A 54,651-nucleotide genomic window follows, 5' to 3' on the forward strand; every position below is an offset into this window, starting at 1 on the left:
CGCCGCGCAGCCGCAGGAAACGGGCCATCCGGTTGGCCCAGCCGTCCAACTCCTCGTAACTGAGCGACTTCTCACCCGCGTCCACCGCCAGCTGCCCGGGCCGCCCGTACCGGCGCACCCAGTCGCAGCGCTCCTCGAACAAGTGATCAAGACGCTCGTCCTGACGGACCCGCCAACCCTGCGCCTCATGCTGGTCAACCACGATCAGATCCGACAGCGACTGCGCCCGCATCGGCCGGCCTTCAATACTCTCGTCAATGCTCTCGATGCTCTGGTCGATGCTCTGGTCGATGCTCGGGGCGCTCACCGGGATCACGCGGACCAGGAACGGGTGGGCAGCTCGACACCCGCATTGATGCCGTCGAGCACGTCCTCGCCATACAGGTCCTGGATCCAGGTGCTCTGGTAGACGGTGTCCAGATACCGCTCACCAAAGTCGGGGGCGATCGCCACCGAGGTCAGGTGCTGGGCACCGCGATCGGCCAGCCACTGAGTAGCACCGCTGACCACGGTCCCGGTAGACCCACCGAACAAGAAACCCCGCCGAGCCAGGCGGTGACAGGCGCGGACGGTGTCCGCCTCCTCCACATACACCACCTCATCCACATAAGACTCGTCCAGCTGCGGCGGGCGGACACTGGTACCCAACCCGGGGATCATCCGGCGCGCGGGAGGAGCACCGAAGGTCACCGAACCCACCGCGTCCACCGCGACAATCCGCACCCGCGGGTGATGACGCCGGAAATAACGCGCGCAACCCATCAGCGTGCCGGTGGTACCCGCCCCGACAAACAGCACGTCCAGGTGCGGGAACGCGGACGCGATCTCGGGCGCGGTGGTCTTGTAGTGCGCCGCCGAGTTGTTCGGGTTGGCGTACTGGTTCAACCACACATACCGCTCATCCGAGTCACACAACGACCGGACATAATCGATCCGGGCACCCAGGAAACCACCGGCCGCGTCCGGCTCAGTGACCGTGTGCACCTCGCCACCCAACGCCTCCATCAACCGCCGAGTAGCCAGGTTGCAGCGCGGGTCGGTCACACAGATGAACCGGTACCCCTTGCTCGCCGCGATCATGCTCAACGCCACACCCAGGTTCCCCGACGAGGACTCCACGATCACCGACCACGGCGTCAAAAGCCCATCCCGCTCGGCCGCCTCGACCATCCCAGCGGCCGCCTTCAGCTTGATCGAACCGGCGAAGTTGAAACCCTCACACTTCAAGAACAACGAGCTGCCGAAGATCGACCGCAGGTCGACGAACAAACCCTCTTCGTTGTACTCCTGCGGGAGCGAAATGACCGTCACGACAACTCGCCTCGCTTCTTGACCTGGAGTTTCGTGTCCGGACACACAGTGCTGCCACGGCTCGCGCCGAACCATGGTGAGCACACCCGAACCCGCCGGGGGAGATCCCGCTCGACAGGTAGGGTTACCCCGAAAATCGCAGGTGACAGGCCTGGTGACGCCCTGCAGGGGGTCAGCGGCTGGCGACTGTGCCCACCTGACTGGTCGGTGGCATTCGTAGAGGGTGGTGCCGTTGGCCGGTGCCGGGGCGTCGGTGGCCGGCACGCAGGGCGCGACTATCCGGTCCGGCACGTGCTCGCGCGGCTGGGCCGGGCAGGGTCGCGGTGGGTGGCAATGCGATGAAGCGCAGGTCGCCCTCCCGCAGCCGCGCACCGCGGGACCCTCCTACTACGGCCCGTCGTAGACGGCTCTGCCGATCAACCCGGTTCGGCGGCCGTAGCGGCGCCGTCGGCGAGGCCCAGTCGCAGATGCTCGCTGTGGTAGATGGCTTCGTCAAGCAGTTGGGCGACGTGGTTGTCGTAGAGGCTGTAGACGATGCTGCGCCCGGTGCGGGTGCCGGTCACCAGGCCGAGGTTGCGCAGCAGTCGGAGCTGATGGGACACGGCCGACTGTTCCATGCCGACGGCTTCGGCGAGGGCGGTGACCGGGAGCGGGCCGTGGCGCAGCTCGGTGAGGATGAGCAGCCTGCTCGGTGTGGCCAGCGCCTGCAGCGTGGTGGCCACGTGCCCGGCCGTGACGGCGTCGAGGCGGGCGGCAGGCGGCGCCTGGCCGGAGGTCCCGTGTCCCATGGCGGGCCAGCTTAATCCCTGAACAGCCAATCATCTATGCATGATGACCTCTTCATATATTCCTCCTACTGTGGTGGCCAGTCACTGCGGCGATGGAGGTTTCGCGTGCCCCAGTCCGCCACCCTGGCCGAGCAGTCCGCCGGGCCGTCCCCATTTGCGGCCGATCCCGGGGCGCGGTGGGCGCGGCTGATCGCCGTTCCCGAAGCGCGCTGGGCCGGTATCGCCGTCGCACTGTTCCTGGCCGGGCTGGTCGCGCAGTTCTCGGGTGGCCCGTCGTGGTTGTGGTGGGCGTTGTACCTGGCCTGCTACCTGGCTGGCGGTTGGGAACCTGGCCTGGCGGGGTTGCGGGCGCTGCGCGAGAAGACGCTGGACGTGGACCTGTTGATGGTGGTGGCCGCGCTCGGCGCGGCGGCGATCGGGCAGGTTCTGGACGGCGCGCTGCTGATCGTCATCTTCGCCACCTCCGGCGCGTTGGAGGCACTGGCCACCGCGCGGACCGAGGACTCGGTGCGCGGGTTGCTGGACCTGGCGCCCGACACCACAACCCGGTTGGACCCCGACGGCGGCGAGCGGACCGTCGCGCTCGTGGACCTGGAGGTGGGCGATGTGGTGCTGGCGCGGCCCGGCGAACGGATCCCGGCCGACGGAAAGGTGATCAGCGGGGCCAGCGAGGTCAATCAGGCCGCCATCACCGGGGAGCCCCTGCCCGCCGACAAGACGGCGGGTGACGCGGTGTTGGCCGGCACCCTCAACGGCACCGGCGCGCTGCGCATCCGGGTGGCGCGACGGGCGGGCGAATCGGTGGTGGCCCGGATCGCCGGCCTGGTCGAGCAGGCCAGCCGAACCAAGGCCCGCACCCAGCTGTTCATCGAGAAGGTCGAGCAGCACTACTCGCTGGGGATGGTGATCGCCACCCTCGCGATCTTCGCCCTGCCGCTGCTGTGGGGCACCGGGGTGCGGGAGTCGCTGTTGCGGGCGATGACCTTCATGATCGTGGCCTCACCCTGCGCGGTGGTGCTGGCCACCATGCCGCCGCTGCTCGCGGTGATCGCCAACGCCGGGCGCCACGGTGTGCTGGTGAAGTCCGCCGTCGCCCTCGAGCGGCTCGGCTCGACCACGCGGGTGGCGTTCGACAAGACCGGCACCCTGACCCGGGGCGTGCCCGAGCTCACCGGCCTGCACGTGCTGCCCGCCGCGGGCACCAGCGCGGACGCGCTGCTGCGCGTGGCCGCGGCGGCCGAGTACCCCAGCGAACACCCCCTCGCCTCGGCCATGCGCGCGGCCGCCCGCGCCCGAGGACTCGAACTACCCACAGCGGAGAACTTCCAGGCGCACCCCGGCCGAGGCATCTCGGCGCGGGTCGAGGGCCGGCTCGTCGAGATCGGCGCCCCCCACGCACTCCTGCCCGAGGGTTCCCCGACGGCCCGCGCCGCCGTCGATGCCGTGCGCCAACGGGGAGACACAGCGGTGATCATGCTGTGCGACCGCCACCCGGTCGCCGTGCTGGCCATCACCGACCCAATCCGCCCCGAGGCCACCCCGACCATCGCCGCGCTCACCCGGCTCACCGGTGTGGCGCCGGTCCTGCTCACCGGCGACAACCACACCACCGCCAGTCACATCGCCCGCCAGGCCGGCATCACCGACATCCGCGCGGGCCTGCTGCCCGAGGACAAGGTCAGCGCCGTGCGCGAACTCGAAACCGGCCAGCACCGGGTCACCGTCGTGGGCGACGGCATCAACGACGCCCCGGCCCTCGCCGCCGCGCACACCGGCATCGCCATGGGCAGGGCCGGCTCCGACCTGACCCTGCACACCGCCGACGCGATCATCATCCGCGACGACCTCACCACCATCCCCACCCTCATCACGCTGGCCCGACGGGCCCGACGAGTGGTCACCGCGAACCTGGTCATCGCCGCGGCCTTCATCACCGGCCTGGTGCTCTGGGACCTGTTCGGCACGCTGCCACTACCCCTCGGAGTCGCCGGCCACGAAGGCTCCACCATCCTCGTCGGCCTCAACGGCCTACGCCTCCTACGCGACACCGCCTGGCGCCGCGCAAGCAACCCCGCCTGAACACGGCCGTGAGCAACGAAGCCGTCGCCCGACACGAGGTCGCCTTTCCCTCCTCCGGCGACGAGTGCCGCGCCTGGCTGTTTCTCCCCGAGACCGGGCGAGCGCCGCTGGTGATCCTCGGGCACGGCCTGGGCGGCACCCGTGAGGACGGTTTGGAGCCGTTCGCGCGTCGGTTCGCCGAGGCGGGCATCGCCGCGCTGGTGTTCGCCTACCGGCACTTCGGTGACAGCGGCGGGCAGCCGCGGCAGCTGCTGGACATCGGGCGCCAGCTCGAGGACCGGGCGGCCGCGCTCGCCTACGCGCGCGTCCCGCGGGAGATCGACCCGACACGGATCGCGCTGTGGGGCACCTCGTTCGGCGGCGGCCATGTGCAGACCGCCGCCGCCCGCGACGGCGGCGTCGCCGCCGTGGTCAGCCAGTGCCCGTTCACCGACGGAATCGCCGCGACCGGGGCGGCCCACCCGCTGTCCCTGCTCGGATCGGCCAGGCTCGCGCTCCGCGACCTTCTGGCCCAGCCGCGGAGTCGCTCGACTACAACTGGCTGGTCGTCGCCTCGGGCTTCGGCGGCAGCGTGGCCGCCTTGCGGCGGGCCGAGAAGGGGCACCGGGTAGCGGCGCAACAACCCTTCCGCCATGCCGCCGGCGCTAGCTACCGGTCCGCTCCTCCAGACCGACCGCGTTGATCAGGTCCCGCCGGTCCTTCTGTAGGTCACGTGGCTCGTTACCGGCTTCGCTGTCCATCAGGTCGGCCAGCGCGTCCGCGATCGCGTTCAACTTGTGCTGGACCGCGTCGTCGGACCGCCGCTGGGTGTTCTGCAGCAGCGCGACGAGCAGGAACGTCACGATCGTAGTGATGGTGTTGATCACCAGTTGCCAGGTGTCGACGCTGTCCAGGATCAGGAACGACGGCGCCCAGAGCAGCACCAGGAGCACGCAGAAACCGAAGAAAACCGCTCGTGAGGTCAACCGGCTGGCGCTGGTGGCGAACTTGTCGAACACGGACAGATCGGGCTCGGGCGGTTCCTCCGACCGGTTCGGTTCACGGGTTGTTGGTTGCTTGGCCATGCGATCGACTACCCGCTACCAGCGGCTCTATGTGTGGCGCCGCCAGTGGACCCAAAACGGGCGCCGACGGGCCGATCACGGCGCCGCCGGCGTCCGGTCCTCACCAGGCGTGTCCTGTTATGCCTCTTCGGCGCGTTGGCGGGCCTCGTTGGCCGCCGCCTCGGCGCGGGCCTTCTCCGCCTCGGCTTCCTTCCGCGCCACCTCGCGCTGGGACTCGGCCTTGTCCTGCTGCGCCTCGCCCTCACGACGCAGTGAGTCCTTGCCGGTCAGAGCGCCGGCGGCCGCCTTGGCCTTGCCTTTGATGTCCTCGACGATTCCCTTGGCGCCGGCCTCAGGCCCGCTGTCCTTGTCAACCATATTGTCCACCTTTCTGCGTGTGACCGCACGCCCCCGTTGAGGCGTGAAAGGGAGCTGACTGATTGTTTTTGGTGACGATGTCGCCACTGCGCCACCCACTCCGCCAACGGCGGGTCAGTAGTACCACTTTCGCCCGGCCAGCGGGCGGCCCACGGCACCGAGCAAAAGCAGGATCAAACCAACGACCAGCAGAATGCTGCCCACCGTGGAGATGATGGAGATGTGGGTAATCCATCCGACCAGCAAGAGAATAATGCCGAGGATAATCATTGCGCCTCCGTACGGAGAATTGTTGTCGAAATGCCGTTACCCCGGCCGACCCTGGCTAAACCGTCACCTGCGTTCGGTGATGCCGCGCAGCAGGTCCGCCAGCCCGCCCTCGGCGCGGCCGCGCAACCGGGCGCTGGTGCGCACCCTCGGTTGGGTGGGACGGTGCAGGCGGTGACCGCCGGTGCTCATGGTTTGCCACAGCCGGTGCTCCTCGCCGGGTCCCTCGAGAGGAAACCCGCCACAGCGGTGGTAGACATCGGCGCGCAGACCGAGGTTTGCCGCGTATACGTGCTGGTGGGTGTCCCCGTTCATGCCGTCATCGAGGATGGTTCGGTAGTGCTCCAGGGCCTCGGCACTGAGCCCGGGTTCGCCGCTGAGTTCCGCCAGGCCGGCGACGCCGTGCGCGCCGGCCCGGGCGTGCCGCAGGTGCTCGGCCACCCAGGACTCCGGCACCGTGGTGTCCGCGTCGGTGCTGAGCAACCAGATCCGCTCCGGCGCGACCGGGGACAACCGGCGCACGATGTCCCGCACACCCAGGTCGCGCAGGTAGCCGACGCCCGTGCCGGCCGGCCGATGGTGCACCGGCAGCACCTGGGCGCCGGCCCATCCGGCCAGTTCGGCGGCCACCCGGGACGGGGTTCGGTCGGTGCACCGGTCGAGCACGACGGTGACCGCTGTCCGGCACTGCCCGTCCAAGCCCCGAAGCGCCGCGCGCACACCGCGCAGGGACTCCCGGATCAGGTCCTCCTCGTCGTGCGCGGGCAGTACCACGCCCACCGCGTCGATCACCGTAGCGATCATGGCCGACTCAGTACCCGGATCACGAACCGCTCATCGCGGTGTTCGGCGCGCTCGACCAGCTCGGGGCGGGCGCGCACCAGCCCGGCGGTGTCCGCCTCGTCGCGGGGTGCCTCGGCCGGCCAGCCGCGCCAGTGCGCGAGTACCAGGTCACCACCCGGCTCGAGGGCGGCCAGGGTGGCATCCAGCGTCGCCATCAGGGTGGCATCGTCGAGGTAGTAGAGGACCTCGCTGAACACCACCAGGTCGATCGGCGCGGCCGGGACCCCACGCGGCAACCGAGCCTCACTCACCCGCACTCCTAGCCGGCCCTCGACGCGTCGCCGCGCCCGCCGGGCGGCCTCGGGCACCGGTTCGGTGGCATCCAGCCGTGCACACCGGCCGGCCAGCGCCACGGTCAGTGCGCCGGTGCCGCATCCGGGCTCAAAGCCGTGCCGGTACCGCTCGCGGGGCAGGCTCGCACACAGCACCGCCCGCTTGCGTCGCTCGTACCAGGACTGCTCCGCCCACGGGTCGGCGCCACCGGCGTAGAGCTGGGCGAACCGGTCCAGCGGCGCACCGGTCCGGCGGGGTTCGCGGAATACCAGCTCGGCGGACCGGCCGGCGGCGGCCAGCAGCTCGGCGGGCAGCACCGGTTCGCACCCGGGCGGCGGCTCATCCAGCTGGGAGACGTACCGGGCACACGCGGCGCGTTTGGCCACCAGGTCACCCGCCCCGAGCGGGAGCGACCTGGCCAGCCGCCACGGTATCTCCGGCTGCTCGGGGCGCATCCAGGCCCACATCCAGATCGGGTAACCCCAGCCGTAGGTGGTGCTGGCCGCGGCTGCGGAGGCCGCGCCACCGACCGCGCGATGGTCCGGGTGCGGGTCACCGGTCCACGGCGCCAGGTAGGCGTCGGCCCCGGCAAGCGGCCCGATAAGGCGTTCGGTGAGTTCGCCGAGGTGCTCGGCGAGCCGACCGTCCGGCAGCCCCAGCCAGTGCACCGGCAGCTCCTCGAGACCGGCGGCGTGCAGCGCGGCATACAGCTCGGCGCGCCGCGTGCGAGCGAGCTCGGTCCGCCGACGCCGGTCCAGCCCGGGATAGGCGGCCTCGCCGTCGGTGGCCACCACCAGGGTGGTCTCGGTCCCGGCGCGGTGCAGCGCGCGGAGCGTGCCTCCTACGCCCAGCGTTTCGTCGTCCGGGTGCGCGGCGAGCGCCACGACCTTGCGGTGTCCGGTCAGCTCCAGGGTCGGCGGCCGGCGGGCGGCGAGGGCGTCGGTCCACCGCTCGGGCGAGGTGTTGGTCATCCGCGTGCCGCGAGCAACTCGGTGGCCAGCTCGGCGAAGTCCCGCTCGCCGTGATGCTGGCGTAGGTAGACCTGCAGATTGGCGAGCTGGGCGGCGAACCAGCGGTCGCCGCCCAACGGGCCGGGTCCGGTCGCCCTGGGCAGCCGGTCCAGCGTGTCGCGGCAGCCGTGTTCCACCGCGGCGCGCGCGGTGGCCAGCGCCATCCGGTGGTCCGCCTCCGGGACGGCGTCCAGCTCGTCGGCGGTGGCCCGCAGCAGCGCCTGGCAGGCGGCGAGCAGGGCATGCAGCTCGCCCAGCTGCGCGCACTGGTGCGGGTCCACGCCGGTGACGCGGGCGGACTCGAAGGCCCGGTCCAGCAGGCCCGCCGCGCCGCCCCACCACACCGCCGCCACTCCGCCGCCCCCGGCGGCGAACCCGGGGCGCTCGGTGTACCAACCGGGACCGCCCACCAGCCGGTGCACGGGGACGTCGGTGAAGCTCACCGTCCAGGTCTGCGTACCGGCCATCGCGGCCGCCCGCCAGCTGTCCGGATCCGGCGTCACCCCGCCCTGCCGGATCGCCACCTCGACCAGCAGCGGTGCCGACTCGGCCGCTTGCGGCTCGACGACCAGCAGCGCACGGTCCAACATCCGAGCGCCCGAGCAGTACCGGGCAAGCCCATCCACCCGAAGCTGCCCTTCGCGCTCCGTCAACCGGGGACCGACACCACCGGGGCGGGCGGCCCACACGCCGTACAGCCCGTCGGCGCAGGCCAGCAGCCCCGCCTCGGAAAGGATCGCCACCGCATCGGCGTGCCCCTCCGCCAGCCGGGCGACCTCCAGGTCACACCGTCCCCAGTCGGCCAGCCGCGCCCAGCGCCGAGCCGTGGCGCCGGCGCGGGGCAGCGGCAACGTGAGCTCACCGCCGGCCAACATCGCGCGCACCCGCTGCTCGAGCAGCACGATCAGCTCGCCGAGACGCCGGGCAGCGTGCGCACCTTCGCCTCCAGCAGCCCGTTCCGCACCCGGGTGTCGAACCGGGGCACCGGCGCGGTCGCCGGGCCGTGCACCACCTCGCCGTCGGAAACCCGAAACACGCTGCCATGCCAGGGGCAGGTGACCTGGGGCTGGCAGTCCACGCTGCTCAGCTCACCCTCGTGCAGCGGCGCGGACAGATGCGGGCACCGGTCGGACAGCACGACCATCGTTTCTCCACCCTCGTCCCGCACGGATCGACGAAGCACGAACGCCGGCACCTCACCGATCAGCCGCCGGACCGGCTGGTCCAGCGGCAGCTCCGCCACCGGGCCGACCGGCTGCCAGTTCTCCGGCCCGATGTGCTGCACCTCCTCCGCGTGGTTCGCCCCGCTGGCCATCCGGAAGCTCAGATGTCCGCCCAGCGCGGCCGCCGTCCCGGCCAGTACACCGCCGGCCACCGACCGACCCCGACCGCGGCCCGAGCGGCGGGCACGGGCACCCAACGCGCCGACATAACAGCCAACGGCGGTGGCATTCAGCGCGGCATGCACCAGCCCCACCCGCTGTTGTTCCTCATGCCCATCGGCGAAGTCCGCCCAGCCCGCGGCCGCCGTGGGTCCGGTGGCCAGCAAACCGACCACGATCAACCGGCTGGAGTCGCGCCGCCGACCGCCGCACAGGTCGATCAGGCTCGCCGACAGCAACGACCCCAAAGCCAGTTGGGCCAGCGCCGGGTGCAGCGGATGGCCCAGCCAGACGCCATGCAGCGCGTCCTTCAGCCGCCGCCGGCGAAGAAGACGATGCACCAGATCCCGCGCCGAACCGGCGACCCCGTCGAGTCGCACAGCCCGCTCGATGCGGCGGATCGGTTTCTCGGTGAGCCTCATGCCCCTTGGATCGACCGCATCACGGCGTTCAAACACCCGAACTCGTTGAGGGTTGACGTCCGCCCGGCCGGGTAGTCGCCGCTCATGACCGAATCCACCCGTACCACGACGGCCGTCGAGGTGACGGACATGTTCACCAGCGAGCTGGTGGCTCAGGTGCGCGGCCGCTCGACGGACAGGCTGGCGCAGCTACGCGACCAGGCCAAACTGATCGCCGGTGAGCAGCTGCCGCGCAGCGCATCGGTCGTCGGGGAGCAGGCCCGCTCGGCCGGTCAGCGGCTGAAGCCGGTGCTGGTCCTCGGCGTGATCGGGATGACCGCGGTTGTCTTGAGACGCCGTCGACGCCGAGGGACCGGCGCCCACACCGGCATCAAGCCCTGATCATCGACCCTCGGCGTTTGCCGCCCCGGTGCCCGGGAATCCTCGATCACCGGGGCGGCCTCGGTTGCTTGAGCAGCCGCGCCACGGCCGGTTCCACGATGTCCCGGGCTTCCGCGGCGGCGACGCCCTTCCGGGCCGCCCGCCGGACGGCGCGTTCGATGGTGCGTCCGTGCTCGAACGCCTCCGCGACCCTCGGGTCGATGTAGGACTGCCGTGCGACCGTCGCGGTGTTGCCCAGGTGCTCGGCGACCCGCTTGCAGGCCCGGTTGAACTCGCGGCGACGCCCCCGGGCCGAGCCCGCCCGCTCCCGCCGGCAGTTGGCCAGTACGACGGCGGCCAGCACGGTGGCGTTCCAGGTGCGCAGATCCTTGGCGGTGTACTCCGGCCCGACCAGTTCCTTGAGGTAGCCGTTGATGTCGTCGGCCCGCACGTCGTGCCAGTCGCGGCCGTTCCGGTACACCAGCAGGTCATCGGTGCTCCCCCGTCGGCGCAGCAGCGCGCCGACCAACCGGTGGATCTCCGGGTCGCGCAGCGAGATGATGCGCTCCGCCCCGCCCTTGGCCGGGTAACACACCCGCACCTCGCCCCGGACCCGCCGCACGTGGTCACGGCGCAGGGTGGCCAGGCCGAACGTGCCGTCGTCGTCCTCGTCAGCGGGGGCGTACTCCTCGCCTCCCACCCGGAACGCGCCGAGCTCGAGCATGCGCAACGCCCCGGCGAGCACGCGCTCCCGGCCCAGCCCGCCCTCGGCCAGCCGCGCGGCCACCTGATCACGCATCGGCGGCAACCGCCGCGCCAGCCGCAACACCCGGTCGAACTTCTCGCGATCCCGCTCCCGCCGCCACCGCCCGTGGTACAGGTACTGCTTTCGCCCCGCCGCGTCGGTCCCCACTGCCTGGATGTGCCCGTCCGGCTCGGCGCAGATCCACACCTCCCGCCACGCGGGCGGCACCGCCAGCGCCCGCACCCTGGCCAGCTCCCGCCGGTCCGCCAGCGGCCGCCCGTCCGCATCGAAGTAACGAAAACCCCGGCCGCGCCGGCTCCGCCCGATCCCCGGGTCGGACGGATCGACACGCACCAGCCCGCCGCCCAGATCCGTTTCCGCCACCATGGACCACCGTTACCCCGGCCCGATGGTCATCACTCCGCGGCCACCCTCGGGCCGGTGACGACGAGCGCCTCGAGCTCAGCGGGGCGCCGGTCATCCGGAGCCCGCGGCCCGGCCAGCCTCCGGCGGGCCGGGCCGATGAACGGTTTCCCGGCAGGGGTGGGTGCGGAGCACCCGGTCGACATGCAGATTCCGCTAGTCCAGCACGGCGTCGACCGCCTTCTTCAGCGCACCCGGCTGCGCCGGCCAGCGCGGAGCGTCCTTCCTCGCCTCGAGCATGTCGGCGCCGATCTCCCGCAGCTTCTTGCGGCCGAGCGCTTCCCGAACCTTGGGGAACCACTCCTTTTCCTCTTCCTCGATGTGATGGGTTACGTTCTCAATAAGCACCGTCGTCTTCGCATCGAACCGCTCGGCGTCCCCGCTCATCGTTGCCAACTCCATGCAGAGAACGTCCGCGACGTGATGCTCCTCGTAGGACTCCAAGACGTCATCTTCGACGTCGGGCACGAGTTCCCGGATGGCCGGATACATGAACTCGTTCTCCAGGTAGGTGTGCACGGTGAGCGATTCGATGATCTTCCGAACAACCTTCTCCTTGGTCTTCACCGCGTTTTCGCCGGCCGCCTCGAAATCGTTGAACAGCTTGCGAATCGCGGCATGATCTTCCTTGAGGACGACTATCGCGTCAGTAGACAAGGGAACTCCTCACGGCTCGCCCGAGGTACGCACGGTTCCCCGGGAATGTGGTGGTCGAGAACTGTCCGGCCGGATCGCTCCGGTCGGCCATCACACAGACCCCTACCCGGCCGGTTCGCGCCTACTCGCCGGGCGGACAGTTTCGCCGGCCACACTCGTGGAAAGAAGTAGCGCTCACGCACCGCCACCAAAGCCAGGACATACGCGACAGATCGTGGAGGCGATTCGGGTCGCGGCGGGGCCGATGCCGGGAACGGGAAGCGGCCTCGCCGGCTGTTGGGATGCTCAACCGGCGGGGCCTAGCCGTACGTCATGCCCGGGCACCACACACGGCCTAGCACCCACCTACCCCGGACGCTCCCGTGTATTCGCTCTGTCCACCCTGGAAGCCGAGTCGACAGCTATCGGCATCTGACCACGCGGTCCGCGGCGTGCGGACCGGCAATGCCGCTGGAACGTCGCTGACTTGCACATAGACCCACCTTCACTGGCACCCACGCGACGCGACCGCGTCACGTGGTGCCCCTGTGGGCGTCGCCCTGATGGTGGTTGCTCCCGCAAACACGTCGCAAGCAGTGCCACCATCTACCGGTGGCGGTGTCGCGATAGGTACCTGCCTGCTGGCCGCGATGCCGCCAGTCCAGCGTTCTGCCGCGTCAGAGGGAGTGCGCCACACATGGACCAGGGCCTGGTCTCACCGGACTGGGAGCCGCTCAAGCGGCTGCTACGCACGATCTTGGACCGGATCCGGGCCGGCCTGGGCGACCCACCACCGGTGTCGCTGTCGGTGAGCACCACGTCACGGGCCGGCGTGCTCCGATTGATCACCCTCGGCGAGGGGGCCGGGCTCGTCGAAGCACAGACCGAGCGGTTCGGCGGACCGATCCCGGACGCCATCGCCACCGGCCTGCCCATCCTGGTGACCGATTTGTGGTCCGACCCGCGTTGGCCCGAGCTGACCCGTGAGGCTATGACCGCGCTGCTACCCGATCAGGCCGCCGCGTGGACACGAATCCAAGGCATGGTGGTGCTCCCGACCGGGCACCTCGAACAGAGCACCATCGTGGTGTCGGCCTGCCTGCCCAAACCGGCCGACGAGCACACCCTCGTCGTGCTCGACCGCTACAAGCAGCTCGTCGAGGCGTCGATCGCGGTCACCATCGCCACCGTCGCCGACGGTCCGGACGAGGTGCTGCGGCTGCTCACCAGCCGGGCGATCATTGAACAGGCCAAAGGCGCCGTCGTCGCGGCCACCGGCACCGGGAGCACCCAAGCCTGGCAGGTACTGCGCGAAACCAGCCAGAACAACAACGTCAAACTGCGTGAACTCGCGGTCGCCCTGATCGAGTACCTCGGCGACGAACCAGTCGAACAACCCGCCGGGCTACCCGCACCCATCCGTAACGCTCACGCCGACCAGGTCGCCCGGGCGATGTGGCAACAGCTCAGCACCCAACCCGCACGCGCATGAGCCGACTGACACCGGGTAGCTGAGTTGTACGCCGCTGTACAGCGGGCGACCCGTGGTGCCACCGCGTGGCCATCGTTCTCGGTGTTTGCCACCTCGGTGCCCGGGCATCCGAGAGATATGTGGTCGCCTACCCAGGGAGCCGTCATGAACCACGCCGGGGCGCCCGCCCACCTGATCGAGATCCACCAGGTGCTCGCCGACCTGAGATACCCGGCCGAGCGCTGGCGGGTGATCGCCGAGGCGCAGCACTACGGCGCCGGCTCGGCCTGTATGACCCGCCTGATGCGGCTGCCGGAGCGGACCTACGCGGGCATCGAGGAGATCACCCGGGAGCTGCTGGACAAGCGCGGCTCCCGGCGGGACCCGCCGACCACACTGCAACACCAGCATCCAGCGGCATGAGGGCGCCCGGCGCACGAGGGAGGTACCGACGTATGAGTGGCAAGCTGACCGGGAAGCGCATCGCCATCCTGGCCACCGACGGCGTGGAGGAGGTCGAGCTGGTCGAACCGCGCCGGGCGGTCACCGACGAGGGCGCGGTGGTGGAGCTGGTGTCGATCGAGGAGGGCTCGATCCGGTCGATGAACTCCGACATCAACCCGTCCGAGGAGTATCCGGTGGACCGGCTGGCCTCGGACGCGCGGGCGGCCGACTACGACGCCCTGATCATGCCCGGCGGCACGGTCAACGCGGACCGGCTGCGGATGGACGCCGATGTGCGTTCCTTCGTCACCAACATGGTCAACCAGGGCAAGCCCATCGGCGTAATCTGCCACGGCCCGTGGACGCTGGTGGAGGCCGATCTGGTGCGCGGCCGCACGCTGACCTCGTACCCCAGCCTGCGCACCGACATCCGCAACGCCGGCGGCACGGTGGTGGACGAGGAGGTCGTGGCGGACCGCGGCCTGGTGTCCAGCCGCGATCCCGGCGATCTGCCCGCGTTCACCGCGAAGATCGTCGAGGTGTTCGCCGGGGGTACCTGAGCGCGGCTAGCCCCAGCCGAGCGCGGCCCGTTCCCGGCCGGTGCGGGCGGCGCGGTGCGCTTCGTGCAGTCGCGCGCCGCGCCGGGTGATCATGATGATGCCGGTGAGCAGCAGCGCGCCGGCGAGGCACTGTGCGCCCAGGGCGGCCGGTGAGTCGGCGATCCGCTCGCCGAGCACCACCAGGCCGATTGCCACGGCGGTGACCGGGTCTACGCTGCTGATCACCGCGTTCACCGGGGCCAGCAGCCGGCTCAGCTGCATGGCCCGCTGGCTGAGCAGGAAGCCGGCCGGCGCGACCAGCAGCATGGCGTAGACCGGCCAGTGCCGCGCCGGTTCGGCCCAGCCGTGCGCGAGTTGGTCGGCGACCAGCTTGGCCAGCGCGGCGTTGCCGCCGAACAGCAGGCCGCTGGCCACCGCGTAGCCCAGTGCCCGGTGCAGGCCCCGGCCCAGCGCGGCGACCAGCAGCGCGGTCATCAGCGCCGCGCCCAGCGCCAGGGCCAGCCACCAACCGCCGGCGGCGGTGCCGTGCGGGCCCGGTGCGGCGGTGGGCCGGGCCGCGCCGAGCAGCAGCGCCAGCCCGGCCCAGCTGGTCACGGTGCCGGCCACCAGCAGGGGGTCGGGCCGGCGGCGCGCCAGCCAGGCGGAGAACAGCGAGCCGAACGCCAACCCGCTGATCATGATGGGCTGGGTGAGGGCGAGCGTGCCGTGGGCCAGCGCGGTCAGGTAACCGGCGAAACCGACGCCCACCAGCGCCACACCGGCCAGCCAGGAGGGGCGCCGGGCCAGCGCGAGCCACATGCGGCGCCCCGGGGGGACGAGCTGGGTGGCCCGCTGTTGCAGTGCGGTGCCCAGTGCGGTGGTGCTGGCGCCGAACAGCGCGGCGAGCACCGCGACCAGGGTCTGGTCGGTCACGAGGCCGCCCGTCCCGGTTCGGGACGGGCCTGGGCCTGGGCCTGGGCCTGGGCCTGGGCCTGGGCCTGGGCCTGGGCCTGGGCCTGGGCCTGGGCCTGGGCCTGGGCCAGGATGCCCCGGGCGGTGTCCGCCAGCCGGCGCTGTCGGGCGTGCCGGGCGGCGCGTTGCTGGGTGGCGCGCAGCCGCGCCGGGTGCTCGGCCCACCGGTCGAGCAGGTCGGTGAGCCATCGGCGGCGGGTACCGGTGTGGGCGAGCCCGGCTCCGGCCATGGCGCGCGCGGAGTCCCGGCCGTGCCCGGCGATGGGCCGGTAGAGCACCAACGCCCGGCCCATGGCCAGTGCCTCGGTGGCGGTGGCGCCGCCGGCGTTGTTGACGACCGCGTCCACCCCGGCCATCAGCCCGGCCATGTCCTCGACCCAGCCGAGCACGCGCAGCCGGCGGTCCGGGTACCGCTCGCGCAGGCGTTCCCGCAGCCGCTGGTTGTGCCCGCACACCACCACGGCACTCACCTCGGGGCCGGCGTCAAGCACCGCGCGCACCGCCGAGCTGACCTCACCCAGGCCCAGGGAACCGGCGCTGAGCAGCACGGACACCCCGTCCCGCCGCAGCCCGTGACGTTCCCGCGCGGCCTGGGCCTGCTGAGCCGACGGCGGTTGGAACTCGGGCGGCACCGGCGGGGCGCACACCTCGGTGGGTATGCCGGGGGCGAGCGCCCGCATCCGGTCCCGGCCGGTCCGGTCCAGCACCAGGTAGCGGTCAACCCCGGGATAGACCCAGAAGGCGTGCGGCGCGAAGTCGGTGAGCACCGCGACCAGGGGTACCCGGGTGTGTCCGTGCTCGCGCAACCAGGCCAGCCCGGCGGTACCCAGCGGGTAGGTGCAGACCACCACGTCCGGGCGCACCGCGTCCAGCTTGACGGCCAGCTCGCGCGCCACCCGGGCACCCACCACCTCCCGGTAGAACCCGTGCACCCCCGGGGACCGGGCCACCGCCCGGTACCAGAGCTCCTGCAGCACCGGGGTGAACTGGATGGCCAGCCGGTACAGCCACCGGGTGAAGGCCTGCGCGCCTCCGCCGAGCGGGGCGGCGATGACCACCCGGCAGCCCGGCTCGACCCGCCGCAACGCCCCGGCCAGCGCATGCGCGGCCGCGTTGTGTCCCTCGCCGACGGAAGCCGTCAGCAGCAGGACGGTGGGGCCGGAGCCCGCCGATGATGACCGTGCCGTGCCGCCGCTCATGTGCGGTCAATACCCCGCGGGCCGGGTCGCACACCCGGAAAGTTAGCCGGTCGAAGCGCGTTCCAGCCGTTCGAACGGGGTGACCAGGCCGTCGCGGACCATCCGGGCGACGGACCGGCGGCGCCGGGCGAACTGGCCGGCGGCGAGCAGCAGGTAGAGCGCGGACATGCCGATCACCACGATCCGGTTGGTGTCCGGTGGCAGGGTGAGGCTGGCGGTGAACTGCACGGCGAACAGCACCAGCAGCGCGGTGGCGCCGGACACGGTGAGCCCGAGGTTGACCAGGACGCTGACCGCGAACAGCGACTGTGCCGCCGTGATCAGCAGCTCCAGGCGCTGATGCTCGTCCAGCGGGAGGCCGTGCCAGGTGGGGGCGGAGAGGGCGAACACCAGCGGGATGGTGCCGACCAGCAACGTCCACTGGTTGACCTTGCTGGACAGCAGGGTGCCCAGCGACTCCGAGGCCTTCAGCCGCCACGCGTACAGGCAGGCCACGATCAGCTCCGGGGACTCGCTGGCCAGCGGGGCTACCCACTGGACCAGCAGGAACTGGTCCACCCCGAGGCTGGTTCCGGTGTCCACCAGGCCCTGCGCGAAGTGTTCCGCCGTGGCCAGGATGACCAGTGCGGCGAACCCGAACAGCGCGCCCACCCAGCGCCGCCGGCCCGGCTTGGGCCGGTCGCCCAGCCAGGCCGGGGTGCCCGCCAGATCCGGTGGCTCGGCGGGCGCGGTGGCCAGCCGCCACACGTAGCCCACGAAGATCAGCACGAACACGGCGGCGTCGAGCAGCGTGAGCGAGGAGCGGAACGGCAGGGTCAGCGAGTAGGCGGTGGCGATGCCGAGGAACGCCAGTTCGGCGGCCATCGGCCGGGCCAGCCGCACGCAGCCGACGTGTGTGGACGGGCTGTCCCGCCGGCCGGCCCGGTGCGCCCGCCAGGCGGCCAGGCTGGCCACCAGGACCACCAGCGGCCAGCCGACACCCACCAGCACCCGGTTCGCGCCGGTCATGTTGGCCAGCGCCATGGAGCACGGGTTCACGCCCCCGCCCGGCGGCACGCACGTGCCGTGCGCCGCGTAGACGTGGCCGGCCCGCAGGGTGAACACGAAGTCGACCGCGTACTCCGGCAGCACCGCCAGCAGCGCGAGGAAGGCCAGCGCCATCCCGGCGCTGATGTCCATCTGGGCGGCCTCGGCGGCCCAGGACAACATGAACGCGGCACCCACGATCGCCGCCCCGAAACACAGCACGGCCACCGGCGCCGGCATCGCGGGATGCGGCAGGCCCAGATAGTCCGCGCCGCCCAGGTACAGCCCCGGCGCGGTGACCAGCGCGGCCACCGCCAACCGCACCGGGAAACCGCGCCGCGCGGCCGTTCGGGTCTCCACCACCTGGCCTCCTCGTGGGTCCGGTCAGCCGGTGAAGTACCCGAAGCGGCCCGCCGTATGCGGCCGGGGGCCAATGCGGTTCAGCCGGGCAGCACGAGCAGCGCGGCGAACGCGGCCACCCCGAACAGCAACCAGGCCAGGTAGTCGCCGATGTGCCCGGAGTGCGCCCGTTCCACGGCCAGCCAGGCCGCGCGGACCGGGGTCAGCACCCGCCGGGTGACGGCGAGCGGCCGGGCAACGGCCGCGGTGAGCCGGGCGCGGTACACCATGGCGAGCGCGGTGAGCACCGCGAGCACGCCGGCGAGCAGACCCTGCCGGCCGCCGTGCGCGGTCCACCCCGACGCCGAGGGGACCGCGGCGGGCGGTGGAGTGCCGTGCAGCACCGAGGCCCGGTAGCCGGCGCCGTCCAGGAACCGGTCGGCGCCGGCGCCGACCGCGTCGCCCAGCGGGGTCAGCACGCCGACGGAGAGCCCGCCGGCCAGCAGTAGCACGGCCACCCCGAGCATGGTCACCGGCGGCCGTCCCAGCCGGTGCTCGGTCTCCGGCTCCTCGTCCCGCCCGCTGGTGTGCTCGCCGTCGGTCACCGGCGGTGAGCCGATGCCCAGGTACACCCGGGCGCCGGCGCGCAGCACCGCCGCCCCGGTAGCCACCGAGACGCCGAGGAACACCCAGTGCGCCCACCCGATCCCGGCCCGTGCGGTGGCGTCCTCGGCGAGCGCCTTGCCCAGCCCCGGCCCACCCGGCGGCAGGCCGGCCAGCGCCAGCGCGGCCAGCAGGAACAGCGCCGCCTCCAGCCGATGCGGCCGGCCGGCGCCGTGCAGCGCGGCTTCGTCCACGCTGCGGTAGCGGGCCAGCAACAGCCCGACGAGCAGGAACAGCGCGCCCTTCACCCCGGCATGGCCGACCAGGTAGAGCGCGGCGGCGGTGCCCCCGTCCGGGGTGAAGGTCTGCAGGGCCAGCAGGAACAGCCCGATGTGCGCGATCGTGGAGTAGGCCAGCAGCCGTTTCAGGTGCCGCTGCACCAGGCACATCGCCGAGCCGAGCAGCGCGGTGACCACGGCCAGGACCACCAGTGCCCGGTGGACGGCCGCCTCGGGCAGCACCGGTCGGCACACCACCAGGTACACCCGGGCGACCCCGTAAAGGCCGAGCTCGGCCATCACCCCGGAGAACACCACGCACACCGGGGTGGGCGCCACCGCGTGCGCATCGGCCAACCAGAAGTGGAACGGCACCACGGCCGCCTTGACCAGCCAACCCGATCCGACCAGCACGAACCCGGCCAACACCAGCCCGTGCGACGGGGGCGACGCCCGTATCGCCTCGCCGAGCTGGGCCAGGCCCAGCTGGCCGGTGGCCGCGTACAGCAGCGCCACCCCGGCCAGCGCGAAGTACGCGCCCACCGAGTTGATCACGCCGAAGGTGAGCCCGCCCTGCACGGACCGGGGCTCGTCGACCTTGTAGCCGGCCAGCCCGTAGGCCACCGCGCCCATCAGCTCGAAGTAGACCAGCATGTCGAACAGGTCCCCGGACAGCGCGAACCCCACCATGCCGGACAGGAACAGCAACAGCAGCGCCTGGAAATGCGCCTGGGCGTCCCGCAGGTAGTGCCAGCTGTACAGCAGCGCCGCCGCGACCAGCCCGGCGGCCAGCGCGGCCAGTCCGGCGCCGAACCGGTCGGCCACCAGTGCGATCCCCACCCCGCCGCCCGCGTCCGGCAGCCAGCCGCCGATCCAGCTGACCGAGGTGACCGTCCCGGTGCCGTTGGCGAGCGCGGCCATCGCCGCGAGCACGGCCAGTGCCGCCCCGGTGGCCAGCGCGTCCACCGCCACCCGCGGCAGCCACCGGCCCAGCCCGACCAGCAGGCAGGCGGTCAGCATGGGCAGCGCGATACCCGCGGCCGGCAGCACCCCCAGCGGCAGCGCACCCGACGGAAAGGCCACCGGTCAACCCCGCAGCGCGCGCAGCTCGTCCGGGTTCACCGTGCCGTGCCGCTTGGCGACCTGGATGACCAACGCCAGCAGCAGCGCGGTGACCGTGGCGGACACGACGATGTCGGTGAGCGCCATCGCCTGCACCACCGGATCGACCACCGGCGCGGTACCGGCCCCGGCCGGTCCGAGGATGGGCGCCACCGCGCCGCGCTGGTAACCCACGGTCAGCAGCAGCACGTAGCTGCCCGCCTGGGTCACCGTCAGCGACACCACCGAGGCGACCAGGTCCCGGGACCGCGCCATGCCGAAGCAGCCGACCAGCATCAGCCAGCCGGCCACCCCGTAGGCGTACGCGGTCACCGGCCGCCCCGTCCGACCAGCGTCTCCTCCTGGCGCAGGAACCGGGCGAGCAGCTCCACCACACCGCCGAACACCGCCACTCCGACCGCGAGGTTGAGCACCAGCACGGTGCCGGCCGAGGCCAACCGGCCGGGCTCTCCGGTGGGCAGCAGGCCGGCGAGGAAAGTGGCCGCCGAGGCCAGCCCGGCCAGCCCGAACGCGACGAAGCCGCCCGCGCCGGCCGCCTCGGCCCACACCGCCCAGCGGTCGGGCCGCAGCCGGCGCAACATGCGGTAGCTGCCGGCCAGGTAGAGCAGGTGCAGGCCACCGGCGGCCAGTACGCCACCCTGGAAGCCGCCACCGGGGCTGATCGCGCCGTGCGCCACCACGCTCAGCGAGAGCACCAGGGTGACCGGCAGCAGCAGATAACCGGCCAGCACCGTGGTCGGCAGCAGCCGCCCGTCGGCCGGCGGCTCGCGTTCACCCTCGTCGTCCGCCGGGCGCAGCAGCACCGCGGCCGCGAGCACCGAGCCGAGCAGGATCATCTCCTCGCCCAGGGTGTCCAGGGCGCGCTGCTCGAAGTTCACCGAGGAGACCGCGTTCGTGGTGGCCCGCGACCACGCCGCGGCGACCGCCCGGTCCCGGTACGGATGGAAGCCCCCGCCGAACTCCGGCAGCCCGCCGAGCGCGCCGACGAACAGCGCCATCAGCCCGGCCGCGCCGACGGCGAACACCAGGAAGCGGCCACGCCGGCTCACCGGTCGCGCTCCCGGTTCCGGGCCACCGCGCGCACGGTGAGCAGCACCAGCAGCGGCGTCACCACGGAGCCGACCGCGATCTGGGACAACGCCACATCCGGCGCGCCGAGCAGCACGAACAGCACGCTCAGCACCAGTCCGAACACCGCCATCGCCGGCGCCTGCCGGGCCGGGTCACCGGTCAATGCCACGCACGTGCCGCTGACCAGCACCAGCGTGTAGGCCGAGGCGAGCAGCACCGTGGTCATCGCCGTTGCCCGTCCCGGTGCGCCGCGACCAGCCGGCCCATCGCGCCCTGCACCGCCGCCCCGGCCAGCACCAGCAGCGCCACGGTCAGCAGCGCCGTCGCGGTGGCCAGGCCGAACCCGTTGCGCACGGCGATCGCCAGGCCCACCAAGGGACCCGCGACCGAGGTCACCGGCGCCATCAGGTGCAACCGGGCGTAGTCGTCCCCGGCAACCAGCAACCGCACCGAGCAGGTCAGCACCAGTGCCACGGCCAGCCCGAGCAGCGCCCACACCAGCACCTGCGCGGTCACGCCCTCGGCCTCATCAGCCGGGTGAACACCAACGTCCCGGTGAACCCGACCAGCGCCAGGCACAACGGCACGATCAGATACATGGACTGGCCGAGGCCCTGGGCGAGCAACAGCAACACCAGCACCGTCACCGGGCCGGCGAGCTGCAGGCCCAGCAACCGGCGCACCGGGTCCCCCCGCATGGTGAGCAGCACCGCCGGGCCGAGCCCACCGACCAGCAGTGCGGCGGCGCCGAGCAGCCACGGACTCACCGCGACACCTCGCGTTCCAGCCGGCTGGGCGGCCCCAGCACATGCAGCACCAGGGCGGGGGGCTCGTCGGGCATGTCCACCGGATAGCTGCCCGGAGTGACGGACAGCAGCAGCCCGGCCAGCCCCTGGCGGGTCACGCCCACCTCGGACGGCTCGCCCTCGGGCAGCCGCAGCGTGCGCCGGCGCCCACCGGACGGCGGCCGCGGGACCCGGGCCAGGTCCGCGAGGAGCGCGGCCGGCAGCGGTCGCAGCCAGCGCAACCACTGCCGGTCCACCCGCCAGACCGCGCCATACGCCCGCCGGGCCAACACCGCGCACCAGCCGCCCACCAGCGCGGCCACCGCGCCGGCCAGCCCCTCCTCGGGGCTCCAACTCGGCACCGAACCCAGCCAGCAACCGGCCAGCGGCACCGACCACACCAGCGCCTCCAGCGCCTCCAGCGCCGCCGACGTCCGCCTCCCGCCACTCATCACGCCCGTCCATACCCCGCACCGGCGGCGACAAACCGGGGTTTCAGGCCCGGCCCGGCGGGTAGGGGCCGCAAGCGCCTCGACGAGATGTAGGCAAGCCCGCTCGGGTGAGCGAACTCGTCCGGGTTCGTCAGCGGGTGCGCCATCGCCCCGGATCGGCACGGCCTGCGCGGCGTCGTGTGGGTATCGGGTCGAGCACGCGGTTCCGCGGGGGCGCGACCGCTCAGGGCTTGGTGTGAGCGGGCTCGGCGGCGGGTGGCCGCTGGGCGAGTGATTCATGAGGTTTGTGCCCGGCGAGCAGGTCGAGCAGTGGACCGACCAGGTGGCCGTCCTGGGCGGGGTGGCGGAACGGGCGGTTCTCATGGACCGTGTAGCGGTTGCGTCGTCCGATTCGGGTGTGGGTCACGTAGCCGGCGGCTTCCAGGTCGGCCACGATCGCCTGCACGGTTCTCTCGGTCACCCCGATCACCGCGGCCAGGTCCCGCATTCGGGCGTCCGAGTCCTGGGCGATAGCGACCAGGGTGCGTCCGTGGGCGGTCAGGAGTGTCCAGTTTCCCTGTTCTTGGCCCCCAGACATGCCTCGGGAGCGTAGACCCGCGGGTTGATACACGCGAGTCAGAGCACACGATCAATCAAACACGTTACGTTTTGCCGGTATTCCTTGACGTGTAAGCATGTCCTCCTTACCCTCCGGGAAGCCAACCGCTACATGCCCCTCAAGCCGAGGGCTGGTGTTCGCCTCGGCTTGAGGGTGTCGTTGTGATCGTTGCTGTTACCTCCTGGCCGCTGCCGCGGCCGGGTCCGCGTGTTTCGGCCGGGTTGGAGGTGTTTCCGGTGGATCCGGGCTTGGTGTCACCGGACTGGGGGCCACTCAAGCGGCTGCTGCACACGATCTTGGTGCGGATCCGTGCCGAGCTGGCGGATCCGCCGCCGGTGTCGCTGTCGGTCAGCACGCTGTCGGCGCAGGGCGTGCTGCGGCTGATCACATTGGGCGAGGACGCCGGGTTGGTCGAGGCGCAGGCCGAACGGCTCGGGGGGCCGGTCCCCGATGCCATCACCACGGGCCTGCCGATCGTGGTCACCGACCTTTGGTCGGATCCGCGCTGGCCGGAGCTGACCCGCGAGGCGGTGACCGCGCTACTGCCTGAGCAGGCCCGCGCGTGGGCACGGATCCAGGGCATGGCGGTTCTCCCGGTCGGGCACCTGGAGCAGAGCACCATCCTGCTGTCCTGCACGCTGCCCAAACCCGCCGACGAACACACCCTGGACGTGCTCGACCGCTACAAGCAGCTGGTCGAGGCGGCGATCGCGGTCACCAACGCCACCGCCGCCGACGGTCCCGAACACGTGCTGCGGCTGCTCACCAGCCGGGCGATCATCGAACAGGCCAAAGGCGCGATCGTCGCCGCCACCGGCCTCGGGAGTACCGAGGCCTGGCGGATGCTGCGCGAGACCAGCCAGAACCACAACGTCAAGCTGCGCGCACTCGCGGTCGGCCTGGTCGAGTACCTCGGGAATGAGCCGGTCGACCAACCCGCCGGACTGCCCGCTCCCACCAGCGATCACCGCGCCGACGGAGTCGCGCGAGCACTGTGGCAACAGCTCACGACCCGACCCGACCCGCGGGCCAACACCTGGGCCGGCGCCGGCTGCGACCGGCCGACAACCACCGCTTGAGACCACCGCTCGAGACCACCGCACGACCCGCACGCTCGGCAAGGGGAGGAGCCGAAATGGCCACGGTCAGCCTGGAGGATGTTCCGTCAGTCGATGCCACGCTCGCCGGGTTCATCGTCTGGCTCGCCCGCCAACACCGCCAGACCAACGACGAACGCGAGCGCTGCGTGACCCACGTGGCGCGCTTCCTGGACTGGCGCTTCGAACAACGAGCCAAGGGTGGCGCCCTCGACCAGAACCTTTACCTCGGCGCGCTGGGCCGGGAAAACCAACCGGACGCGTTCGTCGCCGAAGCACACACAGCGATCGCGCTACTGCACCACTACCTCGACCCGCGTGGCGTGCGTACCGGCACGGGAGGAGTCGTCTAGCCCGGTCACCCCCTCCGGTCACACGCCGCGCTCACGGCCCCTCGACGCGGGGGGTTGCCGCGCGGTCGCGCGAAGGGTTGCCGGTTCGGAGTCTCGCCTGGGTTCGGGGGAGTCCCTGGGCGACGGTCCGAACCGGCAACCGCGCTCCCGACGCCGCTATCGGCCCCCAACGGTGTTCACGCTTGTGACGGCGACCGGCGGGGTACGACCGGGTGATCGCCGGACCGTTGGGCAGGGGTAGGAACCCTCGAGAAACGAGTACAACTATATTCGCAGGTCAGACCCGATCTTCTTTTCGAGCAGGTCAGAAAGGGCCGCGCGGACGAGCTGGCCTGTAAGCCGGATCCTGTTCCCGGACGCCTTGCGGCGTTCCGTTCGGCGGCCATCCATCTCGGCCCGCCGTCACCGACGGGCTCTGTGCAACCTACCCGCAGGCATCGGGCGGGCCGCCCTCGAACACCTGCTGTCTGGCCTTGCTCCGGGTGGGGTTTACCGAGCCACCCCGGTCACCCGGGGTGCTGGTGGTCTCTTACACCACCGTTTCACCCTTACCCCGCCGCTCGCGCGCCGGGGCGGTCTGTTTTCTGTGGCACTGTCCCGCGGGTCGCCCCGGGTTGCCGTTAACAACCACCCTGCCCTGCGGAGTCCGGACTTTCCTCGGCGGCGCCGTGATCACTCACCGCGCCGACGCGGCCGCCCGGCCAGCTCGTCCGCGCGGGAAGTATATGGCTCAGCCCAGCGGCACCGGCTCGGGCCCGGCACCGATGTGCCCGACCAGCTCGCCGAGCTGTTCCACCTGGATGCTCACCGTGTCGCCGGCGCGCAGATAGGGATGGCGGTCGCGGCCGTGCAGCCCGCCCAGCTCCAGCAGGCAACCGGTGCCCACGGTGCCGCTGCCGATCACGTCGCCCACCCGCAGCCGGGTGCCCCGCGACGCGTAGGCCAGCATCTGGCCGAACGACCAGTGGATGTCCGACCAGTACCCGCCGCCCTGGTCCACCCCGTTCACCGAGGCGCGCATGGCCAGCCGGTAGCCCTTGCCCTCCCGGTACGGCTCCAGCTCGTCCGGGGTGACCAGGACCGGGCCCAGGCTGGTCGCGCTGTCCTTGCCCTTGGCCGGCCCCAGGCCCGCGGCCTGCTCGTCGGCCTGAAGGTCGCGCGCGGACCAGTCGCAGAAGATCAGGTACCCGGCGATGTGCGCCTCGGCCTCGTCCGGCGAGAGGTCGGAGCCGGGCCGCCCGACCACGGCGGCCACCTCCACCTCGTAGTCGAACGCCGCACTGCCCGGGGAGATCGGGATGGTGTCGCCGGGCGCGTGGATGGCGGCCGGGTTGGTGAAGTAGAACACCGGCTGGCGGTACCAGACCTCCGGTGGTTCGGACCGGCCCAGCGCGGAGAGCGCGTTGCGCAGGTGCTCCTCGAAGCACAGGAAGTCCCGCACCGACGGCGGCTCGGGGATCGGGGCGCAGAGCCGGGTCTCGGCCAGGTCGACCACCTCGGCCGGGCCGCGCCGCGCCCGTTCGGCCCCGGCGGCGAGGCCGCCCTCGGACGCCAGCAGCTCGAGCAGCGAACCGGGCCGGTCCAGCCCGTACACCCTCCCCTCGTGCACCAGACCGGGGCGGGTTTCACCGTCAGCCGCCCGCCGGTACGTCACCCAGCGCATGCTCGCGCCCTCCTTCTCGTTCATCGGTTGCCCCGACGCCGCCGGGGAGCAGGAAAGTGATCATCGCGGCCGCCGCGAACAGCCCGGCACACACCAGCAGCCCGCCGGACAGCCCGATCACCGCCGCCAGGCCGGCCAGCCCGAACGGCGCGAACGCGGACACGCCCCGGCCCACGTTGAAGCAGAAGCCGGCGCCGGTGGTGCGCACCCTGGTCGGGTACAGCTCCGCGAGGTAGGAGCCGAACAGCCCGGTGAACGCGGCGAAGAAGGCGAACAGCGGGCCGAACCAGAGCAGCGCGGTGTGGTTGGCGGTCAGGGCGTACAGGGGCAGCGTGGCCGCCACCCCGAACAGCGAAACGATGATCGCCCGGTGCCGCCCGATCCGGTCGGCGATCAGGCCGAACACGTTGTAGCCGAGGAACATGCCCAGGTTCAGCACGGTCATGAACAGCGCCACGGTGCCCGCCGGGATGCCCCGCTCGGCGGTCAGGTAGGTGGGCAGCCAGGTCGACCCGCCCCACCAACCGGCCAGCGCGAGCGCGGCGACCGCCGTGGCCAGCAGGGTCCGCCGGCGCAGCGCCGGCTGGAAGATCTCGCCGACCGACACCGGGACCGGCCGGTCCGCCCCGGAGGCCTGGCGGGCCGCCCGCCACTCCCCCGACTCCTCGAACCACAGGGCCACCACCAGCACCGGGAGCACCACCGCCGCCCCGGCCACGAAGAACATCAGCCGCCAGTCTGGCAGGAACACGCCGGACAGCACCGCCGCCACCGCGCCGCCGATCGGGAACGAGCTGAGCACGAACGACGCCGCGCGACCCCGGTGCTCGCTCGGCCAGGTCTCCACCACATAGCTGGACACCACGCCCCACACGCCGCCGAGGCCGAAGCCCGCGACGAACCGGCAGATCAGGAACAGCTCGAAGTTGGGCACCACGGCGAGCACCGAGGTGAACACGCCGAAGGTCACCAGCGACGCGAGCAGGGCCTTCTTCCGGCCGAAGTTGTCCGAGAGGTAACCGACCAGCACGCTGCTCGCGCCGATGCCGAGCAGGGTCGCCGTGGCCAGCAGCCCGCCCCGGCCGGCCGAGAGCCCGAGGTCCGCCCGGACCGCCGGCAGGGCCAGGGCCAGCAGCTGGATCTCCAGGGCATCGAACAGGTAGGCCAGGAACCCGCCGAACAGGACGATCCAGCGTGTGTGTCGCATCCCTATCTCCCTCGAGCGATACACTGACTGTACGTACGTTCAGTCGGACCGGTCAAGGACGGAGGCGCCACCCGTGGCGAACGAGCCCGATGCCGGCCCCGACCGGCGCACCCGGATCCTGGAAGCGGCCGAGCGGGTGTTCGCGCTCGAGGGCTACCACGGCACCACGCTGCGGCAGATCGCCCGCGAGGCCGGGGTAAAGCTGTCCCTGGTCGCCTACCACTTCGAGACCAAGCAGGCGCTCTACCTGGCGGTGTTCACCAACCGCCAGCACGTCAACACCGAACGCGCCCGCCGGCTGCGCGCCATCCCCGACCTCGGCGCTCCGGACGCGCTGGAGCGGGTGGTGGACGCGTTCATGCAACCCGTGGTCGAGCTGGGCCCGGAGGCCATGTGGTACCGGCGGCTGGTGCTGCGCGAGGCGGCCGACCCGTCCAGCGGCGACCGTCCTGTGGTGCGCGAGTTGTTCGACCCGATGGCCCGGGAGTTCATCGCCGCGCTCCGGCGGATCCTGCCGGACAAGCCGGCCGGGTTCCACGAGTGGTGCTACCTGTTCGCCGTCGGCGCGCTCACCCAGAGTGCGTTCGACGACCGGATGGCCAACCTGGCCGACGGGGCCGGGCCGGGCGGCGGGGTCAAGAACGACCTGCTCCGCTCGTTCATCATCGCCGGGCTCAGGCACGGATAGCCGGGTCGATAGGGTCATCGGGTGTCCGGCCCCGACAACGCACCCCCGACCGAGCAACCCGGGCGGGTATTCACCCACCGCCTGACCCCGGTCGAGATCGAGCACGACCTGATCCTGCTGGGAGTGGACCTGGCCCCGCTGGCCGGCGCCGCCGAGGGGGGCGAGCTCACGGACGGGACGTCATTCAGCGTGGCCACCGAGGCGGCCGACACCGTTCAGCTGCACCTGCGGGGCGTCTCGCCGTCGGTGGCCGGCGAGCTGGGCGCGATGCTGCTGCCCACCGGACGGCTGGCCGAACGGGGCTGGCGGGCCGGCGACACCGTCGGGCTGCGGCTGGAGCCGGACGGGCTCGCGCTGGACCGGGCGGAGCCCGGCGCGCCCACCCTGGAACAGCGCCGCGCGCTGTGGGAACGGCTGCACGAGGCGATCCGGGAGGCGTCGGGGCAGCCGGTGCCGCTGGCCGGGCCGGTGTGGCGGGCCTGCACGGACCGGCCGGAGCTGTTCGCCGCCCCGCTGTCCCCGCTCAGCGAGCTGCTGGCCGAGGGCCGGTTCGCCTTCGAGGACGGCCGGGTGGCGCCGGACGGCTTCGACTTCGCCGCGTGGGGGCGGGACAAGCGGCTGAAGGAGCTGGGCCGCCGGTACCGGTTCGAGCCGGACGAGTCGCGCGCCGTGCTCGCCGTGGTGCAGGAGTACCACCGCCTCACCGAGGACGAGACCACCGGTCCCCCGGAGGAGGTGCGCGCCGCGCTCGGCGCACTGGCCGAGGCCTCCCTCGCCGAGGCGGTGCTGTTCGAGACCATCGGGGCCGGCCGCACCGGCGCCGACGTGCTGCTCCGGCTGGTCGACGAGTGCCAGGCGGTGGCGCCCCGGTCGGGCCGCGCCGCGCTGTGCTGGCTGCGCGGCAAGGCGCTGGAACGCGGCGGCGACGTGGCCGGCGCGGAACGGGAGTTCCAGGCCGCCGAGGCCGCGGACCCGGCCTTCCCGCTGGCGCTGGAGGAGCTGGCCCACTACGCCGGCGACCGAGGCGACGCGGAGCGGGCGCTGGCCCTGCTGCGACGCGCCGGGGTGGCCGACGAGGACGAGCGGGTCGAGCTGCTCAGCCGGTTCCACGCCGAGCCCCACGCCGACCTCGGCCGCAACGAACCCTGCTGGTGTGGCTCGGGTCGCAAGTACAAGCAGTGCCACCTGCGCCGGGGCGCCTCGGCGGCGACGCTGGACGAACGGGCGGTGTGGCTCTACCGCAAGGCGGAGACGTTCGTGACCGAGGGCGGGCCGTGGCGCACGTCGATGATGGCCGTGGCCGTCGAGCGGTCGCGCCACGACAATGCGCCGTTGGCCCTGCTGGACGCGCTGAACGACCCCCTGTGCGCGGACGCCGTGCTGTTCGAGGGCGGCGCGCTGGACGAGTTCCTGGAGGTGCGCGGCGCGCTGCTGCCGGAGGACGAGCGGGAGCTGGCCCGGCGGTGGCTGTCCGCGCCGCGCGGGCTCTACGAGGTCCAGCGGGCGCGCCCGGTCACCCTGCGGGAGGCCCGCTCCGGGGAGACCCGTGAGCTGGTGGACGCGGAACCGGCACCGGAGGCCGGCACGCTGGTGTGCGCCCGGCCACTGCCCGCCGGTCAGGGCTGGCGGGCCTTCGGCGGCCTGGAACCGGTGCGCCCGGACGACCGCGAGGCCCTGCTCGCGCTGCTCGACAGCGAGCCGGGACCGGTCGAGCTGGTCGCCTTCCTGACCCGCCGCCTCGCCCCCGGGTCAGCTGGTTAGGGCCCGGCATGGCGCCAGGTCTGCCGCGGCTCGCACAAATGGAGCTCGAGCTTGAGTTCGTACTGGCCTAGTCCCAAGGCCGTTCAGTTAGGAGGCCGTACAGGGCGCCTTTCACCCCTCCGGTTCGGCGAGGGTCGGGTTCGAAAGATGGCCTGGACGGCGGCGCGGCGGCCGCGCTGCCGCGGTTCGCGCTCCCGGCCGCCAGCATCGATACGGAGTGTGACCGGTGTTGGCCGGGTTCGGTCCGTCCCATTCATCGAAGTCGACACCAGTCTGGTGCTCTTCAAGATCGAATCAGAATGGTGTCGCACTCGACGAGGACCCGACGTGGAATCGTCCGCGTGGCCTCGGCGGTTGGCAACGCCGCGTGACGAAGGCCGCTACACTCCAACCGCTTGTCGTGAGACCCGACCGAAAGGCGCCGGGCGGGACACTAGGCCCTGAGTGAGGAATTCGGGCGATAGGTCCGATCGTGCATATCGGCGAGAAATTTGCTTTGGATGGCGCGGGCGAGCTGGTCTGCCGCAATCCGGGTGCGGCCCGCTACGTTTTCTCGCTCCCCCGGGGTGGTTCTGGCGGCCGAAACAAACCTGAGTGCCTGACGGTCGGGCAAGAGGCGGCACCCCAGCCGCGGCGAGGCCGATGAGGCCAGGTCAGCCGGCGGAGACGAAGAGGCTTAGGAACGGGGACAGCAGGTCGAGCGCGGCGTCCAGCAGCGCGGGCGGGTTGGCGTTGAGGGTGTCGCGGCCGCGCAGCGCGGCGAAGTCGACCGGCTGCCCGGTGCCCAGCGCGTCCAGCACGGCCTGCGCGATGATGCCGTAACCGCAGGTCGTGGGGTGGATGCCGTCCAGGCCGAACAAACCGCCGGCGTGGCGGCCGGTGGCGTCCGAGGAGAAGAACCGGGTGTCCAGGTCGGCGATCGGCGCGGGCAGCGCGCGCGGCACCCAGCCATTGGCCTCGGCGGCGGCCGCGTCCGAGGCGAACCGGCGGAAGCTCAGCCCGTCCAGCACCCCGCACAGGTCCAGCACCCGCCAGTCCCGGCCCTCCCGGCGGGCCGCGCGGATCGCGTCCAGGATGCTGTCGTTGTACTGGTCGATCGCCGAGTCGATGGCCCGCGCCTGCTGGTGGGTGAGGTGCCGGTGCCGGCCGGGCCGGAACGCCGACTCCTCCACCCACGGGTCGGTGTAGAACGGGAAGTACCGCGAGCCGTCCCGCCACTTCTGGCCCGGGTTGTCCGGGTTGACCCCCTTGGCGATCGGCGCGATCGTCACGTGCGGCACGGTCGCCAGCAGCACGGTGCGCGCCGGGATGCCACGCACCGCACGGACCAGTTCGGCGTACTCGGCGGCGAAATGGCTGGGCTGCCAGACGTTGAACCTGTGTTTCTCGTCCAGGTTGTCGTAGCCGGCCTGGGACCAGTCCACCTTCTTGGCGGTCACCGAGCCGAGCGCATTGTTCGCGCCCAGCACCACCACCAGCACGCCGATGCCGCCGTCGGCGCCGTGCGCGGCGGCCGACGACAGCTGGGTGGCGTCGCCGCCGAAGGGCGCGAGCACCGAGTTGGCCGCGATGTCGTTGTCGTTCTCCGGGCGGGCACCGGTGAACTCGTCCTTGGTCGGCCGGCCCTGGCCGGCGGCCGCCCGCCCGGCGGTGTACGACAGCGCGTCCCGCACGTCCCAGCCGTAGATGCCCAGGTTCGCGTAGCGCAGGTCGGTGCGCGGTGACGCGTGCCCGGGACCGCGCTCCCAGTAGTCCTCGTTGGCGTCCACCAGCCGCTGCACGTCGATCGGCAGGCCCAGCTTCTCCACCAGGCTCAGGTCGCTGCCGTAGCGGCTCTGCAGCTTGCGCAGCAGCTCCTCGATGTTCAGCGGCAGGCCGCCCAGCGGGCCGTTGTAGCTGGGCACCGGGAACGACCCGATACCCAGCCGCTCGGCCACCTGGGCCGGCCAGGACAGCTCGGTGTGCAGCACCGCGCCGCTGATCATGCCGTGGGTCAGCGAGTCGCCGACGGTGACCAGCGGGTGCGCCGGGGTGTCCGGCACCGTTGGCAGGCCGGGGGCGGGGCGGCCGAGTGGCTCGCCCAGCGTCGGCTCCTCGATCGGTGGACGTATCCGGTCGGTGACGACCACGTCCGGCGGGGTGTTCGGGTCCAGGTACTCCGGCGGGAGCTGAGCCACACTGATCATCGTAGCGCGGCACGCGCGTGCCGAGCGGGCGCCCAGTTAGGCGCACGCGGGAATTACAGCGCGACGGCCGGTGCCAAAATGGGACTTATGGACGCGTCGGTGAACTGGGTCGGGCACAGCCCGCACCCGGCGCTGCGCGGCCACATCCGCCGGATCACCGGGTTCCGCGAGCGGACCGCCGGCCTGGTCTACCGGCGCGAGGTGCCCACCGACACCATCACGCTCATCCTCAGCCTCGGCGACCCCATCCGGATCAGCTCGGACACCGGCGCCGGCACGTTCACCGCGTTCCTGGCCGGGCTGCACGAGATCCCGGTGCACACCGAGCACGACGGCACCCTGCGGTGCATGCAGATCGACCTGAGCCCGCTGGGCGCCTACCGCCTGCTCGGCCTACCGATGACCGAGCTGACCGACGTGGTGGTCGGGCCCGGCCAGCTGACCCTGCCGGGCTGGCCCGACCTGGGCGAGCGACTGGCCGCGCAACCCGACTGGCCGGCGCGGTTCGAGCTGGCCGAACGCACCCTGTTCGGCTGGGCCGAGCGCGGCCGGGCGGCGGACCCCGAGGTGCGCTGGGCCTGGGGCCAGCTGGCCCGCTCGCACGGCGCGGCGCCGGTCGGCGCGCTGGCCAGCGAGGTCGGCTGGAGCCGCCGGCACTTCACCGACCGGTTCCGCCGCCAGGTCGGGCTGCCGCCCAAGCCGGCCGCCCAGGTGCTGCGGTTCCGGCACGCGCTGCACCTGCTCGGTTCCCCCGGTGCCGGTTCCATCGCCGACGTGGCCGCCCGCGCCGGCTACGCCGACCACAGCCACCTGGCTCGCGAGGTGCGCCGGCTGACCGGGCTCACCCCGTCCGAGCTGCTGGCCGAACAGGCGCCGGAGGGGGCGTACCCGCCGGACTGAGCTGATGGTCGAGCAGGGCCGAGGGGCTGAGCCCGGACAGCGCCCGTGCCTCCCGGCTGAGGTGCGGCTGGTCGGCGTAGCCGGCGCGGGCGGCCAGCTCGGCCAGCCCGGCCGTCCCGTCCGCCCGGGCCAGCGCCAGGAACCGGTGCAGCCGCCCGACCCGCTGGTAGGCCTTCGGCCCGAGCCCCACGTCGGCCAGGAGCGCCCGCCGCAGCTGCCGGCCGGACAGCCCGACCAGGTCGGCCACCTCGGCGACGTCGCGACTGGGTGACCGCCAGAGGACCCGGGCGGCCACGGCGATCCGGGGGTCCGGTTCCGCCCCTGCCAGCCAGTGCCGCACGTGATCGGTGGCCAGGGGGTCACCGGTACCCAGCGCGTCGACCAGGGCGCGGGCCAGCGGGCCCGGCAGCACCTGGTCCAGCGGCAGCGTCCGGTCGGTGAGCTCGGCGGCCGGCACCCCCAGCGCCGCCCTGATCCCGGCCGAGGCCAGGCGCAGTCCGTGCAGGCCGCGGCCCGGGGCCATCAGCGGGGTCTGCGCGCCGGTGGCCGAACCGACCAGGATTGCCCGGCCCCGGTCGTCCACGATCACGTCGGCACAACCGTCCGGGAGCACCAGCTGGCGATGTCCGCCGGCCGCCCGCTGGTACCAGACGCGGTAGGCCGCCGGCCCCCAGCCGGCGGGCGCGGGCTCCTCCCGGTAGATGGCCGTTTCGTTCACGACTCCCGCCCGTCCCGGCGGCCATGCTGGCCGGCATGGAACCGAAGGTGAACATCATCACGCTGGGCGTGCCGGACCTGGCCGCCGTACGCCGCTTCTACGTCGACGGCCTCGGCTGGTCGCCGGTCTTCGAGGTGCCGGGCGACATCGTCTTCCTGCAGGTGGGGCCGGCGCTGCTGCTCGGACTGTGGGGCGCGGACAACCTGGAGCGGGACATCGACCCCGCAACCCAGGCCCCCCGCGCGACCGGGCCGGCGCCGTTCACCCTGGCGCACAACGTGGCCAGCGATGCCGAGGTGACCGCTGTGCTGGCCAAGGCCGAGGCCGCCGGCGGCACGGTGTTGAAGAAGGCACAGGTCGGCGAGGTGGGGTTCATGCACGGCTTCTTCGCCGACCCGGCCGGGTTCCGCTGGGAGGTGGCGCACAATCCGGGCCTGGTGTTCGGCGCGGACGGAACGATCACCTTCGGGCCGCCCGGCTGAGCCGGGTGAAAGGTCGCATTCGTCCAAGACGCCTCCTCCCGATCGCCCTAACGTTCCCGGCATGACCGACAACGAGCACGCCCCGAGCGTGTACCCGACCCTGCGCTACGACGACGCCCGCGCCGCCATCGAGTTTCTCACCAAGTCGCTCGGCCTGGTGGCCGGCGACGTGCACGAAGGCCCGGACGGCCAGGTGATGCACGCCGAGCTCAGCTGGGGCAACGGCGTGGTGATGGTCAGCTCGCGGCCGAGCGGCGAGCCGGACGTCTTCGACACCGGCACCGCGGTGATCTACCTGGCGGTGGACGACCCGGACGCGGCGCACGACCGCGCGGTGGCGGCCGGCGCCGAGATCGTCCGCGGGCTGACCGACCAGGACTACGGCTCGCGGGACTTCGCCGCCCGCGACCCCGAGGGCAACGTGTGGAGCTTCGGCACCTACCGGCCGGCGGCGGTCACCCCGGCAACGCGCGGATGACCGTCACCGAGGACCTCTCCCGCGCCCGGGGCGAGCTGTTCCCCCTGCTGCTCGGATACATCCCCGCGCAAGTCGCGCACGCGCTGGCCCGGCTGGCGGTCGCCGACCGGCTGGCCGACGGCCCGGCCACCGCCGAGCGGCTGGCCGCGCGCACCGGCACGCACGCGCCGTCCCTGTACCGGCTGTTGCGGGCGGCGGCGTCGCTCGGGCTGGTCACGCTGGCCGACGGCCGGTTCGAGCTGACCGGCACCGGGCAGCTGCTGCGCGCCGGCGTGCCCGGCTCGGTCCGCAACCTGGTGCTGCTGTTCGCCGGCGAGCCGGTGTGGCGGTCCTGGGGCCGGCTGGAACACAGCGTGCGCACCGGGGAGACGGCCTTCGAGCACCTGCACGGGACGAACTCGTTCGGCTACTTTGCCGCACACCCGGAAGAGGGGGCGGTGTTCAACGAGGCGATGGCCGAGCACACCCGGGAGGTCGCGCCCGACGTGGTGACCCGCTGCGGGTTGGCCGCCCCCCGCCGGATCGCCGACCTGGGCGGGGGCAACGGCACGCTGCTGGCCGCCTTCCTGGCCGCGCACCCCGGGGCGACCGGGGTGCTCCACGACACCGCCTCCGGGCACCGCGACGCCGAGCGGGTGCTCACCGGGGCGGGCGTGCGCGACCGGTGCGAGGTGGTCACCGGGGACTTCTTCGCCTCGGTCCCCGGCGGCTGCGACACCTACGTGCTGAAGAGCGTGATCCACGACTGGGACGACGATGCGGCCACTCGCATCCTGCGCCGCTGCCGGGAGGCGATGACGCCGGCCGCGGCGCTGTACCTGATCGAACCGGTGGTGCCGGTCGACCCGGCCGGGCTGCCCGCCGCCGGCGGCATGCTGATGGGCGACCTGAACATGCTGGTCTGCACCGGCGGCCGGGAACGCACCGAGGCGGAGTTCGGCGCGCTGCTGGCCGCCGCCGGGCTGCGCCTGGACGCGGTCACCCCGCCGGCCGACGCGGACAACTACAGCGTGTTGCGAGCATCACCGGGCGCCACCGGCTAACTACCGCAAGTGCGGCACCCCCGCCGGGATAGTGTCGCGGGCGTGACGCTCCCCCCGCCCGGCCAGACGGCCTTTCTGCTGGTGGCGGGGTTGCTGTCGGGCCTGGTGAACGCGGTCGCCGGCGGTGGCTCGCTGCTGCTGTTCCCCGCGCTGCTCGCCATCGGCCTGCCGACGCTGCCGGCCAACGTGACCAACTCGATCGCCCAGTGGCCCGGCTACATCGGCGCGGTCGCCGGTGCCCGGCGGGAGCTGGCCGGCCAGCGGAACCGGGTGATCAGCACCATCGGCGTGGCCATCGCCGGCACCGGGCTGGGCTGCGCGCTGCTGCTGGTGCTGCCGGGCCAGGTGTTCGACGCGGTGGTGCCGGCGCTGGTGCTGCTGGCCGCCGTGCTGCTCGGGTTCTCCCCCTGGCTGCGGCGGTGGATCGGCGCCCCGGACCCGGACGGCCCGGACCGGCGGTCGGTGCTGCTGCCCGCCGTGTTCGTGGCCTCGGTGTACGGCGGCTACTTCGGCGGGGCGCTCGGCGTGATCCTGATCTCCGTGCTGTCCCTGACCGCGCACGACCGGCTGGTCCGACTGAACGCGGTCAAGGCGGCGTTGTCGCTGGTGGTGGCCACGGTGACCTTGGTGATCTTCGCGCTGGGCGCGCCGGTGCACTGGCTGGCGGTGGCGCTGCTCGCGCCGACCACACTGGTCGGCGGGTTCCTGGGCATGCGCCTGGCCCGGGTGCTGCCCGAGTCGGTGCTGCGCTGGTCGGTGGTGGTGCTCGGCGTCGCGGTGGCCGGCTACCTGTTCTACCGGTAGCCCTACCGGTAGCGGAAGCCGTCCATGAACCGGCGGAACACGCCGCCCTCCCGGGGCAGCGCGGGGGCGGGGGGCGGCGCGCTGGTCCGTTGGGTGGCGATCGGGCGGTCGTAGTCGGTGCGTGCGATGGCGTCCACCACCTGGGCCTCGTCGAAGTCCTCCGACCCCTCGATGACCGGCACGAACCCGACCAGGTTGCCGTTCCGCATGACCTGGGCCTCGAGGGTCGCGGTGCCGTCGGTGTCCCAGACCGCCTCGCGGCCGTCGCCCAGCGTCACCCGCACGCCGAACTGGTACGTGCCGGCGCGTTCCAGGTGCGCGTCGATACCCCGGTCGCGCAGCGTGTCCACCACCCGGCGGGCTCGGTTCTCGTCCACGGAGCCGACCATAACCCGCGGACCTGAGAGGCTGATAATGACGGTATGAAGATCTTGGTGATCGGCGCGACCGGCACCCTCGGCGGGGCGGTCGCCGCCGCGCTGGAGGAGGCGGGGCACGAGGTGGTCCGCGGGGCCCGGGGCGGCCCGGTGCGCGTCGACCTGACCGACCCGGCCTCCTTGGACCGGGCGTTCGCCAAGGTCACCGGTTTGGCGGCGGTGGTCTGCTGCGCGGCCAGCGGGCCGCTGCTGGACCTGGTCTCGGCCACCGACGAGGAGTTCCTGGACGGCATGCGGGGCAAGCTGCTCGGCCAGGTCGGGCTGGCGCGCCGGGCGGCCCGGAACCTGCCCGAGGGCGGTTCCATCACCCTCACCGGCGGCACCTTCGCCGCCCCGCTGGCCGGTGGTTCGCTGGGCGCACTGGTGAACCAGGGCCTCGCCGGGTTCGTGCGCAACGCGGCCGCCGAACTGCCCCGAAGCCAGCGGATCAACCTGGTCAGCCCCGGCTGGATCCGGGAGACGCTGGAGGCGATGGGCGCCGACGGGTCCGGCGGCACCCCGGCCGCACAGGTCGCGCAGGCCTACCTGCGCGCGGTGCACGGCCCGGGCTCGGGCGAGATCATCGAACCCTAGTGTCCCGCGCCGGAAATTCGTGCCGTAAGTCCGGTGATCCAGGCGGCGGCTGGCCAGGCGCCGGCCGCGGCTGACCGATATGGCGCGGCTTCGCCCGGACGTTGTGTTCGCTCGGTGGGCTGTCGTCGCGTTCATGATCAGCAGGACATGAGGGCCGTCCCGGGCAGCCACAGGCGACCACCATGCCCTGCTGATCATGTATCCAGCCCGGCGAACCGCTGGTTCATGGTCAAGTAGCGGCTACAGACGTTCTACCGTCCAGTAGCGTCTGCTCTCGCTACTTGACCATGAAACCGTCCCGGCCGCCGCGCACCGGCCAGAAGTAGGTGCTCACCATTTCCACTCGCGTAATCTTTTGATGATTGCACGGTAGATCGGTCGATTTCAGGCTTATGTATTCGCAATCACGATCAGGACTACTCGGACGCATGAAAACGCATTTCGCAAAGCATCTCCTCGGATATTCACCCGTTGATTCACCAGCGGGTTCGGCCCGCGTTAGGTGATCAGCCTGCTAAAGAAGGAGCAGATGTGAAAATTGCGAAGCGTGCGGCGGTTGTTGCCGGAATTGCCGCGGTGAGCCTGGCCGGACTGGTCGGCGTGGCCAGCGCCGACCAGGACGACTCGGGCATTCTCAACAGTGGACTGGTCAACCTCGGCGGCGAGTCGGGGCTCGAGGTCGTCGGCGTGGACGTCGGCTCGGTCCTCGACAACGTGGGTGGTCTGGTCACCGACGTTCTCTGAGCGTGGCGGGCCGCTAGCGACCAGCGCAGTTTGCTAGCGCTCTCAGAGCTCCAACGAGCGGGCGACCTCCTCCAGGTGGTCCATCGCCTCCTGCATGCCGCCCTCCATGCCGGAGTTGATGTGCGCGTCCCGGTGCTCCTGGCTGGTGTGCTCCACCAGCGTGGTGAGCGTGGTGCGGCCGTCGCGTTCGGTGAGGGTGAGCGTGTTCAGCGCGGCGGCGTCCGGAGCACCCTCGAAGACCTCGGTGGACACCAGGCGCTCATTGGTCACCACCTCGCGGTACTCCCCGTGGAAGGCGAACTCGAACCCGCCCTCGTGGGCCACCGCCACGTAGCGCCACTTCCCGCCCACCCGCAGGTCCACCTCGACGTGCGTGACCTCGGCCCGGTCCGCACCCCACCAGCGCTTGATCAGCTCCGGCGTGGTCCACGCCCGGTAGACCAGGTGCCTGGGCGCGTCGAACTCGCGCGTGATCAAGATCTGGGTGTCCCCGGGGAGGGTGACAACCGCGGTTCCCTTATTCGTCATCGCGGACATCCTTCTGCTCCTGTTCCTTGAGTTCGGCCACCACGTCGTCCAACAGGTCGAGGCGTCGCGACCAGGTCTGTTCGTAGGTGCGCACCCACTCGTAGATGGGCCGCAGCGGCCGGCCGTCGAGCCGGTAGAGCCGCCGCCGCCCGTCCTCGCGCACCTGGACCAGCCCGACCTCGCGCAGCACCCGCAGGTGCTTGGAGACCAGGGGCTGGGCCAGCCCGAGCCGCTCGACGAGCTCGTTCACCGGCAGCTCGCCCCCGGCCAGCAGGTCCAGAATCTCCCGCCGCCGGGGCTCGGCCACCGCGTTGAACGCGTCCGTCGTAGTCGCTGCCCGGGCCATGCACCAATCATATTCCCATATGGGTATGTGTCAACCCGCAGCCAGCAGGACGGTGGCCACACCGGCCGTGAGCAGGCCGAACCGTTGGGGCGCGGTCAGCCGTTCGCCCAGCACGGTCAGCCCGAGCAGCACCGGAAGCACCGGGTACAGCGAGGACAGCACCACCGCCACGGTGACCAGCTGCTCACGGGTGGCCAGCAGGTAGGCCACCAGTGCCAGCGCGGCGCAGCAGCCGGTCGCCGCGGCGGCGGCCAGTCGCGGCGCGGGCATCCATCGGTCGGCGGCCCTCAGCAGCAGCGGCGCGATCAGCAGGGCGGCGGCCAGCCGCCCGGCGGCCACCGGCCACATCCCGGCATCCGGCTGCGCCCGGGCCAGCGCGAGGTACTGCACCGCGATGCCCACCCCGGCGACCAGCGCGTCCACCGTTCCACTGCTGGCCAGCTCAGCCGGCCGCCCGTCCCTGGCCAGCAGGAACAGCGCGGGGACCGCGAGCGCCATACCCAGTCCGGAGAGCGCGGAAGGCCGCTCGCCGAACAGCGCCAGCCCGAACAGCACCGGGATGGCCAGGCCGCCCACCGCGCTCACCGGCACCGCCACGCTCATCGCCCCGCGCGCCAGCGCCCGGTACAGGAGCAGCATGCCGACGCCGGTGCCCGCACCGGACAGCGCGCCCCAGCCCAGGTCGGCGGCCAACGGCCGGCCGGGCAGCAGCACGGCGGCGACCGCCATCAGCACCAGCCCGCCGAGCTGCCCGACCAGCGCCACGGCGGCCGGGCTGGTCCGTCGGGAGAGCAGACCCCCGGCGTAGTCGGCGATGCCGTAACAGACCGACGACGCCAGGGCGAGCAGGGTGCCCACCGGTCACTGCCTTCCGGCCTGGCCGACCCGCCGCCCGGCCTGGCCGACTTCCCGCCCGGCCTCGCCGACATCCCGCCCCGCCTGGCCGACTTCCCGCCCGGCCTGGCCGACCGGACAGGGCGCACCCCGCGTGCAACGCTCCCGGTCGCACAGCCGGCACAGCAGGTCGGCGCTGCCTACCCGCCGGTACAACGCGGCCAGCAGGCCGGACAGGGCGCCGTCCAGCGCGGCCAGTTGACCCTGGTCCAGCGCCGCCAGTGGGCCGGCCAGCGCCTGCGTCCGGGCTCCGGTCAGCCGGGCCGCGATGCCTTCCCCGGCCGGAGTGAGCCGGACGGACACCTCTCGGCCGGCCCCCGGAGCCCGCCGGGCGAATGCGCGCCGTTCCAGGCCGTCCACCATTCGCGCCGCCGCCGGCTGGCTCAGCCCGACCCGCCGGCCCAGCTCGGTGACGCTCAGGTCGGGCGCCGCGCCCAGCGTGACCAGTGCGGCCGCACCGCTCGCGGACAGCCCGCCGGCGTGGGCCAGCTCGGCGAACATCAGGTCGGTCAGCGCCAGGGCGGCGGCGCCCAGCAGGTTGGCCGTGCGTTCCACGTCATGCATGACTCATGCATGACCGGATCAGCGCCGCCCTAAACCTGTGTTACCGGGAAGCGGCCGTTCACCAGGCGCACCGAGGCGCCGCCGTCGGGGTAGAACTCGGCGATGCACAGCGAGGCCAGGTCCAGGTGCATCCGGTAGAGCACCTCGGGGCCGCTGCCCAGCGCCTGCCGGACCAGCATCTTGATCGGTGTCACGTGGCTGACCAGCAGCAACGTCTCGCCCGGGTGGGCGGCCACCAGCTCTGCGCGCATTTTTGCCACGCGCGTACCCACCGCGGCGAAGCTCTCGCCGCCCGGCGGGTCCACCGTCTCGTCCCCCAGCCAGCGGCGGTGCACCTCGGGGTCGCGGGTCCTGGCTTCGGCGAAGGTCAGGCCGTCCCAGGCGCCGAAGTCGGTCTCCAACAGGCCCTCGTGCGAGGTCACCGGGCCGGCGCCGAGCGCGGCGGCCACCGGCTCGGCGGTCTGCCGGGCCCGGCGCAGCGGCGAGCTGAGGACCGCGCTGACCTTGTCCGTCCCGTCCACCGAACCGATCCCGGCCGCCACGGCGGCGGCCTGGGCGTGGCCGAGCTCGGTCAGCTCCGGATCGGCCCGGCCGGAGTAGCGGCGCTGCGCGGAGTACTCGGTCTGGCCGTGCCGCAGCAACAGGAACCGGGTCGGCCGGCCGGTCTGGCCGGTCCACGCCGTCGACGCGGGGGCTGCTGAAGTGACTGAACAGGCCTGCTGAACCGACTGAATCGGCGGAGGGGTGGGGGTCACGGCGCGGGCTGGGACTGGGCGTCCATGGCTTCGTTGGCCAGGCGGTCGGCGCGTTTGTTGCGGGCTCTCGGGACCCAGGTGAAGCGGACCCCACCCAGGTCACGGACCAGCCGGCCGGCCTCCAGTGCGAGCGGCTGCATGGCCGGGTGCTTCACCCGCCAGCGCCCGGACATCTGCTCCACCACCAGCTTGGAGTCCATCCGCACCTCGACGTCGGCCACCGGTCCGCGCTCGGCCAGCGCGACGGCGGCGCGCAGGCCGGCGATCAGGCCCTGGTACTCGGCCACGTTGTTGGTGGCGACGCCGATGCCCTCGGCCGACTCGGCGAGCACCTCGTCGGTATCGGCGTCGAGCACCAGGGCGCCGTAGCCGGCCGGTCCCGGGTTCCCCCGCGAGCCGCCGTCCGCCTCGATGACCAGCCTCACAGGCCCGACTCCGAGGTGCGCACCATGATCGCCCCGCACTCCTCGTGCCGCAGCACCTCGTCCGGCGCGGCGGCCCGGATCTGGCTCACCTCGGAGCGGTCCAGCTCCAGCCGGCAGGCGCCGCACTTGCGGGCCCGCAGCATGGCCGCCCCGGGACCGCCCCGGGACCGGATCGACTCGTACAGCTTGACCAGGTCCGCCGGCAGCCCGTCCACGATCGGCTCGCGGTCCCGGCGCCGGCCGGCCTCGGCGGCCTCCAGGTCGGCCAGCGTGCCGTCCCGGCGGGTCTGCGCGTCGGCCAGCGCCCGCTCGGCCTCGGCCAGCTCCCCCTGGGCGGCGTCCAGGTTGGTCTGCACCGCCTCGCGCTGCTCCATGATCTCCAACTGCTCGTCCTCCAGCACGCCCTGGCGGCGGGCCAGGGTCTCCAGCTCGTGCTGCAGGTCGGCGGCCTGTTTGGCCGGGAGGCCGGCGCCGGCGAGCAGGTTCTGGTCCCGCTCCGCCCTGGCCCGCACGCCCTCCACGTCCCGCTCCAGCCGGGCGATCTCCCGGTCCAGGTCGCGCGCCGAGGTCTCGGCGGAAACCACCGCGTCCTTGCGTTCCCGCAGTATCTTCTCCGCCTCGGTGATCTCGGCCAGCTCGGGCATCGCGCGGCGGCGGTGGTCGATCCGGTTCAGCTCCGCGTCCACATCGGCGAGCTGGAGCAACCGCTGCTGGGCTGCGGGTTCGGCGTTCACTGCGCGGGGTTCCTTTCTGACGACTCTGGCTGGCCGGCACCGAGCGTCCACGGGTCGGTGCGGCGCCACGAGACGGAGGCCTCGACGTTACCCCGGAAGGCATTGTTGATCACCGCCGCCGCCTGGGCGCACCACGGGTGCTCCGAGGCCCAGTGCGCCACGTCCACCAACGCCGGGGTGGGGCGGCCGGGGATGCCTCCGGCCAGCAGGTGCTCGCTGGCCGGGTGGTGACGCAGGTCGGCGGTGAGGTAGACGTCCACCCCGGCGGCGATGGCGTCGGCCAGCGCGGAGTCCCCGGCGCCGCCGCACACCGCGACCCGGCGCACCGGCCGGTCCGGGTCACCGGCGGCCCGCACACCCCACGCGGTGGCCGGCAGCGCGGCCGCCGCCCGCCGGGTGAAGTCGGCCAGCGTCTCCGGCTCGGGCAGCTCGCCGATCCGGCCGAGGCCGAGCCGGCCGGTGGGGTCCCGGGGCACCAGCGGCCCGGTGACCGGAAGGCCGAGCGCGGCGGCCAGCGCGTCGGACACCCCCGGGTCGGCCGAGTCGGCATTGGTGTGCGCGGTGAACAGGCCCACGCCGGCGGTGATCAACCGGTGCACCAGGCGGCCCTTGGGCTGGTCGGCCGGCACCCCGTGCACCCCGCGCAGCAGCAGCGGGTGGTGGCTCACCAACAGCTGGGCGCCGCCCTCGACGGCCTCCTCGATGGTCTCCTCCACCGGGTCCACCGCCACCAACACCCGGGAAACCGGCGCCGCCGGATCCCCGCAGACCAAGCCCACCGCATCCCACGCCTCCGCCAACCCCGGCGGATAGGCGGTTTCCAGCGCGGTGATTACGTCCCCGAGCGTCGCCACACCCAGCCCCTCCCCCGCGAGTCGGCACTCTCAGCACACTGAGTTGGCGGTTTCCGGCCCACTCGCATCCGACGAACCGTAGTGCCTCAGCGCTCGCGCCAACGCACCGACCAGCGCGCCGGCCTCGCCCGGCGGCCGCACCGCCACCCGCAGCTGGTCCTCGGTCAGCCCGGGGAACGTGTCGCACCGGCGCACCGCCACCCCGGCGTCCCGCAGCCCGGACCGCACCTGGGCCCCGCCGGGCACGGTGAGCAGCAGGAACGGGCCGGCCGCCGGCCCGTGCACGCGCACGCCGGGCAGCTCGGCCAGCGCCCCGGCCAGCCAGGCCCTGTGCGCCGACAGCTCCTCGGCGGCGGCCGCCGCCTCGGCCAGCGCGGCCGGCTCACAGCAGGCCCGCACCGCCTCCAGCACCAGGGTGCCCACCGGCCACGGCGGCCGTGCGGCGGACAGCCGGGCCAGCAGCTCCGGGTCGCCGAGGGCGTAGCCGGCGCGCAGCCCGGGCAGCGCCCAGGTCTTGGTCAGGCTGCGCAGCACCAGAATCCCGGGTACGTCGGCGCGCGCGGAAAGCGACTCCGGCTCGCCGGGGACCGCGTCGGCGAACGCCTCGTCCACCACCAGTACCCGCCCCGGGCGAGCCAGCCGGGCGACCTCGGCGGCCGGGTGCAGCACCGAGGTCGGGTTGGTCGGATTGCCCAGCACCACCAGGTCCGCGTCCGCCGGCACGGCCTCCGGGCGGAGCCGGTGACCGTCGCCGGCGTCGGTGAAGACCCGCCGCACGTCCAGGCCGGCCGCGCGCAGCGCCACCTCCGGCTCGGTGAACCCCGGGTGCAGCACCACCGGACGGGACGGGCGCAGCCCGGGCAGCATGGCGAACCCCTCGGCCGCGCCGGCCAGGATCAGCACCTCCTCCGGCCGCCGCCCGTGCCGCCGGGCCACCGCCTCGCGGGCGGCGAGGTCGTCGGCGGCCGACGGGTAGCGGCCCAGCCGGTCGACGGCGGCCACCAGGCGCTCGCGCAGCCAGTCCGGCGGGCGGCTGCCGCGGACGTTGACCGCGAAGTCGAGCAGGCCCGGCGCGGCGTCGACGTCCCCGTGATGGCGCAGATCCATGGCGCCTACGTTATGTGGGCGTCGGCCGCCTCCCGGGCCAGGGCGCCGATGTGCCGGTAGGCCTCGGCGGAGACCGAGGCGGGCCGCCCGGCGGTGAGCCCGCCGTCGACGGCGATGTCCTGCCCGTTCACGAAGCTGGACGCGTCGCTGGCCAGCCACAGCGCGGTGGCCGCCACGTCGTCCGGGGTGCCCAGCCGGCGCACCGGTTGCCAGGACGCCAGCCCGGCGGACATCAGCTCGGCCAGCTTGTCCACGCTGCGCGCCGCCGCCTCCGGGTCGGCGCCGGCGGTCTTGGTCTGGATGCCGGTGGGGATCGGGCCGGGCGAGATGCTGTTCACCCGCACCCCGTGCTCGCCCAGCTCCACCGCCGCGCACCGGGTCAGGTGGGTGACGGCGGCCTTGGCCGCCGCGTAGTCGTACGGCGTCCAGCCGGCCAACAACCCGCCCACGCTGGACACGTTGACGATCGACCCGTGGCCCTGCGCCACCAGGTGCGGGCCGACGTGCTTGATACCGGCCACGGTGCCCAGCACGTGCACGTCGAAGGTGCGCCGGAACTCGTCCAGGTCGACGTCCAGTGCGCCGCTCAGCGTGCCCGCGTTGCCGGCGTTGTTGACCAGCACGTCCAGCCGGCCGAACCGGTCCAGCGCGTGCGCCACGGTGGCCCGGACGTCGGCCTCGACGGACACGTCGGCCGCCAGGAAGCTCACCCCCGGCCCCAGCCGGGTGGCCAGCTCCTCGCCCGCCTCCCGGCGCCGGCCGGTGACCACCACGCCGGCCCCCTCGGCGGCGAACAGCTCCGCCATGCGCGCGCCCAGCCCGCTGGTGCCGCCGGTGATGATCGCCACCTTGCCGGCGAGCTGCTCGTTTCCCGTCATGCCGGCGACGGTAGGCGGCCGGGGCTTTGTGCGCGATTACCTCGCGAGTAGGGACACCACGTCGGCGGCGCAGCCCCAGCTGAGCGTGATGCCGGCCCCGCCGTGCCCGTAGTTGTGGATCACCCGGGTGTCCCCGACCGGCTCGCCCTCCGCCAGCCGGACCTCGGGCCGCCCCGGCCGCAGCCCGGCAATGTGCTCCAGCACCTGGGCGCCGGCCAGCTCGGGGGCCAGGTCACGGCAGCGGCGCAGGATGGACTCGCCGGTGGCCGGGTCCGGTTCGGTGTCCCAGCGGTGCTCCTCCAGCGTGCCGCCCAGGACGGCGTCCCGCTCGCGCGGGTGCACGTAGGCCCGCCCCTCCGGGTGTCCCTCGTCCCGCACGGACAGCGTCAGCCCGGGGTTGGTCACCCGCACGATCTGTCCGCGCACCGGGTACACGCTGTCGTCGCCGACCAGCTCACGGGCGGCCAGCCCGGTGCAGTTGACCACCGCATCCGTCCCCAGGCCGGCCAGCTCGGCCAGGTCGCCGACCCGGCGGGTGACCAGCTCGCCGCCGAGCCGGGTCAGCTCGCCGGCCAGCCACGGCAGATACCGCGGCATCTCCACCAGCGGGACGACGTAGCGCAGCCCGTGCGGGTAGCCGGCCGGCAGCTCGGCCGGTTCGGCCGGGCGCACCCCGCCCACCTGTTCCGCCCACTCCGGTTCCCCCGGCGGCTGCCGGTACAGGGCCATCGACTCGCGCATGACCACCCCCGGAACACCGCACGCGGCCTGCTCGGCGAACACCCGGTAGGCGTGCGCGCCCCAGCGGGCCACCGCGCCGGCCGGTCCGACGTGGGTGGGGAACCAGACGGCGGCGGCCAGGTACGAGGTCGACTCGCGCACCGGGCCGGCGGCCACTACACGGACCCCGGCACCGGCCCGCAACAGGCTCACCGCGGTGCTCAGCCCGCTCACCCCGGCGCCCAGGACTGTTACTCGCATCGCATCATTCTCCCGCCCGCCCGCCCTACCTTGCGATCACTGCCTACCTGGGTGTTCACTGGTTTCGAACACGTTCAGAAATGAGGAGGCGACCCAGGTGGACATCGATCTGGTCAGCTACTTCGCCGTGCTGATCGCCGGCGCCGCACTGACCGCCGGAGTCGGAGTGATCCTCCGCCGCAGCGGCCAGTCGATCCTGGAGGAGGAGTACCCGGCGGACCGTGCGGCCGGTTTGACCAAGCTGGTCGTGGTCGGATTCCAGCTGGCCACGTTCGGCGTGCTGGCGTTGATTTCGACGGTCAACGTGCCGGTGGACGGGTTCGCGCAGACCGTGGTCACCAAGCTCGGCGTGGTGCTGCTGATCCTGGGCGTGGCCTACGGGCTGACGCTGCGGGTGCTCGCCCGGCTGCGTGACTCGCACCACCGAGCCCAGTTGGACGAGGACTTCCAGGCCGCGATGCGCGCCCGCTCGTGACACCCCCTTTGAACCCGCCCGCCACCCTAAAATCTGCCCGCACCCGCGCGCAGATCGTGGCCGCCGCGATGGAGCTGTTCCGGGAGAACGGCTACGAGCGCACGACGATGCGCGCCATCGCGGCGAAGGCCGGTGTGTCGGTGGGCAACGCGTACTACTACTTCTCCAGCAAGGAGGAGTTGATCCAGGGGTTCTACGACGACCTGGCCGAGTCGCACGCCGCCGAGTGCGCCTCGCTGTTCGCCGGCACCACCGACTTCGCCGACCGGCTGCGCGGCGCGCTGCTGCGCTGGCTGGATGTGGCGCGGCCGTACCACGAGTTCGCCGGGCAGCTGTTCGCCACCGCCGCGCGGCCGGACAACCCGCTGTCCCCGTTCCACCAGGCGTCCTCGGCACCCCGGGACGCGGCGATCGGCATCTACCGCACGCTGGTGGACGGCGCTTCGGTGCGGGTGGGCAGCGAGCTGGCCGGCACGCTGCCCGAGCTGCTCTGGCTCTACCACCTGGGCATCGTGCTGCACTGGGTGCACGACACCTCGCCCGGAACGGCCCGCACCCGGCTGCTGGTGGAGCACACCGTGCCGATGATCGAGCGGCTGGTCCGGCTGTCCCGGTTGCCGGTGATCCGGCCGCTGGCCAAACAGACCGTGGAGCTGGTCGGCCTGCTGCGCCGGCCCTAAGGGCTGCGCTCCAGGGCGGCCCAGCCGGTGTCGCGGGCGTACGCGTCGGCCTCCGCCCGCCCGCCGCCCCGCAGCCCGAACAGCCGCTTGGCGTAGAGCAGGTAGCCGACCACGGCCAGGTTCAGCACCAGCGTGATTACCTTGGCCACGGTGATCCGGCCGGTCAGCTCGTACACCTCGGGGATGAGCAGCAGGCTGGTGGCCAGGAAGGTCAGGTACTCGGCCCAGCGCTTGGCGAACCACAGGCCGACCGCCTCCACCCCCTCCAGCAGGGCGTAGCCGGCCAATGCCAGGCCGAGCAGGTGCAACGTGGCCGACTTGGCCGCGAACGCCCGGCCCAGCTCGCGCACCAGGCCGCCGCCACGCAGCCCGTTCGGCCCACCCAGCGTGCCCTGCACATCGTCCAGCACGCGGTAGAAGGTCGGACTGAACTCCGCCCGCTTCGCCGCGAACAGGAACACCAGCGCGGCCAGCGCGCCGAGCACCAGGAAGTGCACGAGCCGGTCCAGCGCGATCAGCCGCAGCACGAACCGGTCCCGCAGCGGCCGCCCGCGCAACGGCAGCTGGATCTCCGACCGCTCGGGCAGGTGCTCCCGGGTGGGCGCCTCAGGGGGCCGCAGCGGCACCCAGGAGTCGCAGCGCAGGCAGCGGTGCCAGCGCAGCCCGTCACCGTGTTCGCGCACCAGCGGCTCGTCCCCGGGCCGCAGCGTGGCCACGTCGGTGCCGACCAGCTGATGCCCACGCAACCCGCAGGCGATCAGCTCATAGTGGAACCGCGTCTTCACTCGCACGAGTCGGATCCAGGAGGTATCGCGGGCAGGTCCGGAGGCGCGCCGTTTTCGATCAGGCGCATCACGGCGTCGGTGTCCAGGTGTTGTTCGACCAGGTCGCCGAGCAGGTCCAGCTGGGCGGCCCGTACCTCGGCGAACCGGGTGTCCGGCGCCGGCACGAACCCCGCCGGCGCGATCCGGGCCAACAGCGCGCGCCGGAACCCGTCGTTCTCCAGCAGGCCGTGCCAGTGCGTGCCCAGCACCGATCCGGCGGCGGCGCCTTCGCCCGGATCGGCGATGAACGGCGCCTCCGCCGACCGGATCACCCGGCCGTGGTGGATCTCGTACCCGGTCACCGGGTGGCCCAGCGCGCGGCCGGACGGCCGGGCCAGCCGCTTCTCCGCCTCGAACTCGATCTCCACATCGAGCAGGCCCAACCCGTCGACCCCGCCGCGCCCGGACTCGTGCTCGTCGGTGATCCGCCGGGCGAGCATCTGGTAGCCGCCGCAGATGCCCAGCACCGGCCGGCCCCGCCCGGCGTGCGCGCGCACCGCCTCGGCCAGCCCGGTGGCCCGCAGCCAGTCCAGGTCGGCCACCGTGGACTTGGACCCCGGCAGCACCACCAGGTCCGCGTCGGCCACCCGGGACGGCTCGGTCACGTAGCGCACGGCGACCCCCGGCTCGCAGGCCAGCGCCTCCACGTCGGTGGCATTGGAGATCCGGGGCAGCCGGGGCACCGCCACCCGCAGCCAGCGCTCCCCCAGCGGCGGCGGCGGGCGGCCGACCACCCCGTCCGCCACGTAGGACAGCGAGTCCTCGGCGTCCAGCCACAGCCGGTCGTCGAACGGCAGCACGCCCAGGGTGGGCCGCCCGGTGAGCGCGCGCAGCTGCCGCAGCCCCGGCTCCAGCAGCCCGGGGTCGCCCCGGAACTTGTTGATCACGAAGCCGGCCACCAGCGCCTGGTCGGCGGCGGAGAGCAGCGCCAGCGTGCCGAACAGGTGGGCCAGCACCCCGCCCCGGTCGATGTCCCCGACCACCAGTACGGGCAGCCCGGCCGCCCTGGCCAGGCCCATGTTGGCGATGTCGTTGGCCCGCAGGTTGATCTCGGTGGGCGAGCCGGCGCCCTCGCACACCACCACGTCGTGGTCGGCGCGCAGGCCCTCCAGGGTGCGCACCACGGTGTCCAGCAGGGCCGCCTTGCGGCCGGCGTAGTCCCGCGCGCTGACCGTTCCTTCCACCCGGCCCAGCACCACCACCTGCGAGGACCGGTCGCTGCCCGGTTTGAGCAGCACCGGGTTCAACCGCACCGAAGGCTCGATGCCGGCCGCCGCCGCCTGCATCGCCTGCGCTCGGCCGATCTCGCCCCCGTCCGGGGTGACCACCGAGTTGTTGGACATGTTTTGCGCCTTGAACGGCGCCACCTTCACCCCGGACCGGGCCAGCCACCGGCACAGCCCGGCCACCAGCACGCTCTTGCCCGCGTCCGAAGTAGTCCCGGCAACGAGCAGCGCCCCGCTCACGGGAGGGTGAGGATCTCCGCGCCGTCCGGGGTGACCAGGACGGTGTGCTCGAACTGGGCGGTGCGCCGGCGGTCCTTGGTGACCACGGTCCAGCCGTCGTCCCAGATGTCGTAGTCGATGGTGCCCAGGTTGATCATCGGCTCGATGGTGAACGTCATGCCGGTCTCCAGCAGGGTGTCCACATCGGGGGCGTCGTAGTGCAGCACCACCAGCCCGGAGTGGAAGCTGCGCCCGATGCCGTGCCCGGTGAAGTCCCGCACCACGCCGTAGCCGAACCGCTTGGCGTAGGACTCGATGACCCGGCCGACCACGTTCAGTGGCCGCCCGGGGCGCACCGCCTTGATCGCCCGCATCATCGCCTCGCGGGTGCGCTCGACCAGCAGCCGGTCCTCCTCGGCGACGTCACCGGCCAGGAAGGTGGCGTTGGTGTCCCCGTGCACCCCGCCGATGAACCCGGTGACGTCGATGTTCACGATGTCGCCGTCCTGGATCACCGTGGAGTCCGGGATGCCGTGGCAGATGACCTCGTTGAGGCTGGTGCAGCAGCTCTTCGGGAAGCCCCGGTAGCCCAGCGTGGACGGGTAGGCGCCGTGGTCGCAGAGGAACTCGTGCACCACCCGGTCCACCTCGTCGGTGCTCACCCCGGGGGCGACCGCCGCGCCGCCGGTGGCCAATGCCTGGGCCGCGATCTTCCCGGCCGCCCGCATCGCCTCGATCACCTCGGGGGTCTGCACCCACGGGTCGGTGCTCGGCGTCGGCGCCGGCTTGCCGACGTACTCCGGGCGAGGAATCTCTGCTGGCACCGGTCGCATCGGCGAGACGCGGCCCGGTTTGAGGGCTTCGCGGACGGGCATGGGGACCAGCTTAAGCGTTCGCTCCCCTGGAGCGACGCACGGCGAGGAACACGGCCCGCCAACCGATCAGCAGCACGGCCAGGCTGACCGCGGTGATCAGCGCGAACACCGGCGGCAGCCGGTGGGTGAAGGCCGCGCGCAGGCCCAACCCGACCAGCACGGTGGCCACCCAGACCGCCGCGCCGACCAGCGGTCGCGCCGGCGCCCGCCAGGCCCGCGAGGCCAGCCAGCCGGCGGCCAGCCCGACCAGGAACGGCGCGGCGGTGCCGAGCAGCCCGGCCGGATCCAGCGCCTCGGCGTGCGAGCCCCGGCCGACGGCGGCGAACACCAGCACCGCGAGCAGGTCCGCGCCGGCCGCCGCGGCCACCGGCCGCGCTCCTTCGGAGATCACCCGGACAGCTTATGCCGGACGGCCGTCGCCCGTATTGTTGTGTGCGCACACCACAATGAGTCTCCCCACCGCCATGGAGTTAGCCAATGAGCCAGCCGCAGGGCGCCCACCTGGTCGGAAGCGTGCCGATGGACACCACCGAGGAGGTGCTGCGGGCCGCCGGCGAGAACCTGCGCGGGCATCTGCGCCGGGTACCGGACGGCGAGACCGGCGAGCGGGAGGGCTGGGTGGCCTTCCAGGCGGGCGTGTTCGCGCGCCACCCGGACATCACCACGGTGCCCCGGGGTGACGGCGGCTACGCGGCCGCGCTGCCCACCTACCAGCTGCGGGACGGGGCGGACCCGGCCGGTATCGACCTGCGCCCCCTCGGTTACGCGGACGCCGCCGAGGCGTCGTACCGGACCTTCCGGCAGCTACGTGAGCAGGGCGTGCTCGGCGAGCGAACCCGGTTCCTGGTGTCGCTGCCCACCCCGGTCGCCTCGGTCGCCTCGTTCGTCACGGCGGCCGACCAGCCCCGGTTGGAGCCGGCCTACCAGGCCGCCCTGTTCGCCGAGATGCGCCGGATCCAGAACGCCATCCCGGCCGCCGACCTGGCCATCCAGTGCGACGTGGCGGTCGAGGTGGCCATGTGGGAGGGCCTGGGCGGGATCTTCACCCCGTGGTTCGAACCGGTCCGCGAGGGGACCATGGACCGGATCGGCCAGATGATGGCCCAGGTGGACGAGGGCGTAGAGCTGGGGGTGCACCTCTGCTACGGCGACTACGAGCACCGGCACTACGTGCAGCCCAAGGACACCGCGGTTCTCACCGAGCTGGGCAACGGACTGTTCGCGCGGGCCACCCGCCCGCTGAACTGGCTGCACCTGCCGGTGCCCAAGGACCGCGACGACGACGCCTACTTCGCCCCGCTGGCCGAGCTGCGCCTGCCCGCCGCGACCGAGCTGTACCTGGGGCTGGTGCACGCGGACGACACCGAGGGGACCCGGCGGCGGATCACCACCGCGCTGGGCGTGCGCCCCCGGTTCGGGGTGGCCACCGAGTGCGGCATGGGGCGCACCCCTCGGGCCGAGGTCCCCGGCCTGTTCCGGCAGCTCGCCGACGTGTCCGCCGCCTGGTAGCGGACTCAGCGGGGTCCTTCGGCGAGGAACAGCTCGCAGCGCTCGGTGCGCAGCCGCGACACCGACCGGAACCGCCCGGCCAACGCCTCGGCAATCTGGGTGAGCTTGTCCTCGGGCAACATCAGGGCGCGCATCATCCGGGTGGGCGCGGTGCCGCCGTGCCAGGAAACCAGGAGCCGCCCGCCGGGGCGCAGCACCCGGGCCAGCTCGGCGGCGCCGGCGGCCAGGTCGGGCCAGATCGCCACGTTGTTCACCGCGATCACCAGGTCGAACGCCGCGTCCGGCTGACCGGTGGCGGACGCGGTGCCCTCAGCCACGCCGATCCGGCCGGAAGCCACCGCCGGCGCGTTGCGCGCGGTCGCGGCCGCCCGCATCTCGGCCGACGGGTCCACCCCGACGATCTCGCCGGCCGGGGTGCGGGCGGCCAGCAGCTGGAGCAGCACGCCGGGGCCGTGGCCCACCTCGAGCACCCGCTCCCCCTCCGCCACCGCCGCCCGCCCGAGCACCTGCTCCTGCTGTCGGCGGTTGGTGCGCGCCATCAGCCAGCCGCCGAAGCGGCCCACCGCGCCGGCGGGCAGCGCAGCGAACGCGTTCGGCTCGGTCCCGGTGCTCCACATGCGCTCCATGGCCACGCCTCCACGCTCCCACGCCGCACAACAAACCGCGACGACGCCCGTACATGGCGGCGTCACGGTTTCCCATGCGGCGTCACCTCCGAAGCCGTTCCGGGACGTTCGTGCCGGAAGACAGTGGTGTGGGTTCAAAGACGGCTTGGACGGCGCGACTGGGCGCCCTCCCGCCGCTTGAGCGCGGCCCGTTGCGCTTCCTTTGTGCCCCCAGCGCCCTCTTCCGCTACCCACCGTAATTCCCGGGACAGCTGTCGAGTGGGGTTCAGGCTGCCGTCACCCATCGAGCGCTGGTGCGGTCCGCTTCGATCATGGGATCCACCGGACGGAGCCAGCACTCGATGAAGCCGTCTGCCCCAGCCGCCAGCAGCACGACCACGGTCCGTAACCGTGGTGCGGAACCAGCGGTCCGACCCAGTGCGAGGAAGCGAAGCGCAACCCAATGGGCGGCACCCAAGCCGCGAGAGAACGCCCAGCCGCGCCGTCCATGCCGTCTTGAACCGGCACCCAGCCCAACCGAAGATCGACATCAACCTCACGCACCTCCTCGGGCCGAGAAAGGGCCCTCAGGTTGATGTGGATCTTGGCTACGCCCGCCGATCCGGGGCGCCGAGGTGGGGGGATCAGAACAGGACAGTGGCGAAGCTGGCTATCTGGTGGAAGCCGACCCGCTGGTAGGCGGCGCGGGCCGGGCTGTTGAACGCGTTGACGTAGAGGCTGGCCACCCGGCCCATGGCCACCAGGCGGTCCACCACGGCGGCGGTGCCCAGCGAGCCGAGCCCCTCACCGCGCCGGTCCGGGCGCACCCACACGCCCTGGATCTGGCCGACCCGGGCCGACAGCGCGCCGATCTCCGCCTTGAACACGACCTCGCCGTCCTCGAACCGGGCGAACGCCCGGCCGCCCGCGATCTGCTCGGCCACCCGCGCCCGGTAGCCGACGCCGCCGTCACCGATCCGGGGGTCCACCCCGACCTCCTCGGTGAACATGGCGACCGCCGCCGGCAGGTATCGGTCCAGCTCCTCCGGCCGCACCGGCCGCACCAACGGGTCGGGGCGCACCGCCGGCGCGGTGGGCAGCACCATCAGCGGCTGGTCCGGGCGCACCTCGCGGGCCGGCGCCCAGTGCCCGGACAACTCGTCCCACAGCGGCAGCACCAGCTCGGCCCGGCCGACCATGGAGGAGCAGGACCGGCCCACCCGGCGAGCCCGCTCGGCGAACGCCCGCAGCGCGGCCCGGTCGCCGCGCAGCGGCACCAGGTTGGCCCCGACGAAACAGAGCCCCTCCAGCTTGGAACCGACGCCCCACAGCTCGCCACCCAGCCGCCAGGAGTCCACGCCGGCCAGCTCGACACGCGCGGCCACCATGCAGGCGGCCACCGGGTCGGAGTCGAGTACGAGCTGCACACCGGCCCGGTCACGCTCATCCAGCAACCGAGGACCAGCCAGCCTTAGCACCGTTCTAGATTGCCATGCCGGCGCGAAGGCTTCACCTGTCGGTGGGGAATCGATCAGGTGACGGTGACCTCCGGCGCCCCGGAGGGTACATCCTCCATGCTCTCGGCGAGCCGCAGCGCCTCCTCGATCAGCGTCTCCACGATCCGCGACTCGGGCACCGTTTTGATGACCTCGCCCTTGACGAAGATCTGGCCCTTGCCGTTGCCGGAGGCCACCCCGAGGTCGGCCTCGCGCGCCTCGCCGGGACCGTTCACCACGCAGCCCATCACGGCCACGCGCAGCGGCACCTCCATGCCGGTGAGCCCGGCGGTGACCTCGTCGGCCAGCTTGTACACGTCGACCTGGGCGCGCCCGCAGGACGGGCAGGACACGATCTCCAGCTTGCGCGGGCGCAGGTTCAGCGACTCCAGGATCTGGTTGCCGACCTTCACCTCTTCCACCGGCGGCGCGGACAGCGACACCCGGATGGTGTCCCCGATGCCCCGCGACAGCAGCGCGCCGAACGCCAGCGCCGACTTGATGGTGCCCTGGAACGCCGGGCCGGCCTCGGTGACCCCCAGGTGCAGCGGGTAGTCGCAGGCCTCCGCGAGCAGCTCATAGGCCCGCACCATGACCACCGGGTCGTTGTGCTTGACCGAGATCTTGATGTCGTGGAAGTCGTGCTCGGCGAACAGGCTGGCCTCCCACAGCGCCGACTCGAC

Annotated in this window: 64 protein-coding genes, 1 other RNA gene and 1 pseudogene (1 of these 66 only partly in view); 20 read left to right on the forward strand and 46 right to left on the reverse strand. The window is 72.7% G+C overall.

Translation table 11 applies throughout. The features are described from left to right. The 3 genes from ABEB12_RS04210 to ABEB12_RS04220 form a co-directional block, all read right to left on the reverse strand. On the reverse strand, positions 1–307 hold a 307-nt coding region (locus tag ABEB12_RS04210; RefSeq protein WP_345702548.1), incomplete at its 3' end, for a hypothetical protein. Positions 308–312: 5 nt separating this feature from the next. Next, positions 313–1,311: a 2,3-diaminopropionate biosynthesis protein SbnA gene (gene sbnA / locus ABEB12_RS04215; RefSeq protein WP_185064876.1), complete on the reverse strand. Its 999-nt coding sequence runs from the start codon at positions 1,309–1,311 to the stop codon at positions 313–315. 416 nt (positions 1,312–1,727) lie between these two features. After that, a complete protein-coding gene (locus tag ABEB12_RS04220) occupies positions 1,728–2,099 on the reverse strand; it encodes a metalloregulator ArsR/SmtB family transcription factor (protein ID WP_185064875.1) in 372 nt (123 codons plus the stop codon). 123 nt (positions 2,100–2,222) lie between these two features. Here ABEB12_RS04220 and ABEB12_RS04225 point away from each other — a divergent pair, with 123 nt between their 5' ends. After that, positions 2,223–4,178, forward strand: coding sequence for a heavy metal translocating P-type ATPase (locus tag ABEB12_RS04225; RefSeq protein WP_425572212.1), 1,956 nt, complete (start codon positions 2,223–2,225; stop codon positions 4,176–4,178). An 8-nt stretch (positions 4,179–4,186) separates the two neighbouring features. Continuing rightward, positions 4,187–4,789: an alpha/beta fold hydrolase gene (locus tag ABEB12_RS04230; protein WP_185064873.1), complete on the forward strand. Its 603-nt coding sequence runs from the start codon at positions 4,187–4,189 to the stop codon at positions 4,787–4,789. Between the two features lie 33 nt (positions 4,790–4,822). Here the strand turns inward: ABEB12_RS04230 and ABEB12_RS04235 are convergent, their stop codons facing one another. From ABEB12_RS04235 to ABEB12_RS04265, 7 genes are all read right to left on the reverse strand, one after another. Beyond that, entirely contained in the window at positions 4,823–5,176 is a 354-nt protein-coding gene (locus ABEB12_RS04235; protein WP_345702549.1) for a low affinity iron permease family protein, read from the reverse strand. A gap of 183 nt (positions 5,177–5,359) precedes the next feature. After that, positions 5,360–5,599, reverse strand: coding sequence for a microaggregate-binding protein 1 (mbp1, locus tag ABEB12_RS04240; RefSeq protein WP_185064871.1), 240 nt, complete (start codon positions 5,597–5,599; stop codon positions 5,360–5,362). Positions 5,600–5,713: 114 nt separating this feature from the next. After that, positions 5,714–5,869 (reverse strand): DUF6131 family protein, encoded by a 156-nt coding sequence (locus ABEB12_RS04245; RefSeq protein WP_185064870.1) that lies wholly within the window; start codon positions 5,867–5,869, stop codon positions 5,714–5,716. Positions 5,870–5,932: 63 nt separating this feature from the next. After that, positions 5,933–6,670, reverse strand: a complete 738-nt coding sequence (locus ABEB12_RS04250) for a glycosyltransferase (protein WP_185064869.1) — start codon at positions 6,668–6,670, stop codon at positions 5,933–5,935. Next, a complete protein-coding gene (locus tag ABEB12_RS04255; RefSeq protein WP_185064868.1) occupies positions 6,667–7,953 on the reverse strand; it encodes a PIG-L family deacetylase in 1,287 nt (428 codons plus the stop codon). The genes ABEB12_RS04250 and ABEB12_RS04255 overlap by 4 nt, the downstream gene beginning before the upstream one ends. Beyond that, the gene (locus ABEB12_RS04260; protein WP_185064867.1) at positions 7,950–8,894 is read right to left on the reverse strand and encodes an acyl-CoA dehydrogenase; all 945 of its coding nucleotides are present in this window, start codon (positions 8,892–8,894) and stop codon (positions 7,950–7,952) included. The genes ABEB12_RS04255 and ABEB12_RS04260 overlap by 4 nt, the downstream gene beginning before the upstream one ends. A 2-nt stretch (positions 8,895–8,896) precedes the next feature. Continuing rightward, entirely contained in the window at positions 8,897–9,796 is a 900-nt protein-coding gene (locus ABEB12_RS04265; protein ID WP_185064866.1) for a Rieske 2Fe-2S domain-containing protein, read from the reverse strand. Positions 9,797–9,880: 84 nt separating this feature from the next. Between ABEB12_RS04265 and ABEB12_RS04270 the strand changes: the two genes are divergently transcribed. After that, positions 9,881–10,177 (forward strand): hypothetical protein, encoded by a 297-nt coding sequence (locus tag ABEB12_RS04270; RefSeq protein WP_185064865.1) that lies wholly within the window; start codon positions 9,881–9,883, stop codon positions 10,175–10,177. A gap of 46 nt (positions 10,178–10,223) precedes the next feature. Here ABEB12_RS04270 and ABEB12_RS04275 read toward each other — a convergent pair whose 3' ends face one another. Beyond that, on the reverse strand, positions 10,224–11,285 hold the full coding sequence (locus ABEB12_RS04275; protein WP_345702550.1) for a DNA topoisomerase IB: 1,062 nt from the start codon (positions 11,283–11,285) through the stop codon (positions 10,224–10,226). Between the two features lie 195 nt (positions 11,286–11,480). Next, a complete protein-coding gene (locus ABEB12_RS04280; protein ID WP_185064863.1) occupies positions 11,481–11,981 on the reverse strand; it encodes a hemerythrin domain-containing protein in 501 nt (166 codons plus the stop codon). Positions 11,982–12,657: 676 nt separating this feature from the next. On the opposite strand from ABEB12_RS04280, the gene ABEB12_RS04285 reads away from it, so the two are divergent. From ABEB12_RS04285 to ABEB12_RS04295, 3 genes are all read left to right on the forward strand, one after another. Beyond that, positions 12,658–13,452 carry an ANTAR domain-containing protein gene (locus ABEB12_RS04285; protein ID WP_185064862.1) on the forward strand — a complete coding sequence of 265 codons (795 nt, stop codon included), beginning with the start codon at positions 12,658–12,660 and terminating at the stop codon, positions 13,450–13,452. A gap of 144 nt (positions 13,453–13,596) precedes the next feature. Next, the gene (locus ABEB12_RS04290) at positions 13,597–13,854 is read left to right on the forward strand and encodes a DUF2795 domain-containing protein (RefSeq protein ID WP_185064861.1); all 258 of its coding nucleotides are present in this window, start codon (positions 13,597–13,599) and stop codon (positions 13,852–13,854) included. Positions 13,855–13,886: 32 nt separating this feature from the next. Next, a complete protein-coding gene (locus tag ABEB12_RS04295; RefSeq protein WP_185064860.1) occupies positions 13,887–14,435 on the forward strand; it encodes a DJ-1/PfpI/YhbO family deglycase/protease in 549 nt (182 codons plus the stop codon). Between the two features lie 6 nt (positions 14,436–14,441). Here the strand turns inward: ABEB12_RS04295 and ABEB12_RS04300 are convergent, their stop codons facing one another. The 11 genes from ABEB12_RS04300 to ABEB12_RS04350 form a co-directional block, all read right to left on the reverse strand. Next, on the reverse strand, positions 14,442–15,347 hold the full coding sequence (locus tag ABEB12_RS04300) for a DMT family transporter (protein ID WP_185064859.1): 906 nt from the start codon (positions 15,345–15,347) through the stop codon (positions 14,442–14,444). Continuing rightward, positions 15,344–16,585 (reverse strand): MGDG synthase family glycosyltransferase, encoded by a 1,242-nt coding sequence (locus ABEB12_RS04305; protein ID WP_185064858.1) that lies wholly within the window; start codon positions 16,583–16,585, stop codon positions 15,344–15,346. Before ABEB12_RS04305 ends, ABEB12_RS04300 begins: the two co-directional genes overlap by 4 nt. Before the next feature lie 42 nt (positions 16,586–16,627). Further along, entirely contained in the window at positions 16,628–17,974 is a 1,347-nt protein-coding gene (locus ABEB12_RS04310; RefSeq protein ID WP_345702551.1) for a sodium:proton exchanger, read from the reverse strand. Between the two features lie 77 nt (positions 17,975–18,051). Next, positions 18,052–19,914, reverse strand: coding sequence for a complex I subunit 5 family protein (locus ABEB12_RS04315; protein ID WP_345702552.1), 1,863 nt, complete (start codon positions 19,912–19,914; stop codon positions 18,052–18,054). Positions 19,915–19,917: 3 nt separating this feature from the next. After that, a complete protein-coding gene (locus ABEB12_RS04320; protein WP_185064857.1) occupies positions 19,918–20,265 on the reverse strand; it encodes an NADH-quinone oxidoreductase subunit K in 348 nt (115 codons plus the stop codon). Then, positions 20,262–21,002 (reverse strand): MnhB domain-containing protein, encoded by a 741-nt coding sequence (locus ABEB12_RS04325; protein WP_345702553.1) that lies wholly within the window; start codon positions 21,000–21,002, stop codon positions 20,262–20,264. Before ABEB12_RS04325 ends, ABEB12_RS04320 begins: the two co-directional genes overlap by 4 nt. Further along, complete coding sequence (locus tag ABEB12_RS04330) at positions 20,999–21,250, reverse strand: hydrogenase subunit MbhD domain-containing protein (RefSeq protein ID WP_185064856.1); 252 nt, start codon at positions 21,248–21,250, stop codon at positions 20,999–21,001. Before ABEB12_RS04330 ends, ABEB12_RS04325 begins: the two co-directional genes overlap by 4 nt. Next, a complete protein-coding gene (locus ABEB12_RS04335; RefSeq protein ID WP_185064855.1) occupies positions 21,247–21,540 on the reverse strand; it encodes a hypothetical protein in 294 nt (97 codons plus the stop codon). Before ABEB12_RS04335 ends, ABEB12_RS04330 begins: the two co-directional genes overlap by 4 nt. Then, positions 21,537–21,791: a monovalent cation/H+ antiporter complex subunit F gene (locus ABEB12_RS04340; protein WP_185064854.1), complete on the reverse strand. Its 255-nt coding sequence runs from the start codon at positions 21,789–21,791 to the stop codon at positions 21,537–21,539. The genes ABEB12_RS04335 and ABEB12_RS04340 overlap by 4 nt, the downstream gene beginning before the upstream one ends. Continuing rightward, positions 21,788–22,261, reverse strand: coding sequence for a hypothetical protein (locus ABEB12_RS04345; RefSeq protein WP_185064853.1), 474 nt, complete (start codon positions 22,259–22,261; stop codon positions 21,788–21,790). Before ABEB12_RS04345 ends, ABEB12_RS04340 begins: the two co-directional genes overlap by 4 nt. 223 nt (positions 22,262–22,484) lie before the next feature. Then, positions 22,485–22,838 (reverse strand): MarR family transcriptional regulator, encoded by a 354-nt coding sequence (locus ABEB12_RS04350; protein ID WP_185064852.1) that lies wholly within the window; start codon positions 22,836–22,838, stop codon positions 22,485–22,487. Between the two features lie 257 nt (positions 22,839–23,095). Here ABEB12_RS04350 and ABEB12_RS04355 point away from each other — a divergent pair, with 257 nt between their 5' ends. Together ABEB12_RS04355 and ABEB12_RS04360 are read left to right on the forward strand one after the other, a co-directional pair. After that, on the forward strand, positions 23,096–23,938 hold the full coding sequence (locus ABEB12_RS04355) for an ANTAR domain-containing protein (RefSeq protein WP_185064851.1): 843 nt from the start codon (positions 23,096–23,098) through the stop codon (positions 23,936–23,938). A gap of 56 nt (positions 23,939–23,994) precedes the next feature. Then, complete coding sequence (locus ABEB12_RS04360; RefSeq protein ID WP_185064850.1) at positions 23,995–24,309, forward strand: hypothetical protein; 315 nt, start codon at positions 23,995–23,997, stop codon at positions 24,307–24,309. Between the two features lie 319 nt (positions 24,310–24,628). Here ABEB12_RS04360 and rnpB read toward each other — a convergent pair. The 3 genes from rnpB to ABEB12_RS04375 all read right to left on the reverse strand — a co-directional run bounded on the left by rnpB (position 24,629) and on the right by ABEB12_RS04375 (position 27,179). Continuing rightward, positions 24,629–25,018: RNase P RNA component class A (rnpB, locus tag ABEB12_RS04365), an RNA gene on the reverse strand. Between the two features lie 21 nt (positions 25,019–25,039). Next, positions 25,040–25,972 (reverse strand): fumarylacetoacetate hydrolase family protein, encoded by a 933-nt coding sequence (locus ABEB12_RS04370; protein ID WP_185064849.1) that lies wholly within the window; start codon positions 25,970–25,972, stop codon positions 25,040–25,042. Beyond that, the gene (locus ABEB12_RS04375) at positions 25,941–27,179 is read right to left on the reverse strand and encodes an MFS transporter (RefSeq protein WP_185064848.1); all 1,239 of its coding nucleotides are present in this window, start codon (positions 27,177–27,179) and stop codon (positions 25,941–25,943) included. Before ABEB12_RS04375 ends, ABEB12_RS04370 begins: the two co-directional genes overlap by 32 nt. Positions 27,180–27,252: 73 nt before the next feature. Between ABEB12_RS04375 and ABEB12_RS04380 the strand changes: the two genes are divergently transcribed. Together ABEB12_RS04380 and ABEB12_RS04385 are read left to right on the forward strand one after the other, a co-directional pair. After that, entirely contained in the window at positions 27,253–27,867 is a 615-nt protein-coding gene (locus ABEB12_RS04380) for a TetR family transcriptional regulator (RefSeq protein WP_185064847.1), read from the forward strand. Positions 27,868–27,888: 21 nt separating this feature from the next. Next, the gene (locus ABEB12_RS04385) at positions 27,889–29,628 is read left to right on the forward strand and encodes an SEC-C metal-binding domain-containing protein (RefSeq protein WP_185064846.1); all 1,740 of its coding nucleotides are present in this window, start codon (positions 27,889–27,891) and stop codon (positions 29,626–29,628) included. 653 nt (positions 29,629–30,281) lie between these two features. Here ABEB12_RS04385 and ABEB12_RS04390 read toward each other — a convergent pair. Beyond that, complete coding sequence (locus ABEB12_RS04390; RefSeq protein ID WP_221498726.1) at positions 30,282–31,805, reverse strand: hypothetical protein; 1,524 nt, start codon at positions 31,803–31,805, stop codon at positions 30,282–30,284. 96 nt (positions 31,806–31,901) lie between these two features. Between ABEB12_RS04390 and ABEB12_RS04395 the strand changes: the two genes are divergently transcribed. After that, positions 31,902–32,714, forward strand: a complete 813-nt coding sequence (locus ABEB12_RS04395) for a helix-turn-helix domain-containing protein (RefSeq protein WP_185064844.1) — start codon at positions 31,902–31,904, stop codon at positions 32,712–32,714. On the opposite strand, the gene ABEB12_RS04400 is transcribed toward ABEB12_RS04395, so the two are convergent. Then, a complete protein-coding gene (locus tag ABEB12_RS04400; protein WP_185064843.1) occupies positions 32,656–33,432 on the reverse strand; it encodes a helix-turn-helix domain-containing protein in 777 nt (258 codons plus the stop codon). The genes ABEB12_RS04395 and ABEB12_RS04400 overlap by 59 nt on opposite strands. A gap of 35 nt (positions 33,433–33,467) precedes the next feature. Here ABEB12_RS04400 and ABEB12_RS04405 point away from each other — a divergent pair, with 35 nt between their 5' ends. The 4 genes from ABEB12_RS04405 to ABEB12_RS04420 all read left to right on the forward strand — a co-directional run bounded on the left by ABEB12_RS04405 (position 33,468) and on the right by ABEB12_RS04420 (position 36,239). Then, positions 33,468–33,914: a VOC family protein gene (locus ABEB12_RS04405; RefSeq protein ID WP_185064842.1), complete on the forward strand. Its 447-nt coding sequence runs from the start codon at positions 33,468–33,470 to the stop codon at positions 33,912–33,914. A gap of 61 nt (positions 33,915–33,975) precedes the next feature. Then, complete coding sequence (locus ABEB12_RS04410; protein ID WP_185064841.1) at positions 33,976–34,392, forward strand: VOC family protein; 417 nt, start codon at positions 33,976–33,978, stop codon at positions 34,390–34,392. Next, positions 34,389–35,435 (forward strand): methyltransferase, encoded by a 1,047-nt coding sequence (locus tag ABEB12_RS04415; protein ID WP_185064840.1) that lies wholly within the window; start codon positions 34,389–34,391, stop codon positions 35,433–35,435. The genes ABEB12_RS04410 and ABEB12_RS04415 overlap by 4 nt, the downstream gene beginning before the upstream one ends. Before the next feature lie 42 nt (positions 35,436–35,477). Beyond that, entirely contained in the window at positions 35,478–36,239 is a 762-nt protein-coding gene (locus ABEB12_RS04420; protein ID WP_185064839.1) for a TSUP family transporter, read from the forward strand. A 2-nt stretch (positions 36,240–36,241) separates the two neighbouring features. Here the strand turns inward: ABEB12_RS04420 and ABEB12_RS04425 are convergent, their stop codons facing one another. Further along, entirely contained in the window at positions 36,242–36,616 is a 375-nt protein-coding gene (locus tag ABEB12_RS04425; RefSeq protein ID WP_185064838.1) for a hypothetical protein, read from the reverse strand. A 45-nt stretch (positions 36,617–36,661) separates the two neighbouring features. Here ABEB12_RS04425 and ABEB12_RS04430 point away from each other — a divergent pair, with 45 nt between their 5' ends. Next, positions 36,662–37,249, forward strand: a complete 588-nt coding sequence (locus ABEB12_RS04430; RefSeq protein ID WP_185064837.1) for a short chain dehydrogenase — start codon at positions 36,662–36,664, stop codon at positions 37,247–37,249. Positions 37,250–37,780: 531 nt separating this feature from the next. After that, positions 37,781–37,993 carry a hypothetical protein gene (locus tag ABEB12_RS04435; protein ID WP_185064836.1) on the forward strand — a complete coding sequence of 71 codons (213 nt, stop codon included), beginning with the start codon at positions 37,781–37,783 and terminating at the stop codon, positions 37,991–37,993. A 42-nt stretch (positions 37,994–38,035) separates the two neighbouring features. On the opposite strand, the gene ABEB12_RS04440 is transcribed toward ABEB12_RS04435, so the two are convergent. From ABEB12_RS04440 to ABEB12_RS04490, 10 genes and pseudogenes are all read right to left on the reverse strand, one after another. After that, positions 38,036–38,521: an SRPBCC domain-containing protein gene (locus tag ABEB12_RS04440; RefSeq protein ID WP_185064835.1), complete on the reverse strand. Its 486-nt coding sequence runs from the start codon at positions 38,519–38,521 to the stop codon at positions 38,036–38,038. Then, positions 38,511–38,867: a metalloregulator ArsR/SmtB family transcription factor gene (locus ABEB12_RS04445; RefSeq protein WP_185064834.1), complete on the reverse strand. Its 357-nt coding sequence runs from the start codon at positions 38,865–38,867 to the stop codon at positions 38,511–38,513. Before ABEB12_RS04445 ends, ABEB12_RS04440 begins: the two co-directional genes overlap by 11 nt. 30 nt (positions 38,868–38,897) lie before the next feature. Continuing rightward, complete coding sequence (locus tag ABEB12_RS04450) at positions 38,898–39,725, reverse strand: EamA family transporter (protein WP_185064833.1); 828 nt, start codon at positions 39,723–39,725, stop codon at positions 38,898–38,900. A gap of 3 nt (positions 39,726–39,728) precedes the next feature. Next, a complete protein-coding gene (locus tag ABEB12_RS04455; protein WP_185064832.1) occupies positions 39,729–40,325 on the reverse strand; it encodes a MarR family transcriptional regulator in 597 nt (198 codons plus the stop codon). A gap of 29 nt (positions 40,326–40,354) precedes the next feature. Continuing rightward, positions 40,355–41,499: pseudogene (locus ABEB12_RS42045) on the reverse strand (bifunctional RNase H/acid phosphatase). Positions 41,500–41,501: 2 nt separating this feature from the next. After that, positions 41,502–42,239: a zinc ribbon domain-containing protein gene (locus ABEB12_RS04470; RefSeq protein WP_345702556.1), complete on the reverse strand. Its 738-nt coding sequence runs from the start codon at positions 42,237–42,239 to the stop codon at positions 41,502–41,504. Then, positions 42,236–43,093, reverse strand: a complete 858-nt coding sequence (locus tag ABEB12_RS04475; protein WP_185064831.1) for a Nif3-like dinuclear metal center hexameric protein — start codon at positions 43,091–43,093, stop codon at positions 42,236–42,238. The genes ABEB12_RS04470 and ABEB12_RS04475 overlap by 4 nt, the downstream gene beginning before the upstream one ends. Positions 43,094–43,123: 30 nt before the next feature. Then, entirely contained in the window at positions 43,124–44,200 is a 1,077-nt protein-coding gene (gene cobC, locus ABEB12_RS04480) for an Rv2231c family pyridoxal phosphate-dependent protein CobC (protein ID WP_185064830.1), read from the reverse strand. 5 nt (positions 44,201–44,205) lie between these two features. Next, positions 44,206–45,078: a glucose 1-dehydrogenase gene (locus ABEB12_RS04485; RefSeq protein WP_185064829.1), complete on the reverse strand. Its 873-nt coding sequence runs from the start codon at positions 45,076–45,078 to the stop codon at positions 44,206–44,208. A 36-nt stretch (positions 45,079–45,114) separates the two neighbouring features. Then, complete coding sequence (locus tag ABEB12_RS04490; protein ID WP_185064828.1) at positions 45,115–46,059, reverse strand: FAD-dependent oxidoreductase; 945 nt, start codon at positions 46,057–46,059, stop codon at positions 45,115–45,117. 97 nt (positions 46,060–46,156) lie between these two features. Here ABEB12_RS04490 and ABEB12_RS04495 point away from each other — a divergent pair, with 97 nt between their 5' ends. Beyond that, on the forward strand, positions 46,157–46,534 hold the full coding sequence (locus ABEB12_RS04495; RefSeq protein ID WP_185064827.1) for a hypothetical protein: 378 nt from the start codon (positions 46,157–46,159) through the stop codon (positions 46,532–46,534). Continuing rightward, positions 46,531–47,214, forward strand: coding sequence for a TetR/AcrR family transcriptional regulator (locus tag ABEB12_RS04500; RefSeq protein ID WP_345702557.1), 684 nt, complete (start codon positions 46,531–46,533; stop codon positions 47,212–47,214). The genes ABEB12_RS04495 and ABEB12_RS04500 overlap by 4 nt, the downstream gene beginning before the upstream one ends. On the opposite strand, the gene ABEB12_RS04505 is transcribed toward ABEB12_RS04500, so the two are convergent. From ABEB12_RS04505 to ABEB12_RS04520, 4 genes are read right to left on the reverse strand one after another with little or no spacing between them, the layout of a single operon-like run. Continuing rightward, positions 47,211–48,005: a DUF2127 domain-containing protein gene (locus tag ABEB12_RS04505; protein WP_345702558.1), complete on the reverse strand. Its 795-nt coding sequence runs from the start codon at positions 48,003–48,005 to the stop codon at positions 47,211–47,213. The genes ABEB12_RS04500 and ABEB12_RS04505 overlap by 4 nt on opposite strands. Next, positions 47,996–49,504, reverse strand: a complete 1,509-nt coding sequence (locus ABEB12_RS04510; protein ID WP_185064826.1) for a cobyric acid synthase — start codon at positions 49,502–49,504, stop codon at positions 47,996–47,998. Before ABEB12_RS04510 ends, ABEB12_RS04505 begins: the two co-directional genes overlap by 10 nt. Beyond that, positions 49,501–50,358, reverse strand: coding sequence for a type I methionyl aminopeptidase (map, locus tag ABEB12_RS04515; protein ID WP_185064825.1), 858 nt, complete (start codon positions 50,356–50,358; stop codon positions 49,501–49,503). Before map ends, ABEB12_RS04510 begins: the two co-directional genes overlap by 4 nt. 10 nt (positions 50,359–50,368) lie before the next feature. Next, positions 50,369–50,749 carry a DUF3054 family protein gene (locus ABEB12_RS04520; protein WP_185064824.1) on the reverse strand — a complete coding sequence of 127 codons (381 nt, stop codon included), beginning with the start codon at positions 50,747–50,749 and terminating at the stop codon, positions 50,369–50,371. 86 nt (positions 50,750–50,835) lie between these two features. Between ABEB12_RS04520 and ABEB12_RS04525 the strand changes: the two genes are divergently transcribed. Beyond that, positions 50,836–51,867: a hypothetical protein gene (locus tag ABEB12_RS04525; protein WP_185064823.1), complete on the forward strand. Its 1,032-nt coding sequence runs from the start codon at positions 50,836–50,838 to the stop codon at positions 51,865–51,867. 5 nt (positions 51,868–51,872) lie between these two features. On the opposite strand, the gene ABEB12_RS04530 is transcribed toward ABEB12_RS04525, so the two are convergent. The 3 genes from ABEB12_RS04530 to ispG all read right to left on the reverse strand — a co-directional run. Next, positions 51,873–52,493, reverse strand: coding sequence for a methyltransferase domain-containing protein (locus tag ABEB12_RS04530; protein ID WP_185066078.1), 621 nt, complete (start codon positions 52,491–52,493; stop codon positions 51,873–51,875). 623 nt (positions 52,494–53,116) lie between these two features. Continuing rightward, positions 53,117–53,950, reverse strand: a complete 834-nt coding sequence (locus tag ABEB12_RS04535) for a GNAT family N-acetyltransferase (RefSeq protein ID WP_185064822.1) — start codon at positions 53,948–53,950, stop codon at positions 53,117–53,119. 53 nt (positions 53,951–54,003) lie between these two features. Then, a protein-coding gene (gene ispG, locus ABEB12_RS04540) for a flavodoxin-dependent (E)-4-hydroxy-3-methylbut-2-enyl-diphosphate synthase (protein ID WP_185066077.1) crosses the window boundary here: on the reverse strand, positions 54,004–54,651 show its 3' portion. Its footprint extends 483 nt past the window's final position; only the last 648 of its 1,131 coding nucleotides appear in the window; its start codon lies off the right edge, out of view — the gene reads right to left on this strand; it ends in the stop codon at positions 54,004–54,006.

Source organism: Actinospineispora eucalypti (genome assembly GCF_039543365.1).
Lineage (GTDB): Bacteria > Actinomycetota > Actinomycetes > Mycobacteriales > Pseudonocardiaceae > Pseudonocardia > Pseudonocardia eucalypti.

What these genes read in the sequence shown, in the direction of transcription:
- ABEB12_RS04250 (WP_185064869.1), bottom strand. Translation starts at nt 6,670, where the DNA reads ATGATCGCTACGGTGATCGACGCGGTGGGCGTGGTACTGCCCGCGCAC.
- ABEB12_RS04305 (WP_185064858.1), bottom strand. Translation starts at nt 16,585, where the DNA reads ATGAGCGGCGGCACGGCACGGTCATCATCGGCGGGCTCCGGCCCCACC.
- mbp1 (WP_185064871.1), bottom strand. Translation starts at nt 5,599, where the DNA reads ATGGTTGACAAGGACAGCGGGCCTGAGGCCGGCGCCAAGGGAATCGTC.
- ABEB12_RS04445 (WP_185064834.1), bottom strand. Translation starts at nt 38,867, where the DNA reads ATGGCCCGGGCAGCGACTACGACGGACGCGTTCAACGCGGTGGCCGAG.
- ABEB12_RS04255 (WP_185064868.1), bottom strand. Translation starts at nt 7,953, where the DNA reads ATGACCAACACCTCGCCCGAGCGGTGGACCGACGCCCTCGCCGCCCGC.
- ABEB12_RS04330 (WP_185064856.1), bottom strand. Translation starts at nt 21,250, where the DNA reads ATGACCACGGTGCTGCTCGCCTCGGCCTACACGCTGGTGCTGGTCAGC.
- ABEB12_RS04245 (WP_185064870.1), bottom strand. Translation starts at nt 5,869, where the DNA reads ATGATTATCCTCGGCATTATTCTCTTGCTGGTCGGATGGATTACCCAC.
- ABEB12_RS04265 (WP_185064866.1), bottom strand. Translation starts at nt 9,796, where the DNA reads ATGAGGCTCACCGAGAAACCGATCCGCCGCATCGAGCGGGCTGTGCGA.
- ABEB12_RS04410 (WP_185064841.1), top strand. Translation starts at nt 33,976, where the DNA reads ATGACCGACAACGAGCACGCCCCGAGCGTGTACCCGACCCTGCGCTAC.
- ABEB12_RS04285 (WP_185064862.1), top strand. Translation starts at nt 12,658, where the DNA reads ATGGACCAGGGCCTGGTCTCACCGGACTGGGAGCCGCTCAAGCGGCTG.
- ABEB12_RS04290 (WP_185064861.1), top strand. Translation starts at nt 13,597, where the DNA reads ATGAACCACGCCGGGGCGCCCGCCCACCTGATCGAGATCCACCAGGTG.
- ABEB12_RS04485 (WP_185064829.1), bottom strand. Translation starts at nt 45,078, where the DNA reads ATGACGGGAAACGAGCAGCTCGCCGGCAAGGTGGCGATCATCACCGGC.
- ABEB12_RS04395 (WP_185064844.1), top strand. Translation starts at nt 31,902, where the DNA reads ATGGACGCGTCGGTGAACTGGGTCGGGCACAGCCCGCACCCGGCGCTG.
- ABEB12_RS04455 (WP_185064832.1), bottom strand. Translation starts at nt 40,325, where the DNA reads ATGCATGACGTGGAACGCACGGCCAACCTGCTGGGCGCCGCCGCCCTG.
- ABEB12_RS04490 (WP_185064828.1), bottom strand. Translation starts at nt 46,059, where the DNA reads ATGCGAGTAACAGTCCTGGGCGCCGGGGTGAGCGGGCTGAGCACCGCG.
- ABEB12_RS04220 (WP_185064875.1), bottom strand. Translation starts at nt 2,099, where the DNA reads ATGGGACACGGGACCTCCGGCCAGGCGCCGCCTGCCGCCCGCCTCGAC.
- ABEB12_RS04530 (WP_185066078.1), bottom strand. Translation starts at nt 52,493, where the DNA reads ATGGAGCGCATGTGGAGCACCGGGACCGAGCCGAACGCGTTCGCTGCG.
- ABEB12_RS04430 (WP_185064837.1), top strand. Translation starts at nt 36,662, where the DNA reads ATGAAGATCTTGGTGATCGGCGCGACCGGCACCCTCGGCGGGGCGGTC.
- ABEB12_RS04375 (WP_185064848.1), bottom strand. Translation starts at nt 27,179, where the DNA reads ATGCGACACACACGCTGGATCGTCCTGTTCGGCGGGTTCCTGGCCTAC.
- ABEB12_RS04360 (WP_185064850.1), top strand. Translation starts at nt 23,995, where the DNA reads ATGGCCACGGTCAGCCTGGAGGATGTTCCGTCAGTCGATGCCACGCTC.
- ABEB12_RS04415 (WP_185064840.1), top strand. Translation starts at nt 34,389, where the DNA reads ATGACCGTCACCGAGGACCTCTCCCGCGCCCGGGGCGAGCTGTTCCCC.
- ABEB12_RS04350 (WP_185064852.1), bottom strand. Translation starts at nt 22,838, where the DNA reads ATGTCTGGGGGCCAAGAACAGGGAAACTGGACACTCCTGACCGCCCAC.
- ABEB12_RS04525 (WP_185064823.1), top strand. Translation starts at nt 50,836, where the DNA reads ATGAGCCAGCCGCAGGGCGCCCACCTGGTCGGAAGCGTGCCGATGGAC.
- ABEB12_RS04345 (WP_185064853.1), bottom strand. Translation starts at nt 22,261, where the DNA reads ATGAGTGGCGGGAGGCGGACGTCGGCGGCGCTGGAGGCGCTGGAGGCG.
- ABEB12_RS04405 (WP_185064842.1), top strand. Translation starts at nt 33,468, where the DNA reads ATGGAACCGAAGGTGAACATCATCACGCTGGGCGTGCCGGACCTGGCC.
- map (WP_185064825.1), bottom strand. Translation starts at nt 50,358, where the DNA reads ATGCCCGTCCGCGAAGCCCTCAAACCGGGCCGCGTCTCGCCGATGCGA.
- ABEB12_RS04295 (WP_185064860.1), top strand. Translation starts at nt 13,887, where the DNA reads ATGAGTGGCAAGCTGACCGGGAAGCGCATCGCCATCCTGGCCACCGAC.
- cobC (WP_185064830.1), bottom strand. Translation starts at nt 44,200, where the DNA reads ATGGATCTGCGCCATCACGGGGACGTCGACGCCGCGCCGGGCCTGCTC.
- ABEB12_RS04370 (WP_185064849.1), bottom strand. Translation starts at nt 25,972, where the DNA reads ATGCGCTGGGTGACGTACCGGCGGGCGGCTGACGGTGAAACCCGCCCC.
- ABEB12_RS04270 (WP_185064865.1), top strand. Translation starts at nt 9,881, where the DNA reads ATGACCGAATCCACCCGTACCACGACGGCCGTCGAGGTGACGGACATG.
- ABEB12_RS04440 (WP_185064835.1), bottom strand. Translation starts at nt 38,521, where the DNA reads ATGACGAATAAGGGAACCGCGGTTGTCACCCTCCCCGGGGACACCCAG.